The organism is Herbivorax alkaliphila (genome assembly GCF_030848475.1).
In the GTDB taxonomy this organism is placed as follows: domain Bacteria; phylum Bacillota; class Clostridia; order Acetivibrionales; family Acetivibrionaceae; genus Herbivorax.
In genome coordinates this window covers 1-57,671 of record NZ_JAVDDS010000006.1, presented here as the reverse complement: position 1 = coordinate 57,671, position 57,671 = coordinate 1, and the positions used below count along the sequence as shown (strand labels likewise).

Below are 57,671 nucleotides of genomic sequence, written 5' to 3'. Positions count from 1 at the left end.
AGGTATTTCATAATCAACTCCAAAGTCATCTAAAAGAGCTTTTGCGGTAATATATGTATTACCCATATGCGGAAACGTTATCTTCATTTTTATACCTCCATCTTATCATATCAGTAAATGCTTCTAACCTTGTATTCATACCAGCTTCTCCTGAATGTTCGTCAATATTGAGCACTATAAACGGAATTTCAGAATTCTTTCTAATTCTTCTCTCTACCATGTCACATACAAATGAATCTATACCACAACCAAAAGCCATCAAATATATTACTCCATCAATATCATCTCTTTCTATTAAATGCAGTGCTGTTCCAATGGCTTTCCTTCCGTAGTTCCAAAACATCTGCTTTTTAAGAGCCTTTACATTCTCATTAATAATTTCACTGTCAATCATATCAATAGTTATTATATTTATATCATCATTTTTAAGCTTTTCTATAAGGTTCATGCTGCTGTATTTATCATATATATTATATACATGCCCTATTAATGCAATGTTAAGTTTATATTCACTATTATTTTTTATTACATTAAATTTTTTTTCTAAAATATCAGTAGGTACTATCCCCTGTCTTACCCTTTTTTTGAATTGATTGTAGTTTTCTAAGGCTTTTTCATATGCATACTTTATACTCTTTACATCTTGTGTGAAAAATTTTCCTATTTCTATAATAGCTTTCAAAACATTCCCATTAGACTTCCTTAAATTTATTTCTACGTCTATTATTTCTGGAAGATTATTCATTGTGTTTCGAATCATGTCAGGTAATCCACCAAATTTGGGACATATATATTCATTTTTAGATATACTTGTCATTCTTGGTATAAACAAATAATCAACTTTGTCTTTAATATTTAAAACATGACCATAAAACAATTTTACAGGAAGACATGCTTCATCTACACTTAAGCTCACACCATCATCCACAATTTTTTTTGTTGTATAATCAGATACTATCACCTCTGCTCCAAGTTCTTCAAAAAAAACTTTCCACAAAGGGTAGTATTGGTAATAAAATAATGCCCTTGGTATTCCTATTTTTTTATTCATACTAAAACACCTCAAAAGCTATTATTTGCGTATATACTTTTTTTATACTCATAAAAAAAAGGTTTCCTTAAAGGAAACCGATAATATTATAAGGTCATATTTATTTTTTCATATATTCTGTAAGCCCCAGTCTATTATAAGTATTATTAATCATATCCTGCCAATATAAATTGTCTCCAGACATTTCTTCTGATTTTTGTAAAAGCTCTAATGCTTTTTCTTTATCACCTACTCTAAAATATCCTACTGCACCATTTAAATAATTCATAATATTGTCAGGTTCATCCTCTATTGCCTTTTCACTCAAACGTACCAAATCTGTCCAATTCTCAGCTAATGTATATGAGTCCATTGCCCGTACAATATAATAACTTTTAGATTCATCTTTGTACAGTTCTTCGTACATACTTGCAGCCTCATTATAATTTTCATCCCTGTAAAGCCTGTAAGCTTTCATTTCTGGATCTAAAATCTCAATCTCATAATTTTTCTTTAATTCTTCTATCCATTTATTATATTCATCAGAGTTGAGGAACTCATTTACAACAAGCATCTCTTCATACTCTTCTATCGTTCTAAAATACTCTACAGCACTTTTAACATAAACAATTTCATATCCATTTGAGATCTTTACTGGCTCTAACAGCTGGTCAACTTGTGCACTAAATACATGTTTGTTCAGCTCTGGATGAACTCTTGCAAAAATTGCATCAGTAACCAACCCTCCGTCCTCTGATGTCTCTTCATTTTCAGAGTGCTCTTTGGCCATCTCTTCAAAATCTTCACCTTCTAAAAGACGTTCATAAATATCCTCAGCTTTTGTCAATGCATCTTCTTTTGTTCTATCATTTAGAGAAATAAATATATGCCTGTAATCAATTTTTTTGTTTTGCATTTTATGGTCTTTGTATTTTTTTTCAATTTCTTCTTTATCTACAGATATACCATAATCAATAGCTGCATTATGAAATAATTTGTGCTTTAAAATATATTCATGTATTCCTTCTCGCATTTCTTCTTCATCTTTATAACCTTGTGCTGTCATAAACTGTGTTCTTTCCATAGGTTTTGAATATCTCTCATCTATAAATCTTGATATATACTCATCAACTTCCTCATCTGCAACTTCTATTCCTGATTTCTCAAATGCATAATCGTCAAGTATAATGTTTTCAATTATCTGATCAAGAAGCATATCGTTTCGCTCTTCATCACCTTTTTGTAGCATCTCAGGGTTTCTTTTATGTCTTTCAAAAAAAGCATTTCTTTCTGATATAAAAGTTTCCGAACTTACAAAATTCCCATCTATCTTAAGAACTTCATGTCCAAATGGCTTTGAGCCTTCTTCAATGTCCTCTTTTTCACCTGACAGGAAAAAATATGCTCCTGTAGATGCAAATACAACCACCACAAGAGTTAATGCTAAAAATATTGTTTTTCTTCTGCCCATTTAAAACTACCCCCAGCTCAATTGGTTTTTTATAATACCATAATTATAACCTTGATACTTCATTTTTTCAATGCTATATGAACTCGGGGGGTGTATATATTATCGGTAGACTTTTTTGATGCCAGAAAGCAATGCACTTTCTTAGGCATTAAGAAAGACTCCACCTTCTAGAGGTTGGAGTCTTAGAATAAGGTAAAAATATTTAATTTTTAAGCTTTCCCATCACAGCCCAATACGTTGATTATTTTATGTTTTACTAAATCTTTTATTGATGCTCTTGCTGGACCTAAATACTTTCTTGGATCAAACTGAGCTGGGTCTTCAGAAAAGCACTTTCTTATAGTACCTGTCATAGCCAGCCTTAAATCTGAGTCTATATTTATTTTACAAACTGACATTGAAGCTGCCTTTCTAAGCATATCTTCAGGAACACCTTGGGCACCAGGAATTTTCCCTCCATTTTTGTTAATCATCTCAACATATTCAGGAATTACTGATGATGCACCGTGTAAAACTATAGGGAAACCTGGTAGTCTTTTTTGTACTTCTTCTAAAATATCAAATCTTAACTTTGGTTCACCCTTAAATTTAAAGGCACCATGACTTGTACCTATAGCAATAGCTAATGAGTCAACTCCTGTTCTTTCAACAAATTCTTGAACTTCATCAGGATCTGTAAATGCTGCATCTTCTGCTGACACATTTACAGCATCTTCTATACCCGCAAGTCTTCCTAATTCACCTTCAACTGTTACTCCCTTATCATGAGCATAATCAACAACCTGCTTTGTCACTTTGATGTTATCTTCAAAAGAATGATGAGAACCATCAATCATAACAGATGTAAAACCTCCATCAATACAGGACTTACATAGTTCAAAACTGTCACCATGGTCAAGATGAACACATATTGGAAGACCAGTCTCCTCAATTGCAGCTTCTATAAGCTTCATCAAGTATGTATGATTTGCATACTTTCTTGCTCCTGCTGAAACTTGAAGAACTAAAGGCGCTTTAACTTCTTTGGCAGCCTCTGTAATTCCCTGTACTATCTCCATGTTGTTAACATTAAAGGCTCCTATAGCATATCCACCTTCATATGCCTTCTTAAACATTTCTTTGCTTGTAACCAAACCCATATTTCCCACTCCTTATATAGTAAAATTAATTGAACGCAGAATAAATGTTTACATTAATATAACAGCGTCCAATTGCTTTCAATAAGTGTTCTTTAAAATCATCTATGCACTTTTTTAACATACAGATATTAAACGCTTATTGTTAAGTTTTTATCATTTTTATTTTATCAGATTCAAAATGAAAATCAAGCTAGAATTAAAAATAAATTGATAAATTTTTATCAACCTCAATTGCAATTTATACATTATTATGTTATATTTTTATGTGGTTGTGTTTAAACTCAGTAATATAAACACTTGTAAAAATACAAATGTTACATATATTATTAAATTTTTAGGAGGTATTAGTATGAGCAAATTAACAGGTGCATGTATATTTGGCCAATCAGGTGGTCCTACATCGGTTATAAATTCTAGTGCAGCAGGTGTTATACAGGAAGCTTTAAAACAAGACTGTATAACTGAAGTATACGGTGCTGCTCATGGAATTAAAGGTATTTTAGAAGAAAATTTTTACGACATGAGTAAGGAAGATAAATATGAGCTGGATCTTTTAAAAATAACTCCATCTTCTGCACTTGGTTCTGTAAGATATAAGTTGAAAAGTGCCGAAGATGATGAAACTGATTACAAAAGGCTTTTAGAAGTTTTTAAAAAGTATAATATCAGATACTTTTTTTACAACGGTGGAAATGACTCAATGGATACCTGTAATAAAATAAGCAAATATATGCAAAAGGTTGGTTACGAATGTAACGTAATGGGTGTTCCAAAGACAATTGATAACGATTTATGGGGAACAGATCACTGTCCTGGTTATGGAAGTGCTGCAAAATATGTTGCAACATCAATAATGGAAGTATATCTTGATGCACGAGTTTATGATACTGGTATGGTAACAATTTTCGAAATTATGGGAAGAAATGCTGGATGGCTGACAGCTGCTTCTGCTTTAGCAGCTCATAAAGGACTTGGACCTGATTTAATTTATCTTCCCGAGATTCCATTTAGCATGGAAAAATTTCTTGAAGAAACAAATAAAGTTTATGAGAAAAATGGTAAAGTTATCGTAGCTGTTTCAGAAGGATGTAAAGATGAACAGGGAAGATACATTGCTGAAATGGGCGCTAACCTTTCAAAGGATTCTTTTGGACATGCACAATTAGGCGGAGCAGCTTCAATATTAGCTAATGCTGCTAAAGAAAAGATGAACACAAAGGTTCGTGGAATTGAATTTAGTCTTCTTCAAAGATGTGCCGCTCATTTAGGGTCTTTAACAGATGTAAATGAATCATATATGGCAGGTCAAGAAGCTGTTAAGAATGCTGTTGAAGGAAAAACTGACTATATGGTTGCCTTTGAAAGAGAAGAAGGCAGTGAATACAAATGTAACACCAAGCTTATTAAATTAGATGATGTTGCAAATACAGAAAAAACAGTTCCAAGAGAGTGGATAAACAAAGAAGGAAATGGTCTTACAGAAGACTTTGTAAAATATGCCCTTCCATTGATTCAGGGAGAGTCAACACCTCCACTAGAAGATGGATTGCCAAGGTTTTCAAAGTTAAAGAAGGTTTTGGCTAAGAAGTAATTAATCTGCATTAATTGCATTTAGGCTTAATATGTGATATAATTTAATCACAGTTAAAAATTAATAATTTAAATCATACAACTGGCGGAAGTGGAGTTTACCACATGGAGTATGATTTTAAAGTTGCCGACCGCCTGGGCATTTGATAGTGCTCAGGTGGTCTTTTATTTTGAAGTCTTTTAATAGACTTCAAGTAACTAAAGTACTATTACAGAACTCGGTGGAAACACCCCTGTGTTTTCCTTTAAGGGCTTTGGAAGGAGGTATATTATGTTTGAAGCATGGAGAAATTTCACATCCGGCATGTGGCAGGAAAGTATTGATGTACGTGATTTTATAGTAAAAAACTATACTCCTTATGATGATTCTGAGAATTTTTTAGTTAAGGCAAGTATAAAAACAAAAAAATTATGGAGCAAGTGTAAAAGGCTTCTTAGAGAGGAACATTCAAAAGACGGTGTTCTAAATATTGACACTGACACAATTTCTGGTATTGCCAGTCATCCACCAGGATATATTGATAAAAAATATGAGGTGATTAAAGGACTTCAGACAGACAGTCCGCTAAAAAGAGCTATTATCCCTTTTGGTGGTATCAGAATGGCAAAGCAGTCCTGCGAAAAATACAATTACAAGCTTTCTCCTAAAATTGATGAAGTTTTTAATAAGTATCGAAAAACACATAATGATGGTGTTTTTAGTGCCTATACAGATGACATGAAACTGGCAAGAAGATGTGGCGTTATTACAGGTCTTCCTGATGCTTATGGGCGGGGTCGAATTATTGGAGATTACAGAAGAGTTGCCCTTTACGGCACTGACAAACTTGTAAGCGAAAAGCAAGAGGATTTAACCAAACTTCTTGATATGGATATGTCTGAAGAAGTAATCCGGTTAAGAGAAGAGGTCTTTGAACAAATAAATGCTTTAAAAGAACTTGCTCAAATGGCTAAAGAATACGGATATAATATTTCAAAACCTGCCAAAAATGCTTTGGAGGCTGTTCAATGGACATATTTTGCCTTTCTTGGCTCAATAAAAGAAACTAACGGTGCTGCAAATTCACTTGGAAGAGTAAGTACTTTTTTTGACATATATATAGAAAGGGATCTACATGAAGGAACTCTCTCTGAAGTGGGCGCACAAGAGTTAATTGATCAATTTGTTATAAAATTAAGAATGATAAGACATCTTAGAACTCCCGACTATAATGAACTATTTGCAGGTGATCCAGTATGGATAACCGAATCTATAGGTGGAATGTGTGAGGACGGAAGACATATGGTTACCAAAACTTCATTTCGTTTTCTTCAAACTCTGTTTAACTTAGGCCCTGCTCCTGAGCCAAACATTACAATACTATGGTCCCACAGACTTCCACAAAGTTTTAAAAAGTTTTGTGCCAAGGTTTCTATGGTTACAAGTGCAATTCAGTATGAAAATGATGATCTTATGAGAACTAACTTTAACGATGATTACAGTATTTCCTGCTGTGTATCTGCCATGGGTACAGGAAAAGACATGCAGTATTTTGGGGCACGTTGTAATCTTCCTAAGCTTCTGCTTCTGGCCTTAAATGGTGGCAAGGATGAAGTAACAGGTGAACAGGTTGCTCCTGAAATGGAGCCTTATCCAGATGAGTATTTAGATTACAACAAAGTTTTAACCAGATTTAAACAACTCCAAAAATGGCTTGCTAAATTATACGTAAATACAATGAATGTTATCCACTACATGCATGACAAATATGCATATGAAAGACTTATGATGGCACTTCACGATACAGAAGTTGAAAGATTTATGGCTTTTGGTGTAGCAGGTCTTTCTGTTCTTGCAGACTCATTAAGTGCTATTAAATACACTTATGTTAAAGCGATACGGGATGAAAGAGGTCTTATAACTGACTTTGAAATTAAAGGCGACTATCCTCAATTTGGCAATGCCGATGATAGAGTTGACAACATTGCAATTGATATAGTACGAAACTTTTATACAGAATTAAGAAAGTGCTCAACTTATAGAAATTCAAAGCACACTCTTTCAATTCTCACTATAACATCAAATGTTGTTTATGGTAAGAAAACAGGATCTACTCCTGATGGAAGAAAAATAGGTGATGCTTTTGCACCAGGTGCAAATCCAATGCATGGAAGAGACAAATTAGGTGCCTTGGCCGCTTTAAATTCAGTTGCAAAAATTCCATATGAATACTGTAAAGATGGAATATCTCTCACAATGACCCTTGTGCCTCGTTCATTGGGAAGAGATACAGATTCAAGAATCAATAATCTTGTGGCATTGTTAGATGGCTACTTCGCCCAAAGAGGCCATCATATCAACATTAACGTACTTGAAAAGGTTGTACTTGAAAGGGCAATGAAGGATCCATACAATTATCCACAGCTTACTATAAGGGTTTCAGGCTATGCAGTTAACTTTATAAGGCTAACTCCAAAACAACAATCTGAAGTTATAGCTCGAACCTTTCACGGTGCAATGTAACTGGGTGAAGGTTGGGCATTAAAAAAGCTAGCTGCAAGGCTAATCAATTGCCTTTGCAGCTAGTTTTTTATGAATCAAACATTTAGAGTATATATACATGTGCCTAAAAGCTTAATCTGCTTTAACTGGCTTAAGTACTACATCTGTATTTTCTTTAGCCAAAGTGAAAAAACTGTTATTACCCATACCAAGTAGAGTTCCATCCTCTTTTAGAACTATTGTAAACTCCCCACCACCTGATACTTCTTTTGCACCTTTTAACTCTTCATTTTCTGCAGGAAGCAACCTATTTTCACTAGTTCCATCTCCTAATTGACCATGTCCATTATCTCCCCACATCCATACTGTTCCATCTTCTTTTATGGCTATTGAATGATTTCTTCCTGCTTCTATATTAACTACATTTTCGAGATTTTCTACTTGAACAGGAGTCCTTACTCTAGCTGTAGTTGTACCGTCTCCAAGTTGGCCTGAACTGTTTCTACCCCAGCCCCATACTGTTCCATCCTCTTTTAATGCCAATACATGATACATTCCAGAAGATATTGCAACAACGTCTTCTATATCAAGCACCTGTTCAGGAAGTAATCCAGTGGTAGCAGTTCGTCCATTACCCAGCTCACCATTAAAATTTACTCCCCAAGCCCATACCGTTCCGTCTTCTTTTAAAGCTATTGTATGGTCTTTACCTACAGATATATCGATTATATCTTCTAACCCGTCTGCTTCTACAGCCAAATCAAAATTATCTTCAAAAATGTTGTGATGACCTTTAGAGCCATTTCCTAACTGCCCCCAATAATTGTTTCCAGAAGAATATACCTTTTGATCCTCACCAATTCCAACTATATGTTTGTCTCCAATACCTATCGTTTCATAATCTTTAAAAATGTCAATTTCTAAAGGTGTAATTTGCGTATTTGATGTACTAATAGCTGCATAAAGCATTACAGTTCCATCCTTCCTGATTACCGCAGTACGACTTTGACCTGTAATAACATCAACAATTTCTGACTCACTTTCAACTTTATAAGGAGTATTTACTATGTCTGAATCAGTACTATCTATTAGCTGGAGACTTGAATTGTCTCCCCATCCCCATAAATCACCCTCTTCATCAAGTGCTATTACATGTCTTAGTCCTGTTTCTACTTTTGTGATTTTTGATGCATTAGGTATGCTTACAGGTTCACTTATAAAGTCTCCACTTCCATTGCCCATTTGACCGTATTTATTATATCCCCAGCTCCACAAAGTTCCATCATATTTTACTACAGCCATGTGTTCTTTTCCAGCTGACAAATCTCTAACAGGTGACACTCCCTCTACCTCAGAAGGAATGTTGCTGGCTTCAATACTTCCATTCCCCAGAACACCCGTTTGGTTATTTCCCCATGTCCATACTGTACCATTATTTTTTAATATCGCTATATATGATTTTGCTATATCAACTTTTCTAATGCCTTCCAATTGTTCATATTTTTCAGGAACATCATAAAAAGACTTTGAATCATCCCCCATCATTCCTGCCTCATTACTTCCCCACATCCACAGTGTTCCATCATCTTTTAAAGCTGCAGATACATTTTTTCCTGCAGAAATGGCTTTTACACCAGTAATATCATCTACTTTTACAGGAATAGAAGATAGATCTCTAGATCCATTTCCCAGTTGTCCAAAGGCACTTGAGCCCCAAGCCCAAACTGTCCTATCCTCTTTGAGAGCCAATACATGGTCATGACCCACTGCTATTTTCTTTACTTCATCTAGTCCCTCGACCTTTACGGGAGCATCTTTTTTTGCAGTTGTACCATCTCCAAGTTGTCCACTGCTGTTGTTACCCCATGTCCATACTGTACCATCATTTTTTAAAGCAACAGAAAAACTCCCCCCTGCAGCTATAGCTTTTATCTCTTCTAATTCATTAACCTTTACAGGAGCTCTCCTTGTTATAGTTGTTCCGTCACCTAACTGATTGTCAACATTTCTTCCCCAGCCCCATACGGAGCCATCTTTTCTTAATGCAAGAGAATGCTCATCACCAGTTGAAACATAAACTATATCTTCAAGCTGACTGACATTAAAAGGCCTAGTTATACTTGTTCCTTCATTTATCCCCAGTTTTCTATTAGTGTTGTCTCCCCAAATCCAAACAGTCCCATCATACCTTAATGCAACTGTATGTGATAGACCACACTCAACCTGTATATAATCATTTTTGTTTTCCTTTGGAAATTCATCTATATCATAGAGGACATATTGTTTTAACAAAGCATAATCAGTTGAATCAATCACTCCATCACCGTTTAAATCAGCTACCCATAAATTTTCTGCCTTCAAACCATCCCCTACGGGGAATCCCGGAATGATTTCTAATATGTATCTTTTTAATAGTGCAAGGTCTGTAGAATCAATTTTGTTATCTCCATTAATATCTCCAATTATACCTGTCGGAATAGTTAATGAAAAATCCTCTTCCTTAGGTGCCCCACTTGCATTTTCTCCTAATACAGCATTAGACATAGAAGATACAAGTAAAAACACACAAATAAACATCATTACAATTTTTTTAAACATTTTTTCTCCCCCTTAATAACGGTAAAATCATTCTATGACAATTTAATAAAAAGTATAGAAAGCACCATCTCATATTATAATATTAATACAATTACAGCATAACTTCAATATTTAATAAAAATTTAGATATTGAAGTATAGCGACAATTTAAATCTGTTTACCTCTATATTTCTATGTTTTTGTATCTTTCTTTGGATATCTTTAATAATATAAAAATACCAGGAACAAGTACCGCTACATCTATAATAAATAAAGTAGTATAAATTAACCATTCATCAGATTTAAAAAAGACAATCATAGTTATGAAGAAAAACCCCATTGCACCTAAAAAACACATTGATACAATTAGTCCGAACAAGCCATTTAAATTAGTTTTAACAGCCTCATGGGGATTTGTCCAATTTAGTTTTGGATGAACCAAATCAATAATCAAATTTATAATTATTATTATGGCACAATTGATTAATGCTAAAAGAAATAAAACTGGTAGTTTTAATATAGATACATTTAAAAAAGCCACCATTAGAACTCCTATTATCAAAATACCTATACATGATACTGCAAGTCCATGCATAAACTTTGCCATTATCTGATATGCAGGTGATACAGGTATAATTTTAGATATCCAAAAACTCTGGCCTTCCCTTGATAGGGCAGTTGAAGAGACAATATTCATGCTTGAAGTCAAAACCATCACAGCTAATCCCCCAATAGAAACATAAATACCAACGCTAGGTTCCTGTGTCATCTCAATTAACCTTCCCATTGAACCTTCACTTTGCGTAAGTATTGTCATTACAAACATTACAGGCATAATAATAATTCCTGCAAAACCGTTCATCATGAAAACAGGGGATCTAAACATTAATTTCCATTCTCTTTTAAACAGAGAGACTAATACGCTTGAATTTTTAAAATGCCTTCTTTTGCTATTCGTAAGTTTTTTCTTTTTTGATCCTTCTCCCTGCCCTGAATAAAATCCTTTATAAAAGAATTTGTTTCCCATCCACAGCATAAACATAAACATTAAAATAGACAGGCAAACAAAAAGCAAAAAATATCCCAGACCTGCTAAACTTTCTTTTGTAATACCATAGGTAGCCCATAGTGCAGGTGGGAAACGTCTTCCTATCATATCAATAAGCCAGACTGGAATCTGTGCAACGTCTTCAATCTCAGAACCATTTCCTCTTAATAGTTTTTGTATATAAAAATTTGCGCCAAGCCCAACTAATAAACTTACAAAACTCATAATTACAATTATAACATCTTTACCCTTTTTTATATTTATAAATCTCATTAAAACTATTACAATTATTGCGGACAAAACAAGGGGGATAATTGGCATAATTAAAATACTCAAAAAAGCCTTTAGCCAATAAAGTATATTCATATTCATTCCTATTCCGTAAATTGCAATGGCCGGTATAACCATGGGAAGTGCAATAACATATTCATTGAACATAATTGTTATGAATTTACTTCCAATAATCTGATATGGCTTTAAAGGCAAAGAAATTAGAAATTCTAAATCCTTTGAAAAATAAAATGCTGATATTATATGAAAAACTCCAAAAAACAATAAAAAGAAACTACTTCCCAAAAAAGCTATTGCAAGAATTGTTTCTGGTTGTCCCTGTTCTTTCAACTTAATATATGTACCCAACATAAACAGCGTAAACAGTAAAAACATGCTTCCAATCCCTAGAAATACTCCAATTAAAGTTAATATGGGTTCCCATAATTTCTTTTTTTCTTTTGTAAACCTGTATTTTAAAGTTGATAATCCAAAGGTTACATTAAGGTTTGTTTTAATCAATTTTAGAAACATTTTCATCTTTCGGTCAACTCCAAAAAAATATTTTCAAGACTATTCCCAACATCTCCCTTTCTTAACTGTTCCAGAGTTCCAATTGCTATAAGCTTCCCTTCTTTTATTATAGCTATTCTGTCACAGAGTTTTTCAGCAACTTCCAATACATGTGTAGAAAGAAAAACAGAATTACCTTTATCACAATGCTCTCTCATTAATTCTTTTAAAAGATGAGAAGATTTAGGGTCTAAACCAACCATTGGCTCATCTAAAACCCATAAGTCAGGATTGTGAATAAGTGCACCTGTTAAAACCATTTTTTGTTTCATTCCATGGGAATAACTTTTAATTATGTCTGTAGCCGCATCCTCTAAATTAAACATTTTTAAAAAATGCTCTATTCTTTCTCTTCTTGAATCTGAAGATATTCCATAGACATCTGACATAAAATTAAGATATTCTATTCCTGTAAGCTTGTCATAAATATCTGGATTGTCCGGCACATAACCAATTCTTTTTTTTGCCTCTATAGCATCTTTACTGTTATCAAATCCATTTATCAAAACACTTCCACTATCTGGATTCACAAGGCCTATAATCATTTTTATTGTAGTTGTTTTTCCAGCTCCATTTGGGCCTAAAAATCCAAATATCTCACCACGTTTGACATTAAAGCTTACAGAATCCACTGCTTTTATTAATCCTTTGTTATAACTTTTAGAAAGATTTTTTATATCTAGCATAATATTGTCCCCTTAAAATATTTAGTCTATATGTTAAGGGTGCATATCATTTTAATTATATACACCCATATATTAATATATATTATCACTTTTTTTAATTTAAATAAACAAAAAAAGTGGAGTAAAACCCCACTTTAAAAAATCTATACTTATTTTAAACCAAAACACAAATACTACAAAACTGTCTTAATGAGTCCAAAACCCTAGTCATCTAAGGGATAGTTTTCTCTTTTGCTATAATGTGTGTGCAAAAGCTCATGTGCCTTGTGGCTTCCAGGCTTACCTAAAAATTCATCATATAGCATTTTTATCTTAGGATTTTCATGAGATTTTCTAATAGGAAGATTTTTGTCTTCTTCATATATTGCCTTAGCTCTTTCAGCCCTTAAGTCAACCCAACTTCTTACATTAGAAGGCTGTATAGGCTGTCCTCCTCCGTTAACACATCCTCCTGGACATGCCATTATCTCAACAAAATGATATTCTGCCTCACCAGCTTTAATTTTGTCAAGCAACTTTCTTGCATTGCCTAGACCATGTACAACAGCAGCTTTTAGTTTAAGATCTGCTATTTCAATAGTAGCTTCTTTAATTCCATCTACACCTCTTACCTGGTTGTATTCAACATTTTCAACCGATTCACCTGTTAAAACTTCAGCTACAGTTCTAAGAGCCGCTTCCATAACGCCACCTGTAGCACCAAAAATAACACCAGCACCTGTAGCTTCTCCCATAGGATTATCAAAATGTCTTTCCGGAAGGTCTATAAAGTCAATTCCAGCCTCTTTTATCATTTTTGCAAGCTCTCTTGTAGTTAAAACTACATCAACATCAGTATATCCATTTGAAGAAAGTTCTGGTCTTTGAGCTTCAAATTTCTTTGCTGTACACGGCATAATTGATACTACAAAAACTTTAGAAGGATTAACCCCCATTTTTTCTGCATAATAAGTTTTCAAAACTGCTCCAAACATTTCATGAGGTGATTTACAGCTTGAAAGATTATCTAAAAACTCAGGGTAATTGTGTTCACAAAACTTAATCCATCCAGGGCTACAGGATGTTATTAGCGGCAATTTCCCTCCATTTTTAATTCTATCAATTAATTCTGTTCCCTCTTCCATTATAGTCAAGTCAGCTGCCGTATCAGTATCAAACACTTTGTCAAACCCTAGACGCCTTAAAGATGCAACCATATTGGTTGTAACCCTAGACCCTATAGGTAATCCGAACTCTTCTCCAAGTGCAACCCTTACTGCTGGTGCTGTCTGAACTACAACATGCATATCTGGATTAGCCAAGGCATCCCACACACTTTCTGTACCATCTTTTTCTCTAAGAGCTCCAACTGGACATACATTTATACACTGTCCACACATGGTACAAGGAACCTCATTAAGTGACTTATCAAATGCTGAAGATACTATTGTCTTAAATCCTCTTTCATTGGTATCTATCACAGAAACTTGTTGAACATTTTTACACATGCTTACACAACGTCTACACAGAATACATTTGTTTGGATCCCTAACAACTGATGGAGAAAAATCATCAAGATCATAATCACTACTTTCTCCCTCAAATCTAATATCCTTAATATTAAGGTCTTCAGCTAATTTTTGAAGTTCACAATTTCTGCTCCTTACACAGGTTAAACATTTTTTATCATGATTTGATAAAATAAGTTCTAGCGTAACTTTTCTAGCTTCCCTTACTGCAGGAGACTGTGTATAAATTTCTAATCCTTCTGAAACTGGATACACACATGCCGCCTGTAAACTTCTTGCACCCTTAACTTCCACTACACACATTCTACAAGCACCAATTTCATTCATGTCTTTTAAGTAGCAAAGAGTAGGTATCTCTACATTGGCATATCTTGCAGCTTCTAAAATAGTATAATTAGCTGGCACTTGCAACTTTCGGGTATCTATAGTAATGTTTACCTTTTCCATTTTAAACCTCTCCTTTCATTAGACATTCTTAAATATAGCTTTGAATGGACATTTATCCATACAAACACCACATTTTATACATTTATCCTGATCTATAACATAAGGTATTTTCTTATCTCCACTTATTGCATCAACAGGACATTGTTTTGCACAAATGCCACAATTTTTACAAGTATCATCATTAATAACATACTGCATCATTGATTTACATACTCCTGCTGGACACTTTTTATCTTCTACATGGGCCATGTACTCATCTTTAAAATATTGCAATGTGCTAAGAACAGGATTTGGAGCTGTCTGACCTAACCCGCAAAGAGCTGATGCTTTAATGTTTTTAGCCAATACCTCAAGTTTCTTTATATCGCCCTCTTCTCCTTTTCCACCAGTAATACGCTCTAAAATTTCATACATTCTCTTAGTGCCTATACGACATGGTGGACATTTTCCACAGGACTCATCTACAGTAAACTCTAAAAAGAATTTTGCGATATCAACCATACAGGTATCTTCATCCATTACAATAAGACCACCTGAACCCATCATGGAACCTAACTGAATTAAGGAATCATAATCAATAGGTGTATCAATATGGCTTGATGGAATACATCCGCCAGAAGGTCCACCTGTCTGAGCTGCTTTAAACTTTTTACCTCCAGGTATTCCACCACCAATTTCATATACAACATCTCTTAATGTAGTTCCCATTGGAATTTCAACCAAACCAGTATTGTTAATCTTTCCACCTATTGCAAACACTTTTGTTCCTTTACTTTTTTCTGTACCCAGACCTGAGAACCAGTCAGCTCCCTTTAGAATAATCTGTGGAATATTAGCGTAGGTTTCCACATTATTTAATATAGTAGGTTTTTGCCACAACCCCTTTACTGCTGGAAATGGAGGTCTTGGCCTTGGCTCACCTCTAAAACCTTCTATAGAAGTCATAAGAGCAGTCTCTTCACCACATACAAAAGCTCCTGCTCCAAGTCTAATTTCCAAGTCAAAATCAAAACCAGTTTCAAATATGTTTTTCCCTAAAAGTCCATATTTTTTTGAATCTTCAATTGCAATTTTAAGTCTATTAACAGCTATAGGGTATTCCGCTCTGACATAAATATATCCCTGATTAGCCCCGATAGCATATCCAGCAATAGCCATTGCCTCAATAAGACAGTGAGGATCGCCCTCTAATATACTTCTGTCCATAAAAGCTCCCGGATCACCTTCATCTGCATTACAACAAACATATTTTTGGTCATTTTCCTGATTTGCTGCAAAGCTCCATTTAAGTCCTGTAGGGAAACCTCCCCCACCTCTTCCTCTTAAACCGGAACTCTTTATAGTTTCAATAACATCATTTGGCTTCATTTCTGTCAAAACTTTACCTAATGCTTTATAACCATCAAAAGCAATGTATTCGTCAATGCTTTCTGGATTTATTACACCACAATTTCTAAGTGCAACTCTAAGCTGCTTTTTGAAAAAATCAGCACCCTCTACAGATTTTTCAACATCGTCATTTTTTTCTCCCTGAAGAAGTCTTTTTACAATTCTACCCTTTAATAAATGCTCTTCAACTATCTCCTCTATGTCTTCAACTTTAACCATTGTATACATTGCACCTTCAGGATAAACTACCATAATAGGTCCTTCTGCACAAAGTCCAAAACAACCTGTCAATACTACTTTAACTTCATCTTGAATTTTACATTTTTTAATTTGTGTTTCCAATTCTTTTATAATTTTATCAGAACTCGAAGCCATACATCCAGTACCGCCACAAACCAAAACATGCGATCTATATAATTGCATTTATAACCCTCCTTTTACAAATATAAAACACACTATTTTTTATCTGCTTCTCCAATTGTGTAATCAACGCAAACTCTACCATTTACAATATGCTCTGCAACAACACGTATTGCTTTTTCAGGAGTCATATCTACATAGGTAACCTTTTCTCCCTCTTTGTCTGTAACTTCAACAATAGGCTCAAGTCTGCACACTCCAATACATCCTGTCATTACTACAGATACATTGTCTATATTTCTCTTGGAAAGCTCATTAATAAACGCATTCATAACAGGTCTGGCACCAGCAGCAATACCACATGTAGCCATACCTACTACAATTCTCATTTCCTTATTTGTTGATCTTAAATTAACTTTTTCCAAGGACTTTTTTCTTATCTCTTCCAATTCAGCCATTGACTTCATCCAAAACACCTCCAAAAATAATCTTTATTCCCTCATCTATATACTCACCTATCCACTTTATCACTTCAAACTGGGTAATGGGCACGTCTCCAATTGCTTTTTTTACATCAATTGAACTAAATGTAAATTCCTCTTTTTTGTTGTCAATTACCAATTTGTATTCAACTTGAGGCTGTGCCATAATAAGAGTTGTCATAGTTTCAGCTACATTCCCCAAAGGAAGCCTGTCAATGTGAGATATCTTAAAACAAGCCTTAACTTCTGTGCCCACACCTTTTTTAGAATTTATGCTAAGTTTGCCAGAAGTACTTTTTGCAGAAGCTTCAAAAAGCGAAATCCCAAGCCCCACCTTTCTGGTAGTTCTTGTTGTTTTAAAAGGATTTTTAACCTCTTTTAAAAAGTCTTCATCCATTCCAACACCATTATCTTTAATCTCTATCTCCAACAAGTCCTTGTCAGAAAGGGCACATATTTTTATATCAATTTTGTCTGCTTTTGCAGAAAGTGAATTTTGTGTTATGTCCATTATGTGTAAAGATAAATCTCTCATTATTCCTTATACTTTTTAATAATTCCTTCAATATCTTCTGGTACAAGTCTTCCATAAACATCGTCATTGATTGTTATAACAGGTGCCAATCCACAAGCTCCTATGCATCTGCAAGCTTCCAAAGAAAACTTACCATCTTCTGTACACTCATCTGCATCAAGCCCTAGCTGCTCTTTAAGCTTGTCTAGAATCTGCCCTGCCCCTTTAACATAGCATGCAGTTCCCATACACACCTGTACTTTGTATTTTCCTTTTGGATTTAATGAAAACTGTGTATAAAATGTCACTACACCATAAATTTCTGAAAGCGAAACTCCAAGTCCTTCAGAAACCTTCTTTTGAACCTCAATAGGTAAATACCCGTATAATTCTTGAGCTTCATGCAACACAGGAATCAAAGCACCTTTTGTATCCTTATGCTTTGCTATAACCTCCTGTAGTTTTTCATCCCTTACATCTACCTTGCCACAACAGCAATTATTTGTGCTCATTTCTTCAATAACCCCCTAACAGACAATTGTTTTGTTATTTTTAAAAAATGTATGTTAACATTTTAACAATAACCGTGATTATTATAACAAATATATTCAAAACATTCAATATGTTTTAGCAAGAATGTTTAATATATTAAAAAATATAGATTTCTCTTTATTTTAGTTATTTGTAGGCTTTTTAGAGTATATGAATCGAAAGATTATTGTATACAGTATTCTTTATGCCATAAAATACAGTTAGTTAAACCTGTAGTACAAATAAGTTTTATTTGAATTTTAAAACAAATTTAAGAAACTAAAAACAAGAGTGATTAAACCACCTTAAGTTTTTAGTTTCTTTTTAACATTTAAGAATTACTTTCTCTTTTTAAGGAATGTCCTCAATTTTAACAATATTCAATATAGAATAACTCCCTGTTGGTTCTTGTATTTCTTGTTCTGTTGGAGTTAACCATGAAATGTAATTATTATTTGTAAGTCGAGCATAACTATTATACTCATCAGACATCTTTATGATATAATTTCTCTTTCTGTCATAAGCATAAGCTTTTCCCTCGGTAGTCCATATAATAAATCTATTGCTCATTTTCGGCCATCCACAGCCTCCTCCTAATCCAGCTTTTTTTATAAGTTTTTTCTGTCCATCTTCAATTAACCACATGTTTCTTTTTATTGTTCTAATACCTTTATCATCATCAAACTCTTGACCTACAACTGCAACTGCTTCACCATCAGTAAGATATTCATGTATATACAAACCTTTATCCGTTAGAGGATTTAAACTATCATCAACTAATTCAGCAATTATGCTAGCTTCCATTAGTTCCTTATCTTGTATCATACCAATATATCCATTTTTACTCCAAGAAGGCAATGCAAATTGCTCGGCTATCTCTTTATAATTTCCAGTTGTAAGATTATATTTCCTGCTTGTTATATTTCTATTCCCGTCTTCATTACAAACAGAAACAACATCTATTAAGAATTCATTTTCTTTTAGTGATGGCTTTGGCGTATGTACCATGATAGATTCTCCATCATCTCGTCGTGTTGTAAAATAGAGTTTAATGTCTTTAGTTTCTCTATTATATGCATATACCTCATAATCTCGACCTGATATTCCCTCTGCAATTCCTTCAACCCAAATTACCCATTCAGAGTTTATGTCAGCATTCCATATCTGCATTGGCCATTCCACTACTTTTATTTTTTCCTCTACACCAGTATATATATCAGTAATTTTCAATGTAGTATCCATTTCATAGATATCACTTTCTGGTTCATCAAACTCCCCTGATAGTAGCTCTCCAGACTCAGAAATCGAATAGTAAACTCGTGATTTTGAAAACTCTTTTTGCATAATTGGCACTTCATCCCACACTTCCTCTATGTATACTTCTTCAATATGAGGGTCACTAATTTGTTCTTTTTCTGGTTCTCCAATATCTGTATTAAAGTTTTCTTTTTGTGATTCTTTATCAATTTGTTCCCTCTCTCTATCTTTACTTAAAATACCTTCTCCCCCATCCTGTTCTTTAGCATCAGAAGGAGAAGGTGCCTCAGGTACCCTCTCCGAACATGCATTAAGTAATATTGTAAGACTTATTATACATAATAATATATAAAAAATCCTTTTTACCATATAATCCCCCTAGAAGAAACACATGATGCTAATATTTCTTTTGTTGTATATAAATTAGGTTCTTCTATTTGGTCAGACCAAGATACAGGAGAGTTATAAGCTGGTTCTGCCCATTGTATGTAGTCACCATCGTTTGCATATCCTCTAACAGCTACCCAATGTGCAATCCGAATGCCTCCAGGGTAGGCCGCAGGCCTGTCCTCGTCAGAAGGTTCAATGTACATGTTTGCTGCTATAGCATGTTCCCAATTATTAACACAAAGTCTTGTTAGAGTTGCCAAAGATTCTGCAGATGGATTTGCAGATACATTATGATAATCTTCTTCATCTATATTGTCATCCAAAACGTTTTTCATTGGATATCCTATTGAGTCTGAAATAAACCAAGGAGTACCTCCAAAATTATCTGTGTCTAACTCATCTGCAAGATCGTGTTGATCTTTTAACACCCTGTGAGATCTCAAAACTATTTCTGCAGTTGCTGGTCCACAATAATAACTATTTGCCTGAGGTATTTGCCATGCCCTCCACAAAGTAGTAAACGATAAATTACGTCCCATTACACTTTCTCTAGTATAACTTATGTTGTTTTGACGATTACTATACCTTTCAGGATATGTTTCTCGAAGTGCAGCCCCTACTACTTCTTCGCTTATTATTCCTTCTTCAGCTTTCCTAAAAAGTTCTTGTATTTTTTCTCGCTTTGGATTTGACACTTCTGGATATTTATCCATGACAAGAGTACCATCACTATCTCTTATTTCATTTCTTGCACTAACGGATAAATTACAAACAGAAATTGTTAAACAAGTAAATAATATTATTGCACAAAACTTTTTCATTACTATCGTCCTCCAATCTTATTGTAATAATATAGCTAATACTAAATTAATCAGCAATGCATTTACAATTGTTTGAATTTAATTCAACAACCAATACAAATTAAACATGCATGTTTAAAAAGCTTTAATAAAATTATATATATATATATTGTCAATGCTTTTTTGTTATTTAAACTTTATTTTTTCTCAATATCTATTTAAAAACATTTACTCCTCTTTTTTATAACTTTTAAAAAATCTATATATGTATAATGACATAAATGCTTTATATATTCAACCCTAACACTAATTTTTATAAAATATTGTTTATTTGACCAAGTTGTATTTATATTTTTCCTTAGCAACCTAATGTGCTTATGAGACACTCTACGCTCATTTCTTCAAGCTCAATAAAATTTACAGGTTCTTGTATTTGTTCTAAACTATGAGAATCAGAGGACTGAATAAATTGATATTTTTCATATTTTTTATCATTACTATATTGTTGCTTATTGCATTTTTTTGAAATTTCTAAGAATTTAATATTTAAATTATCTGGTACCATACCAAGATTTGAAACTATACTGTATGAATCCCTGTCAATATGGGCAGGTATCACAATACCATCTAGATTGGAAACTTGCTGGATTGCTTCTTCAATACCAAAATTTGCAGCTGTCAATAAAAGTCTTTCCACATGCTTTATAACATTATCTTCTTTATCTATGACAATTTGCTCTCCAAAAATATCCTTTCTATTTTTTATATCTGGAAGTGAATTATATACAATTTCCTGCATTTTTAGGGCATCATCTATGCATTTAAAAAGGCAAATCAGATGAACCTCTTCTCGGGTTTCTAACTCCATGCCTGGAACTGCTATAATACCTTTTTCCTTTGCACACTCCATTACTGCTAGGCAATTTTCAACTGAATTATGATCAGTAACAGCTATAATATTAAGTCCTTTTAAATAAGCCATATTTACAATATTATTTGGGGTCATTTCATTTTCGCTGCATGGTGAAAGTGCTGAGTGAATATGCAAATCATAATAGGCTTTCATAAAATTTTACCTGCTTCACATGCTATATTAAAAGCATTTTTTTCGCTACTTAAAATAGCAATTCCTTCTTTTGATGCTTTATTTACAGTTGCTTCTTCAACTGCGATATTTTCGGGTATAATAATACAAGAAATTTCAGCCAACAAGGCAACTGCTACTATATTCATATGTGTGTGAACTGTAATCCATGCATCTCCCTTCTTTGCCTTAGACATTACCCAGCTTAATAAATCACATATATACATACCTTCTACTTCTTTGTTAAGATTATTTGTATCTGTCAGCACTTTCATCCCCATATGTTTTGCAAATTCTTCAACTTTCATTTTCAAGCATCATTCCTTTCTCTTGTGCTAAAGGCACAAAGATTTATTTACTTAGAATCTTTATCCATAACAGGAGGCATTTTAGCCCCTAATTCCATCATTTGAAGTGTTAAGTCTCTAACCTTTTCTCTTAGTTTAAAAACGCAATCAGTTTCATTTGCACTACCTCTTACAATATCTTCAGATAGAGCTCTGCAACTAGGTGCTCCACATGCACCACAATCAAGACCAGGAAGCTCTTTGTTTATTTTTTCAAGTTCTTCAAGCATCTTCATGGCTACAGAAAAATCTTTGTCAAGTTTCATAACAGGTCTATATTCAAAGTCTCCTTTCCATACCAAATCGTAATCATACTTTTCTTCATAATTAGCACTAAAGCCTTTACTTTTAGCTTCATCAATAATTTTTTTAATCCTTGTCTTTGCAACATAAAGATTTTCGACTACTAAAGGACCGCCAAGACACCCTCCTTGACATGCAAGAGCTTCAACAAAATCAACATCTTCCAGTTTATCATCTTCTAACTGTTCTAAAATAGTAATTACATTATGAATTCCATCAACTGCAAGAAAATTATCAGTACCCAACGCAATACTTTCTCCACCTGAATTTGCCCATCTTACTCCGATAAAACCTGATTTTTCTAGGTTTTCAGACTCATCTAAATCATTAAGATTATTCAAAGCTTTTATATAAATATCTTCTATAGACAGGGCTCCATCAACATGTGATTTTTCTTTTTCATATGGTGCCTTAATACTTGTAACTTTTGCTGCACAAGGAGTTATAAAAAATACTCCTATATCTTTAAATGGAATATTCTCACTCTTTGATATTTCATCTTTTACTATCTTTGCAGCAAGCTCCATAGGTGATTCCAACTTTAAAATGTTATCAATTAAACTTGGAAATCTCACCTGTATAAGTCTTACAACAGCGGGACAGGCCGATGAAATCATTGGTTTTTTATGATTTGATTCTTCAATAAGTCTTTTTGTTTCTAGTGTTATTATCTCAGCAGCTTTTGCAACTTCATAAACATGATCAAAGCCACACCTTTTCAATGCCGTCAAAAGATGATTTCTTGACTTTACAGATTTAAACTGACCATAAAAAGACGGTGCAGGTATCGCAACTTTATATTTAAAATTGTTTATACTCTCAAATGAATCTGTAATTGCTTTCTTTGCATGATATGGACAAACCTTTATACACTCTCCACAATCGATACATCTTTCATTTATTATTCTTGCCTTACTCTTTCTTACCCTTATTGCCTCGGTTGGACATCTTTTAATACAGTTTGTACATCCCATACATTTACTTTCATCTAAAGTAACTGAGTGAAAATATTTACCCATTTCATCTCCCCCCTTACGGCTAAAAAATCTACGCTCAGGCAAGGAATATTGTAATTTCTACAGTTGTACCCTTCCCCACTTCTGTTATTATATCAAATTTATCAGAATATCTCTTAATATTAGGCAAGCCCATTCCTGCCCCAAAACCTTTCTCTCTTATTTCATCAGATGCTGTTGAATAACCTTCTTCCATTGCCATATCCACATCAGGTATTCCAGGCCCTTCATCTTTTATTTTTATCACTATTCTTTCACTGTCTATTTGAACAAAAGCACGTCCTCCACCTGCATGAATAACAACATTCATCTCTGCCTCATACATTGAAACAGCTGTTTTTTTAACTGCCTGTGGTGCAACTCCAAGTTGCCTCAACATTTTTTTTACACTGCTAGACGCTTCTCCAGCAGCTGCAAAATCATCGGCAGGTATAACAAATTCCTTACTCATTATACCTTTACTCAATCCCAAACACCTCTTCCTGTTATTCCTGCACTGTAGAGCTTGCCACATGCAATAAACATTGGATGTTTTGTTGTCAATATAGTCATACCCATTTCCCGTGCTAAATTAATTATATTTTCCTCTGGTTTCTTTCCCCTTACAAAAGCAATAACATTAATATCCATCATTTCTGCTGTTCTCACAACTTGAGGATTAACAAGACCTGTTAGTAAAATAACATTTTCCTTTACATAGGCCATAACATCACTCATTAAATCTGCCCCGCAAGCTGAATTAATTTCCGTATCCATATTTTCGCTTCCAGTTACAATCTCAGCTTCTAAGACATTTATTATTTCTCTTATTTTCATATATGAACCACCTTTTTTCTCTTTATACGATAATATAATTATAACACATTGTTAAAGATATAACAATGTGTTTAAGTGAAGGCACCTATAATAACACGCACCCTTAAGTTTAAAATGAGACTAAGTAAAACCTATCCGTAAGGCATCCACCTTAAGGACGGTGGCTTACGACCAACCTAATAATTATTTCTTTTCTCATAACTATCTATTTGTAAAAACAACTATCTCCAATAAACTCCCTTATTATTGAGTTTATTGGAATTTCCTTTGAATCTATTGATAAAAAGTTTCCTAAAAACTCAATAAGCCTTTTTGCTTCTGAATATTCCGGCTGAGATTGATCAACCTCCATCAGCAAAGGCTCTGCTAATATTTTTAAAACACCAAGCTCAAATATTAGTGATGAATTAAACATTACATCACTCTCTTCTTGGAAAGGAAAAATATTTTTTTCCTCTCCCCTTCTTACAGACGGCCATCTACTTATGGTGTTTACAGCACTGCAACCTCTGAATTGATGATCTCTCACTATTCTCCTTATAAACCTAGTATCTGTAGTAGGTATTCTGTTATGATCATCAATATTCATAGAAGTTAATGCACTTATATATATTTTAAACTTTTTGTCCTTTTTAATTGAAGCAGTCAGCTTATTATTCAAACCATGTATACCTTCAATTATAAGGAGCTGATCGTCATCAATTTTCAATTTTCTTGTATATTCTTCTCTACATCCATTTGGAAAATTAAATATCGGAATGTCAACTTCCTTACCCTGTGTAAGCTCAGACAAATGCTGATTAAAAAGTTTTATATCAATTGCTTCTAAAGCTTCAAAATCATAATCACCATCCTCATCTTTAGGAGTATTTTCTCTATTTACAAAATAATCATCTAAAGACACTGTAACAGGTCTTAACCCATTTACTCTAAGTTGTATAGAAAGCCTGTGAGCAAAGGTAGTTTTACCTGAAGATGATGGTCCTGCAATTAATACTACTTTTTTCTTGTGTTTATTAAAAGCTATCATGTCTGCAATCTGTGCAATTTTTTTCTCATGCAAAGCTTCTGAAATACGTATAATTTCATTTACACAGCCTTTTTTTATCATATCATTCAATGAACCAACATTAGCAGCTCCAAGTATCCGCACCCAGTTTTTATATTCTTTAAAAATACTAAAAAGTTTTTTCTGCTCTTTAAATTCAGGTATTTCATCAGGATTAGTCTTCTGAGGATATAACATTATCAATCCTGAATGATAGTACTTAAGTTGAAATTCTTTCAAATATCCCGTATCAGGAACCATATATCCATAAAAGTAGTCTTCAAAGCCATCACAGTCATATATAGTTACATATGGTTTATTTCTATGTTGTACTGCGTAATATCTATCCATTCTGCCAATATTTTTAAACATTTCACTGGCATCCTCTAAAGACATTATCTTTTTTATAAAGGGAATCCTTTGTTTTACAAGTTCTCTCATTCTTTCTTCTATCATTTCCACTTCTTTAGCATTAAGCTCAGTTTTCCCTTCAACTTCACAGTATATACCTTTACTTATAGAATGGCATATTACAACTTTTCTATCGGGGAAAAGATCATTTACAGCCTTTATTAATATAAAATTTAAGCTTCTCCTATATATCCTCATTCCATCATCATAAGTCAAATCAATAAATTCCACTCTGCAACTTTCATATAGATGATAGCTTAACTCCTTTATATCATTATTTACTTTTGCAGCAACAATTGTGGATTTGTAATTCTCTTCACAATCTTTGCTGAGTTCAAGAAGAGATATACCCTCAAAAACTTCTCTCTCGCTATTATCAGGAAACATAACTTTAATTACATTTAGATTGTTTTCTTCCATAATATTAACCCCTTATTTATATATAGTAGTACTAAAGAAATATTCATTCAATATAAAACTATTCTATACTTAAAATTAAAAACCCTCTTTTTTTGTCAAGAAACAAAGTAACCTTTTATTTATATGAACAAAATGTAATATATTGAGTTTTTTAGAGTATTTAGTAGTTTCTTTTTTTATACTGTGCTAACTATATTTTTGAGTTTTTTTGGTGCATGTTATTTATGTGAATGAAAATATGGAAGAAACATTGTGGAGCAAGTTGTAGAGCGTGTTAATACGACGAAAAAGGGGAGAGCATTGTTTGAGCGATAGCGAGATTTGCTAAGGCTCCGAGGAGTATTTACAGGCTCTAAACTGCGTAACTTTAGTTTCTGGAATATTGTTCTTCACATTAATATATACACCCAGTTTTTCTAAATATATTTACATATTTATTCTGTTATGTTACACTTTTAATAATTAAAATCTTAAATGGGGAAATTTTATATGACTATTTCTTTTCAAAGTATTATACTTTGTTCTATAATAATTATAGTTGCATTTTTACTAATAGGATTTTTTGTTTTAAAAAAATTGTATCGGAATAAAATAATTATGGTAACCTCAATAGTAATATCCGTATTGGCTTTCTCTTATTTTTTTAACAACAACTTCAATAAAAAAATTGATTCTATTTACACACCAATTGAATATGATGAGAAGTATAATTTTGAAATTAAAAAAAATGTATCCAACTTTATGGATTCATGGAGTGAACTGTATTCATCTATTAGTCAAAGTACAAATGCATATAAGCTATATTTTGATAAATTAGTGGTTTTTATAGATGTTGACAATAAAAATGTTTATAAATCAATCTCTTATACATTAGATGTTTTTACAGATGAATCTACTGTTCGTGTAATTAATATTCCATCTTTTAATTCAATAGATTTCTCCCAATACCCGCATAATCAAAATAATGTTGATTTTTATAGAATACCTACTCAAAAAGTTATGGAAACTTTAGACAATGTAAATATAGGCAAATATATTGATAAGTATGTTAATGAATATATAAATGAACATGACGAAAAAGAAATACTATTAACTATTGCAAACCTATTATACTCTGATTATTTGTTTTCTCAAAATCCTCAAAAATTATATTTAATTAAAGACAATATTGTCACAGAAACTGAAACACCTGTTAAAATTGATGGTTCAGTGCTTCGAATTACTTTGCAAAAAAAAGGAGAACCAGTAATTTCTAAACCCAAATTTGAATTCATTTATTTTCTAGAATAATTTTTAATATATAAATATTTGTTAATCTCTACACTCTTTCCTTAATATAATTTTTATTTTCGTTCCTTAAATTATTTGACAGGGTCTTAGCCAATAATATAAAATAAAACCTGTTTGAAAGATTAAAATATGTAGTATGAGGTAAAAATATGGACTTAAAAAATGTTATTTTTAAAGAAGTAAACAGGCGAAAGACTTTTGCCATTATATCGCACCCTGATGCTGGTAAAACAACTTTAACAGAAAAGCTTTTACTTTATGGAGGTGCTATAAGACTTGCTGGTTCTGTCAAGTCTAGAAAGTCAAGCAAATATGCGGTTTCAGACTGGATGGAAATCGAAAAACAAAGAGGTATATCTGTTACATCAAGTGTTATGCAATTTGAATATGAGGGACACTGTATAAACATACTTGATACTCCAGGTCACCAAGATTTCAGTGAAGACACATACAGAACTCTTATGGCTGCCGATAGTGCAGTAATGCTTATTGACGGTGCCAAAGGTGTGGAGGCACAGACAATAAAGCTTTTCCATGTCTGTAAAATGAGAGGCATTCCAATATTTACTTTTGTAAACAAAATGGACAGAGCAAGCAAAGATCCATTTGAACTTATGGAAGAAATAGAAAAAGTTCTGGGAATAGGCTCATATCCTATGAACTGGCCAATAGGTACTGATGGAGATTTTAAAGGAATATATAACAGGGAATTATCTCAAATAGAATTGTTTGAAGGTGGTAAACATGGGCAAAGCATCATTTCATCTACTAAAGGTAGCGTAGATGATAAAATATTTTTAGATCTTCTAGGAGAACACCACTATAATAAACTATGCGAAGATATTGAACTTCTTGACATGGCTGGGGATAAGTTTGACAAAAAAAAGTTTTTCACTGGTAATCTTACCCCTATATTTTTTGGAAGTGCCATGACCAATTTTGGAGTACAACCATTTTTAGAAGAGTTTTTAAAGCTTGCTCCAAAACCAGGTATTAAAGATTCCTCCGAAGGTGAAGTTGATTCAGAATCAAATAAATTTACAGGCTTTGTATTTAAAATACAGGCAAATATGAATCCTGCTCACCGTGATAGACTGGCATTTATAAGAATTTGTTCAGGCCAATTTAAAAAGGGAATGTCGGTATATCATGTTCGAGAAGAAAAAAAAGTAAAGCTCTCTCAACCTCAGCAGTTTATGGCACAAGATCGTGTTATAGTTGAAGAAGCGTATGCTGGAGACATTATAGGCCTTTTTGATCCTGGAATCTTTCGAATAGGCGATACTTTAAGCGAAGGAAATCCTAAATTAGAATTCGAAGGAATACCTGTTTTTCCTGCCGAACACTTTGCAAGAGTGACGCCTGCTGATACAATGAAGCGAAAGCAGTTTTTAAAAGGCATTAATCAGCTTGCAGAAGAAGGGGCTGTACAAGTATTCAAACAAATTGATATAGGTATTGAAGCACTGATTATAGGAACTGTAGGTGTATTGCAATTTGAAGTATTAGAATACAGGCTAAAAAATGAATATGGTGTAAACTTAAGAATTCAGCAACTCTCACATAATCATGCTCGCTGGATATCAGGAAATGAAATTGACCCAAGAGATCTCATTCTTACAAGTTCAACTATGATTGTTCAGGATGAAGACGAAAGATATGTTCTTTTATTTGAAAATGACTGGGCAATTGAATGGGCAAAAGAAAAAAATAGTTCCCTCCAGCTAAATGACATTGGAAAAAAGGATATGTAAAATTAGACTTTGACAGGCTGTTTTAATTTAAAAATAATACAGCCTGTTTTTTTGTGTTTTTAAACATGATTATTAATTATAAAAAATGGGAACAATCTTTAAAATACCAAGCTTTAGGATAACTACCTATATGTAATAGCAACAACAAAAATTTTAACTGTAATATAAAAGACAATAGAGGTGATAAAGAGTTGGATAGAAAAATAGAATTAAAAGAAATAAATATGCTAACCTTTGTAATTCAAACAATGATAGGAGTAAGACTTCTGACTCTTCCAAGAGATCTTGTGTCAATAGCTACTAATGACGCCTGGTTGTCTGTTGTTGTAGCAGGAATTCTCTCATTTTTTCTAGGTTATTCTTATTATTGGCTGGGTATAAGATATAAGGGGCTTAATATATCTCAAATAATGGAGCAGGTTTTAGGCAAAATAATAGGTAAGATCATTCAAATAGGTATTGCCCTATACACACTTTTGTCTGTTGGACTTTCTGCAAGAACTTTTGGAGACAGCATACAATTATTTCTACTAGATAAAACCCCTGTAACACTAGTAATACTATTAATGATATTTGCATGTGTATGCTGTGTTTGTAAGGGATTAAAAACCATCAGTATAATTATAGATATTTTATTGCCCTTTATTATCTTTTTTTTATTCTTACTGCTTATGCTTTCATCTACAAATATGGAAAGCAAAAATCTCCTTCCTGTCCTTCATAAAGGCGTTACTCCTGTCCTGGAAGGATATATAGAAATTGTCCACCCCTTTTTAGGTCTGGGAGTGATTGGATATGTAATGCCCTATTTTAAAGAACCCTTTAAGACAAAAAAATGGATTTTTACTGGAGTTTCTATAGTGACATTGTTTTACTTAGCCATAGTGATGATGTGTATTATGGTGTTTAGTATTCATAAAATTAATGAACTTGTTCATCCTACAATTATTTTATCAAAAACCATACAGTTAGAAAACCCATTATTTGAAAGAGCTGAGAGCATTTTTATTACGGCATGGATTCCCATAACATTTTCTACTATGACACTCTATTATTATGCTTCTGTTTTAAATCTAAAAGCTCTTTTTGATACAAAAAAACATAATTTAATGATATATATTCAAATACCGCTTTTGATTTTCATTGCCTTGTATCCTAAAAATGTAATCAAGGCATATCAGTATTTAAAAATTAACAACTATTTAGCACTTGCATTGGTTATCATAGCTCTCCTGTTGCCCTTTATATCAATTTTAAAATCTAAAAAAGGAGGCAAAAACGTTTGAAAACAAAAATTTTCACCTTAAAAGCATTGTTTTGTATAATTGCACTTTTTACTATACTTTTTACTATACTTTTTACCACAGGGTGCTGGGATTACACTGAAATAGAAAGTAGAGGCTATGTATTGGGAATTGCAATTGATAAAGCAGATCCCGCCCCTGGAAAGGACGATTATCTTTCAAAAAGAGATATTGACCTAATAAAATTAATGGAGGGAAGACAAAAGTATGCCTATACCATTCAAATTCCTATTATTCCAAGAGGACTTATAAAGCCATATGGTGCAGGTGCAGGTGGAGGAGAAGCAACCCAAAAGAGAACATGGGATCTTACTGTATTTGGACATTCTTTCTTTGAAGCCAACAGACAGTTTTCTACCAAGTTAGATTATCCTCCTTTTTATGAACACCTTAAAGTCATTATAATAAGTGAAGAAGTTGCAAGGGAAGGTATTACTGAATCATTAGATGTAATGTTAAGAGATCATGAAATGAGAAGACGAACAAGATTATTTGTTACACCTGAAAGTGCAAAAAAAGCACTTGAAGTTGTACCAAATATAGAAGATTATTCATCTTTATATTTGGAAAAACTTCCCCTAAATGTTTTTAAGGTTAATAGAATGCCTCATTTGACAGACTTAGGAGAACTCTCCCAAAACATTCACAGCAACGTAGATTTTGGACTTCCTTGGATTATTGCCACTGATACTGAAATTAAAATTGTAGGGACTGCTATTTTTAAGCAGGAAAAAATGGTTGGACTTTTAGGAGAATTAGATACATTCTATGGTAAATGGGTTAGAGATGCTATAGAAGGCGGAGTTCTTCTAATTGAATCTCCAATGGCACAAAACGAATTGGTGGCTCTTCAGATAAATACAGGTAAAACAAAGGTGAGACCTGAAATCAAGAATGACAAAATAACGATGAATATAAAAGGTAAGACCACAATGACTGTTGTTGAAGTTACAAACATAATTCAGAACTATGCTTTTGAAAATGAATCTTTGGAAGTATTTGAGAAAAAGGCTAAAGAGAAACTAGAAAATGGAATAATAGAAACTGTAGAATATGTTCAAGAAGAATATGGAGCAGATGTATTTCATTTCAATGTAGCTTTGCAAAGATATGCTCCATCAGCATGGGATAAAATAGAAGATCAATGGTATGATATTTTTCCTGAAGTTAAATTAAGTGTGGATTTTGATGTAAAAATTCTTGACACTGGACTTGTCAAGTAGGGGAGGATATTATGAATTCAAACAATAATTTTAGTAAAAAAAGATTACTTAAAAGAGCTAAGGTATCCAAAGAAGATAATTGTTCACAAAAATACCAATCTATCTCAAAAAATATAGAAGATAATTTAAATAGATTAAAGAAAACTTTTAAACACTGTGAAGATATTATATACAGACCTATTGCTACTGAAGAAAATACTGAAGGTTTTTTACTTGTATATATAAATTCAATGATTGATAAAAACATGTTAAATGAAAATATTTTAAAGCCTTTGCTAAAGGATATCTCTTTTATTGATGATATAAAATCATCCGAGTATCACCAAATAGCAAAAAGAGTTCTACCTGTTTCAGATATTAAAGAAAGTCAAAATTACAATTGCCTCCTGCTTCCTCTACTGTCAGGAGACATACTTTTATTTACTCAATGTTCTAAAACTGCACTTATTATTCCTTCTAAGACATCAGAGGGCAGAAACATAATGCCTTCTAGTGCCGAAAGAACTGTAGGGGGACCTCAGGATGCATTGGTAGAAAGCATTGATAAAAACATAAGTTTAATTAGGGAGAGAATACAAGATTCTAAACTGGCAGTTGAATTTTATAACTTGGGAAGCAATACAAATACCGATACAGCAATTCTTTATTTAAATGGAGTTGCACGAACTGATATAGTAAAAGAAATTAAGGAAAGAATTTCTAGCATAAAAACCAGCTCTGTTTTGACAAGTTCTCAAATAGATCAGATGATACAAAGTCATAAATGGAGTGTATTTCCTCAGACTTTGCCAACTGATAGACCAGACAAGCTTGCAGCTAGTATATTAGAAGGAAGAGTTGTTATAATTGTCAATGGAACCCCTTTTGCCCTAATAGCTCCTGTTACTTTTGCTATGTTTTTTAACAGTAGTGAGGACTATTTTGATAGAACTATTGTTACTTCACTTATAAGAATTGTAAGATATGTTTGTTATATCTCTTCAGTATTTTTACCAGCTTTATATCTTGCACTGACATCCTACCATCCCGGCATGCTTCCAACCCCTCTTGCACTTTATATTACAGGTGCAAGGGTAGGACTGCCTTTCCCCTCACTAATTGAACTTATCTTTATGCAATTTACTACAGAAGTGCTTATTGAAGCCTCTGTAAGACTTCCTAAGGCTATAGGACAAACTGTAGGCATAGTTGGAGGCCTTGTAATAGGGCAGGCTGTTGTACAGGCAGGTTTGGTAAATCCTTTGATTGTTATTGTTGTCTCTCTTACTGCACTAGCTACTTTCATAATTCCTGTCTATAATTTTGCATTAAGCACAAGAGTTTTAAGAGCAGTCATGATAATAGCTGCCGCAACTCTAGGTTTGTATGGAATTGTAATGGCAGGAATTTTTCTACTTATCCATCTGTCATCAATTGAAAGCTTTGGCATAAGGTATCTAGAAGACTTTTCCCCATACAGCATTAGTAAACTAAAAGACACTTTAATAAAGGCTCCACATAAATATATAAATAAAGCTCCCGAATACTTAAAGGAGAAAACAAAAAAGGAGTAAGTTACAATAATTAATAAAATCCAAGTAGGTTATTTAAAATAATATTAGTTTTTCTTTTTATACCCATAACAAAAACCTTTTGATTAAATGTTATCAAACACTAATCAAAAGGTTTTTACCTGTGTAATGTCTGCCCTTATGGACAAGCCACCTTTATTATCTTGGTGAGCCATGAAGGAATCGAACCTTCGACAGCTTGATTAAAAGTCAAGTGCTCTACCGACTGAGCTAATGGCCCTTATGGCTGGGATGCAAGGATTCGAACCTTGGAATGCCAGAGTCAAAGTCTGGTGCCTTACCCCTTGGCTACATCCCAACGATTAATGGGGTGAATAATGGGATTCGAACCCACGGCCTCCAGAGCCACAATCTGGCGCTCTAACCAACTGAGCTATATCCACCAAAAACGTTCCTCAAAAATAGGCACAACGATATTTTAAGACAGATACAACTAAAAGTCAAGCATATTTTTTATTTTTTTAAATATTTTTTTATTTGCTTGTAAAAAACCTGTAATATAAGGCTTTCAGTTATATGGTAAGTATTGGATTCAAACCTTATCGATAAGGTAATTTAATGAAAATACAAAATTAAATAATGAACTCGTTTAGCTAAATCTAAACATCGGGGCTTCAGGTAGAGACTCAACTCCACCTGAAGATTTATAAGAGCAACTCCGCCTTATAGAAGGTGGAGTCTTAGAATAAGATACTATTATTTGTACTTAACTTTTCTGTACTTTAATAAATCAAACCACTTATTTGCAAAATCAGTCTTTTCTAATTCTCTGTAATCCTGTCTGAATTTTAAGATGTCACTGTCTGATAAAATATTTATTCCTGCACCAAGAGAATTTATAAGAGGAATTTCATCATAACTATATTGCTCAATATCTAACATGTCATAAAATTTTGCATTCCTTACCTTGATAATTTTACCCAAATGAAGATCTAAAATATTAAAATCTTCTGGAAAAGAATATGTTTCTCCCTTTACAGGAAGACTGTCACCTAAATTATATACTCCTGTACTAGTTGACACAGGCTTTATTATACCTTCTTTAATTACAAAATAGTACTGGTCAAAGGACTTAACACTAACCTCTGTGCCATCTTTTATAAATATGCTTATGTTGTGCTTTTCCTTAGTTTTAACTCCTGAAATTATTCCGCCGCCCCAAACATCATATCCATCAACAATGACAAACCTTCCTGTATTTTGATTTGATGAAAAACTGTCAAAAGCAACTTTTTCTTTTAGTTTTAGAGTAATCTCAGCTACATCATTTGTATTAACCTCTTCTACATTTTCCATAGTTTTAAGGGTAGTTGCATCAATTACCTTATTTATTGAATATATTTCACCCTCAACCTCTTGGGTGACAAGCTTTACCTTGTACTTTTTATTCTTTACAAGTGGCTTTTTGCCCATCCAGAAAACATTAACTTCAAGCAGATTAGAAACCAACGGCGCCTCTTCCTTATGTGAAATAACCTCTCCCCTTTTATTAAAAAACTCATCTTCTACAGTAATACCTATAGACTCACCAGCTGTAACCTCTTTTAAAGGCTCTTTAACGCTCCATCCTTCTATAGACTTTACTTTAGTGGATTTATGTCCTGGAGATATAAGTATTTCATCCCCTACTTTAAGTTTTCCAGATTCAATTCTTCCTGCAATTATCCTTCTATTATCAAACTTATATACATCCTGTATAGGAAATCTTAGTGGCTTATCTTTAATAACATTTCCTTTTTCAAAAAGGTCTAGCGCTTCAAGAACTGGCTCTCCAGCATTCCATGGCATTTTTTCAGACGTTTTTGTAATATTTTCTCCATTAAATGCAGATACAGGTATATACTTTAATGGGAATACATTTAAATTGTTCAAGAATTCATCCATTTCCTCTTGTATCTGATTAAACTTATTTTCTGAATAGTCAATAAGATCCATCTTATTGACTATTACATATACATTTTTTATTCCAAGAAGCGAAAGAATATATCCATGTCTTTTTGACTGTTCCTGTATACCTTCATTTGCATCTATAATAAGCAGTGCAGCCTCTGCACTTGCAGCCCCTGAAATCATATTTTTTAAAAATTCCTTGTGCCCTGGAGCATCAATTATAATATAATCTCTTTTTTGGGTATGAAATTGAAGCTGTGTTGTATCTATAGTTATACCTTGTTTTTGCTCTTCTTCAAATGCATCTAAAAGATATGCATATTCAAAGGGCTTTCCCGTTTCTTTTGAAATTCTCTTTACTTTTTCTACAGCACCTTCTGGAAGAGATTTTGTATCATATAAAAGTCTTCCTATCACTGTAGATTTTCCATGGTCAACATGACCTACAACAACTATCTTTAATACCTCTTTATTAGTATCCATTTTATCCCCTCCATTTTTACATATATCCGTCTTTTCTTAGTTTCTGCATAGCATAGGAGTCCTCCTGATCTTGAGCTCTTCCTGCTCTTTCACTTACTTTTGTATTTTTCAACTCCTGGACAATTTCTTCTACTGTTGAGGCGTTTGATTCTATCTGTCCTGTACATGGAGCACAGCCAAGGCTTCTATATCTTTTACCATTTCTCGAAAGATATAAGCCAACTAGAGGAATTTTCTCCCTTGCAATATAAGACCAAATATCAATCTCATCCCAGTGAAGAATTGGATGTATTCTTATATGATTTCCTTTGGGAAAATCTGTTTTAAACTGATCCCATAATTCAGGTGGCTGGTTTGTATAATTCCATTCAGAATCCTTGTTTCTTTCACTAAAAACCCTTTCTTTAGAACGAGAACCTTCTTCGTCCCTTCTTATTCCTAAAATTAAACCTTCAAATTTGTATTTTGACACTACCTCTGAAAGTGGATCTGTTTTAAGTGCTTTACAGCAAACAAGTCTCCCTTTATCTGGTCCCATTCCTTCACTTAATGCCTTTTTATTTTGGTGTACTATAAGATCTAAATTGTACTCTTTAGCTATTTTATCTCTGTACTCAATCATTTCAGGTATTTTGTAAGAAGTATCTACATGTATAAAAGGAAAAGGACAATGCCCAAAAAATGCCTTTTTTACAAGCCAGAACATTACAGTTGAATCTTTCCCAACAGACCAGAGCATACCCAGTTTTCCAAACTTTTTATATGCTTCTCTTAAAATAAAAATACTTTGTGCTTCTAAACGATCTAAATGATCCATAATATGACCTCCTTCTTAATATATCCACCCTCTAATATGCATTAGCTTTACTTTTATCAATTTTTATACTTTTTTCTTCTCCTTTTGGATTTTTAATAACCCAGTGTGTTAGGTTGCCCTCTTCTTCTGTATAAAGAGTACTGCCACTTCCTCCAATATCAGCACCCAAGAAATATTTTATTGCCTTAAATCGGCACTCTTTCACACATGAAGTACATCCCCAGCAGTCTTTAGGGTACTTAATCATGGTTTTGCCCTGGCTATCAGAATAGAGAAGATTTCCTGGACAAACTTTCCTACACAATCCACATGCAGTACACTTTTCTCTTTCAATTATAATGCTCATAAATATCATCCCTTTTTACTAAATCTCTCAATTTAACTTTTATCTCTCCATCTTCATAACAGGAGTTGATAAATCTTAGAAAATTGTCATTATCTTTTTCTGGGTAATCTTTATTTTCCTGAAAAGATCTCCATCTTGTTTCTTTTCTCTCTTCTAAATGCCTTATAAGTATTTTGCATACAAACAACCTGTCTATCACTTCAAAAATAAGCATAAGTTCATGCATATCTTTTGCTTTTAAACTTTTTGAAAGTTCTAAAAGTTCATCTATTCTTAACTTTGCAATTTGGAGTTTTTTTAGGTTATAAGAATATCCGTCATAAATACCTCCAGCGTACTGATCCATTGCCTTTTGCATAGCCTCTTCAATCTCTTCTATACTGTAAATACCTGACTCTTTACCTAAATAGCTTACTACATCTTTTAGCTTATTTTCTGCCACATTACTATCTACTACTTCTTGTTTCACTTCTTTTATATATTCTAGTGCTGAAAATGCAGCTATTTCACCTTCTGCAAAACATCCTGTTACATATTTTTGAGGACTTCCCCCTGCTACATCTCCTGCCGCATATAGACCTTCAATGGTTGTAGCTCTCTTTGTATCCACCCAATATCCACTTCCAGTATGCCCTCCTGTTATATAGGGTTCTGTTCCTTCAATTTCAACATCTTTAGAAGAAGGCAAATTGTTTGTTTCAATCCATTTAAGGGTCTGTGCAGGAGCCATGTTAAGATATGCCTTTAAAAGTTCTTCCTCTTCCTCCTTTGAAATTCCTAAGGTCTTTAAAAAACACGGTCCCTTTCCTCTTCTACTCTCCTCAACTGTTGAAAAAAGTCTCATTGAAGTTTTATTTGACCCATATTTTTTTTCATACTCTTCACCATCACTGTTTACCTGAGGAGCTTTTACTCCTTGAGCAATTGTACCTGTTGGTGCTATGGTATCCTTACACCTTAGGGCAATAAACCTCATTTCAAAGGTTGTCATTTCTGCACCTGCTCTAATTCCCATTCCATACCCTGCTCCCGTGTTAAAGGGACAGTACCACATTTTATGCCTTGAAAACCCTGGATTATTAGGTTTGTAAAGACCTGCTGCTCCACCTGTAGTACATATAACTGCCTTTGCAAAAATTACATAAAATATTCTATCTGTATTTGAAAATCCATATGCTCCTATAATCCTGTTATCCTTTTTTATATAATCTATTATGTTTACACGGTTTAAAACTTTGATATCAGGATTTTTTTCCACAGCCTCTGCTAAAATAGGTTTTATATTCTCTCCATTTATTTTTATATTTCTTGTACCTCTAGAAACATACTCTCCCTTTTCATCTTTTTGTATTACAAGCCCTAAGCTTTCTATTTTTCGTGTCACACTATTAAATCTTTTAGAAATTGAGTAAACAAGATCTTCTCTTATTAGGCCTTCTGAATCATTTTTCACATACTCAAGATAGCTTTTGGGAGTCTGCCCCTTTACTATATAAGCATTTAATGCATTTACTCCTGCTGCTAGGCACCCGCTTCTTTTTATATTTGCTTTTTCTGCAATTATTACTTTAGAATTAGAATTTTCTCCAATTGTAATTGCTGCAAAGCATCCAGAAGTTCCACCTCCAATAACTAAAATATCTGTTTTTAGTGTTTTAGTCTGTAATTCCAAGCACCTCACCACCTTTCTCATAAGTTGTTTAACCCCTGATTAAAATCTTCTTTTATATCCTCTATATCCTCAATACCTACACTGATTCTCAATAAATCCTCATAGACACCCATCATTTCCTGCTCTTCATTGGTATTTGTCACATATATTGTTGATGCTGGATGTATTACAAGAGTTCTCACATCACCTATATTTGCAAGGTTAGATACAAATTTTAAAGAATTTATCAGTTTAAATGCATTTTCCCTAGTTCCAACTCTTATTGTAAGTATTGCTCCAAATTTCCCATCAAACTGTTCATTTGCCTTTTTAAAATACCTGCTGTTTTTTAAACCTGGATAATTAACATCAATCACTTTTGGTTTTTTTTCAAGGTACACTGCAAGCTTTTGGGCATTTTTACAAAGTCTTTCCATTCTTATCCCTAGAGTTTCAAGACCTATGCTGTTAAGGTAAGCATTAAAAGGAGATAGACATGCTCCAAAATCTTTAAATAACCCTTTTTTAAGCTTTGCAAGATATGTGAAAACTCCAAACTTTTTATATTCCTTTAAAGTGTTATACTTTTCAAAGTCCCACTTAAAGCTTCCACCGTCAACAATTATGCCACCAATAGTGTTCCCACTTCCATTGATATATTTTGATGTAGAATGGACAACAATGTCTGCCCCAAGTTTTAAAGGTCTAACAAGATAGGGTGTGGTCACTGTATTATCAACTATAAGAGGTATCCCCTTGCTATTAGCAAGTTTTGACAATTCTCTTATATCAGGCACATCAAGTTTTGGATTTCCTATAGTCTCAATAAAAATTAATCTTGTCTTTTCATTAATAGCTTTTTCAAAGCTTTCTACCTGACTGTCTTCAACATATCTTGTTAATATCCCATAGTCATTTAGGCTTTTAAAAAGTGAATGAGTACCACCAAATACACCACTGCCTGACACTATTTCCTCTCCACTTTTTAAGATATTTAAAAGTGCTAAAGTAATAGCTGCCATACCTGATGAACAGGCAACTGCTCCAACCCCTCCCTCTAAAAAAGCAATTCTTTTTTCAAAGGAATCTACTGTAGGATTGCTTATCCTAGAATAAATAAATCCTGGCTCACTTCCTTTAAAAATATTTTCCAGCTTCTCTGGGCTCTTTTGTTCAAATGAAGTAGATTGGTATATTGGAGTTACCGTTGCTCCAGTTTTTTCATCACATTTAAAATTGCCATGTAAAAGTGCCGTATTAAACTTCATTATAAGTCACCTTTCTTTACTAGTATTGTAAAGGTTCCATCATTGTTGTTCTCAACTCCTATAACTTTATGACCTTCCTCTTTTAAGCTTCTTGGCACATTTCCAACCGGCTCTCCTTCATTCATTTTTATCTTTAGTATTTGACCGTTTTCAATCCCTTCTATAGCTGCCTTTGTCTTTACAAAAGTCATAGGACACACTACATCAGTTATATCTATATAAATATTCCATTTAACATCACTCATTTTAAAACCTCCTTTAGCTCCTTCTCTAAAACTTCCCATCCCACTCTGTTTAATGTGTGACCAAATCTTTCGCTTCTATTTCCATACTTTTTATAAAATTCAAGGGTTACTTCAGCTACTTTGTGTAAATCTTCTGTAGAAAAAATTATAGGTAAAATCTGTTTTCCTATTTGAACAGTATTTCCAAATAAACCTCCAAAGTATAGAATAAATCCTACTTCACCTTCCCAAGCATCAGTTGGACATCCTTTGACACATTTTCCACAGTACACACAATCATTTTCATTAAATTCTAATCTCTTTTCTTCTTTGTTAACTTTAATTGCTTTTGTAGGACATACGGCTTCACATAGACCACAATATATACACTTTTCACTAACCCAACTAGGCTTTAATCCGCCTTTAATACCAAGATCATTTTCCTGTGCTTTAAGGCAGTTGTTTTTACATCCTGTAATACCAAATTTAAACTTGTGGGGAAGCTCTCTTGCATAGTACATACTGTCAAGCTCTTTTGCCATACCAGCTGCATCTATAAGACCACTTGGACAAATGTTACATCCCTGACATGCAGTTACTGTTCTTACTCTAGGTCCACAAGCACCTGGTTGCAATCCTGCAAGTGAAAGTTCTTTCTTTACCTTATCTACATCTTCAAGTTTAATAAAAGGTATTTCAAGACTCTGTCTTGCTGTCATATGAATATATCCTTCACCGTATTTTAGAGCTATTTCGTATACCTTTTTTAGTCCTTTAGCATCAAGATTACCTCCTGCAACTCTTAGTCTTAATGAAAACCTGTCTTTTTGAACCTGCTTCATAAAGCCACCTTTTTTAAGCTCTTTATAATCAGCCTGGGTCATTATTCTCCCTCCTTAATTTCTTCTTCAATTACCTTTCCACCTGAAATTCGAAAGCTTTTTAAAACTGGCTTTTCCCTGTCCATTAAGGACAAAATCATATAACTCATGCTTTTATCATATGCAAGCCTTTTATCCTCTTCAGATGGTCTTGAAGGAGTTTGAGGGTGACTGTGGAAATTCCCAATTAGTACAAAATTGTTTTTTCTCATATCTCTTATTGCATCAAACTGCTCTTTTGGATCCATTGAAAAATGCTCTAGACTTTCATCTATGTTGGTTAGTAGATATACTTTTTGTATGATTTTTTTATTCTCCTTAATAGTTCCTGCTACAAGTCCACAGGCTTCATTTGGAAGCTCTAATAATGAGTATTCTAAAATCTTTTTAAAATCTTTTTTATTTAAGACAATCATTTTATCACCCCTTAACTTCTAATACTTTATAAAAATCTTCACTATCTTTTTTATATTAACTTCAAACTCTTTTTTAGATCTCAACCAATTGACTCTCTTCTATTTTTTTAATATTAGCATTGGTTGCATGCTATTTAATTGAATTAAAATATGGAAAAAACATTGTTGAGCAAGTTTAATTTAATTCACACTGGGGCTGATCATAATCAATAAGTTCTGTTATAGTAGGCTTTTCACCACATACCTGGCAGTTTTTGTTGTAAGAAAGCTTCACCTTTCTAAAATCCATTTTAAGTGCATCATAAGTCAGTAGATGACCATTTAATAAATCACCTGTACCTAGAATATATTTAACTGCTTCTGTTGCCTGTATTGTACCTATTATTCCTCCCATAACCCCAAGGACTCCAGCCTGTTTACATGTTGGAACTGCATCAGGTGGGGGAGGACTTTTAAAAATACATCTGTAACAAGACCCTTTACCTGGAACATATGTTAGCGTCTGACCTTGAAATCTTATTATTCCTGCATGTGAAAAGGGCTTTTTTAAAAGTACACTTGCATCGTTTATTAAAAACTTTGCAGGAAAGTTATCTGTTCCATCTATTATAAAGTCATAATCCCTGTCTTTTATAATGTCAGTTATGTTAGATGAACTTACCCATTCCTTATAGATAACTGTATTAATATCTGGATTCATCTCATTAATAGTCTCTTTTGCTGATTGTACCTTGTGCTTTCCTATATCTTTTGTTAAATGTATTATCTGCCTCTGAAGATTTGACAATTCAACCACATCAAAATCTACTAAACCTATAGTTCCCACCCCTGCCGCTGCAAGAAACATAGCTGCTGGTGCTCCTAAACCTCCTGTACCAACTATAAGTATTTTTGATTGGAGAAGCCTCTTTTGCCCCTTAACTCCAACTTCTTTTAAAATTATATGTCTCGAATATCTTTCAAGCTGCTCGTTTGTAAAATTCATATACTTCCTCCTCCCATAAAGTATAAAAATTCAACCACATCTCCATCTTTTAAAAATGCTGTTTCAAACTGTTCTTTTGGTATAATGTCATCATTAATCTGAACTGTTACATACTCTGGCATTTCAACTTTTTGTATATCCAAAAGTTCCTTAACATTTACATTTTCCTTTAGTTGAACCTCTTTTCCATTAGCTTTAATTTTCATAATAATCACACCTCTCAAATTTTATAAATTATAATTTTAAACTAGCATTTATTAAGCCCCCATTTTTCACTTATACCTGTCTCTATTCTTTTAAACACCAAGGCTTCAATTGAAAGTCCCATGGCTATTATCACAAACATAACAGCTACAATTTGAACAATATCTTGTTGGTCTCTTCCTTCAAGTAGCACTTTACCAAGACCTCTTGTGGCAAGGAGCATCTCTCCTGACATTAGTGCCCTCCACGCAAACAACCATCCTTGTTTCATTCCTGATATAATTGATGGGAGACTAGCTGGAATAATTACATTTAAGTAGGACTTTACCCCTTTAGCTCCTAAACTTTTTGCAGATCTTATATAAATAGGATTTATATTGTTAATGCCTGATATAGTTCCTAATGATATTGCAAAAATAGAGCCAATAGCAATTATAAAAATAATCGCCCTTTGATTTTCTCCAAACCACAATACTCCGAAGGGAAGCCAACATACATTAGGCAGTGTTTGAAGCCCTAAGAGTAATCCACTTAAATTTTCATTTAGAAATTTAAAATGAGTTACTGTAAAACCAATTAGAACTCCTAAAACAATTGATATAGCGTATCCTATAAAAACAGTGCCAAGGCTTTCAATTATATAAGTCCACAGCCCGAAAGAAGTAAATAAAACAGTTAATCTATTTATTACATTTAAAGGAGATGGAAAGTAATTTACATTCCAAAAATTAAAAAGTTGTGTTCCCAATCTATAAACCAATTCCCATAGTGTTATCAACACCAGATAAAACAGTATCTTTTTCAATACTCCAACCACTGTCAAATTCATTTTTCGCAACTTTTTCCACCTCATCTTTAAGCTCATTTTTTATTTCACCTGTATAGTAATTAATGTCTGAATTTTCTGCAAATCTGGGTCTTGAAAGCTGTATAGTGTATTCCTTTTTTATCTTTCCTGGGGATGCAGTCATTACAACCACTCTATCTCCTAACATCACAGCTTCTTCTACCGTATGAGTTACAAAAATAACTGTTTTTTTAGTTTTCCACCATATTTGCTGTAATTCAAGCTGTAGGATGTTTCTTGTCTGGCTGTCTAAAGCTGAAAAAGGCTCATCCATTAATAGTATTTCTGAATCTAGCGACAGCGCTCTTGCTATTGCAACTCTCTGTCTCATACCACCTGACAATTCATGCATATATGAATTTTGAAATTTTGTAAGGTGAACTAACCTAAGATACTCTAAAGCTTTTTCCCTTCTCTCGCCCTTAGGAACTCCAGCCATTTTCATTCCAAATTCCACATTATCAATAACCTTAAGCCAGGGAAAAAGTGCTCCGTCTTGAAAAACTACCGCTTTATCAGGACCTGGATTTGTAACTTGACTGCCATTTATACTCACCTGACCTGATGTTGCTCCTTCAAGGCCTGCAATAATATTTAAAAGAGTAGATTTGCCACAACCAGAAGGACCTACAATGCAAATAAACTCACCCTTTTTAATACTAAGATTTATTTTATTAAGAGAAGAATTTGTTTTATTTTTCGAATTATAAATTTTGCTTATATCCTTTACTACTAAATCCATGTCCTCACCTCATTTATTATTCATATCGGTTTACTAGGTTTTAATTTATTTTTTAGCCCTGTTATAGTGTTAAAGCACTATAACAGGGTTTATTTTTTATTTCCTAGTAAGTCAATATGTTTTATTGGTTATTATTATTTTAATACGCAAAGTAATAAATGTCAATAGTTATTTTAAATATTATATATATTTATGAATTTTAATGGTTTAATATATTTAGTTAATTATTTTCGCAAGATTGTAAAATACTAAAAAAACCTTTTGATTAAATGTTAGTACACAATAATCAAAAGGTTTTTTCTTGTGACCTCTGACTTTATTGAGAAGCCACCTTTATTATTCTGGTGAGCCATGAAGGAATCGAACCTTCGACAGCTTGATTAAAAGTCAAGTGCTCTACCGACTGAGCTAATGGCCCTTATGGCTGGGATGCAAGGATTCGAACCTTGGAATGCCAGAGTCAAAGTCTGGTGCCTTACCCCTTGGCTACATCCCAACAATTAATGTCGTGAATACTGGAATCCGAACTTACGGCTTCAAGAGTCACACTTTAAACAACTAAACTATACCTATCAAAACAATATTTTAAAACATATACATCTAAATGTCAAGCATATTTTTTTATTTTTTTCAATGTTTTTTTATCTTTTATAAAACACTGTGATATAAGCATTTAAACCCTCATGGCAAGTATTGGTTTCAAAGTTTATCGATATATTTTTTAACAATATTCTTCAATTAAATCAAATCTTGTGTTTTTAAAATATAAAGTTTTTATCTTTTTTAGATAATATGTTTTACGATTCCAAATAATCATTAATTATTTTTTTGAATTCATTATTTAACGTTAATATTAGGCCCTTTTTTTTTGAAACTATTGCTACAACGGTTCTGGCTTTTGCATATTCAAAACTAGTTTTTTTGTCACAAACAATATGTTCAAAAACCAGCTTTGGAACTATAGGTTTTAGTAATGTTGTTTTTACAACTATGTCTACATTCTGTTCTATCGGTCTTAAATATTTACATTCCGCTTCTATTACTGGAAAAAGAATAGAAGCCCAATCATTATTATCATCATTATTATTACCATTATCATTATTATTACCATTATCATTATTATTACCATTATCATTATTATTTATACCTATCATGCTAGCTATTTGAAATCGTGAAATTTCAAACCAAATAAAATATTTAGAAGAGTGGACTATTTTCATAGAATTACAATCTGAAAAACTTGTTTTTATATCAATATTAAACCACTTAGGCACATCACTCACTCCTTTAATCTTTAAAAATAAATTTGTTGACTTATTCTTAGTCAATAATTTATTACTTTAATATTACCTATAGCTATATACAAAATCAACAACATTAAGTTGTGTGAATTGTATTTTTTCATAAAACAAATTTGTGCATATAGTAGCTATTACATCTTTTTCAATGAATTCTGTATGAAAAAAGAATTTATTGCACAGATGTACATCATTTGAATTAGAAAAATTAATTTTTGAATCACAATTTTCTCTACCATTTAATTTAAAATAACTTTCTTTTCGCGTCCATATTTTATGGTATTCTGTGACATAATCTATAGAAAAAAATATATACGACATGTCATCCTCTGTAAAGAAGCCTTTAGGTATAATTTTTCTTGAATAATTAACTCTTTGAACATCACATCCTATTTTATTATTAGAGATTGCACCCATTATGTAGTTGTCTGAGTGACTTACGCTTATATTAAAATTATTATTATTTATACTTGGCTTGCCATTATCACTCTGTTTTTTATCTATAAAAACTTCATTCATATTTATATTAAGTGTTTTAGCAACAATATACTTTAATAATTGTTCTGCAACTATTATTGATTGAGCTTTCTTTTTGTTAATTGCTAAATTATATCTTTCTTTTGCTTTATCACTGGAATTTGGTAGCAAATATTCATCAAAAAGATTTTTGCACCTATGAATATCCTCTAGTGTTGTAAAAACAACCCAAACCATGTTTGCCTCCTATAGAATAATTTATCTATCACATTTATTGTTTTTCAAGTAATCAATTATTTGTCTAACTCCGACTACTTCTGCTCTATATTCCCTATCATAATAGTATTTTTCTATTTTTGATTTTAATAACTGAATATTTGTTTTGTATATATCATTTGTGAGAATTTTGTATAAACTATCTTTAAAAATATCAAAACTCAATTCACTTCGTTTAATGACTTTTCCACAATTAAATTTGTTTATAAGATTTTCTAAATTATATTGTTGTTCACTGAACATAGGAATTCCTATAAATGGCGTTCCACCTAAAATAGTAGAATATACAGTACCTTGTCCTCCGTGTATAATACAAACATCAGCTAGGCTAGCCATTTTGATTGGAGGATATTTCTTTTCAAAAGTAAAATTTGAGGGATAATCATTAGGGTTTATATTTTTTAAAATAGATGTTGTGGCAACAAAAACATTATATGGTAACTCTTTTAAAAACTCAAGTATTTCAAAAAATACACTACTGTTTCCCGAAGATCCCATTGAAATAAAAATAGTTTTATTTCTTTGAGCTTTATAATTTTTTATTGAATTTGGAAACGGTATTTCTTCAAAATTAAATATAGGCCCACAAAATTTATAATTATCTTTGTTTTTTTTGAATTTTGGAAAAAGTTCTTTAGCATCAGACATTAAATTGAAATCTCCCTCAAATAGTTGCATATCATACTTAAATGGTTTTAGTCTATGTTTTTTAAGACACTTATTCCATATTCCTGAGGTGCTATTATTAGATAAAGCTAATTTTGAGTAATAAAACGAACTGATTTTTGACGATGCATCTTTTAACATTTTAATTGGATATCTATCAGGCATAGAAGCCATTCCTTCAATATAGTACATTGGTGATACTACAGCAGATAAAATCCACACTAATGGTATTGACACTATCTTTGCTGAAATACTTAGAGTCGTCCTATACCCTGTAATGATAACCTCTGGTTTATATTGTCTTATAATCTCACATTCTTCTTCAACTATTTTTTCCAGTTCATGTAACCCAGTGTAATCATTCCTATATTTATCTATGTCCATCAACTTTGATATTCTTTCATCATTAAACCACCATCTGTCACTTTCAGGAACAGCTATTTCAAAGGGTTCGTCAATATATAAATAATCATACTGTCCCCTACCTAACATAATAACATTAAACCCTTTTTTATGAAATTCCTTAGCAAAGCTAGCCATTCTATGTGTTTCAGCCCAATTATATACTGCAGGTGCAAGCATTACTGTTCTTTTATTCTTATTAATTTTAATCACCCCTTTTTATTGAAATAACACTGCTATTCTAATTATATATAACACTAATTTTCATCTTCTGGTAATGTGATTATTTCCCAGTTTTTTCTCGACAATCCAGCCATAGTAGAATTACATTCTGCAACCTTTTCTCCTGTTTTTTTATTTATGATTTCTTGTTGAAATAAGTATCGAGCATATATAGAAGGTTGACTCATATATGTTTTTACTTGTATTTCATCTTTAAAGCCTACTGATTTTAGAAATTTACATTTTATACTCAAGTTACAATACACAACATCACTATTATTTTTCATATCAGACACTTCATATGTATTCTTTTCAAAATAATCAAAACGTCCCTCTTCAAACCATGTAAAATAATTCGAATGATGTGCAATTCCATATGGATCAGTTTCTGCCAACCTTATTCTAATATCAATTGTACTGTGTTTCATTTTTTGAATTTTCAATATGACCCTCCTAACTTACCCAAGTTACATATTATACTAAATTTTCTTCATGTAATACCTTTACAACCTCTTCATACATTACCATAAGGAACATAGCACTAATTCCACTTTGAACTATTTCTTTTTCATTCAAACAATAACTAAGTTCTCCTAATTTCTTAACTTCTTTATTATTATATTTTTTCAAAAATTTTTCATAGTTTTTTCTCCAGTCACCAGTATATTTCGCAAGATAAGAAGACTTATGCCATTGGTGAAATGCTGTTATTTTAGGATTATGAAGGATTCTGCCTCCCTGCTTGTCATAACGATATGCAAGTTCTGTATCTTCTAGCCCCCACCCACTAAACTCTTCATCAAAGCAACCAAATTTATTAATAGTATCACGTTTCATACACATGGTATGAGACCAAGCTAACAGCCATTTAGTTTTTAAATCTTGCATATTACATTTATAATAATTGAGAACTTTTTCACGTATATCAACGCTATAATGTTGATGTTTTATTTCTTCTAATTTTGCAGTATTACAAGATGCTTTAAGGTTATTTCTAAAGCCAATTTGTAGAATATGCGATATATCTGAATTTTCTTCAAAAAAACCTATTACCTGTTGTACAAAATCTTTTGGAACTATCATGTCACAGTCTAAAAACACTATATATCTGCCTTTACTTAGAGAAAAACCTTTATTTCTGACTCTAGAAGGTGACCCTGAAGTCGAATCTCTATGCATGTATTCATAAGAAATGTTAAGCTCTTTTTTATATTTTTCAAGCTCTTTATCCCTTACAATATCTGAACCATCATCTACTATAATTATTTCCAAATCCTCTTTTTTTGTTTGATTAAGAAAAGAATTCAGACAGTTTATAAGTAAATCATACCTCTGATAATATGGAATAATAATGGAACACTCAATCATATCCTCACCCCTAAATTTTCTATATTTCTACTAGTATATAGCTATAAATTTTCAACTATTAGCTAAATAAGTCGCGAATCACTAAATATCTTAATCATATATCTATGATAATAAAATCTTTTTTATTTAATCTCCTTATTTACCAACTATAATGGTTGTATATGCTCCGCCAAAAGAAACAGCACTTACAGCTGCATTTTTTATTTCCTTTTTTCTAGCCTTTTCTTGATTTATTTTTCCTGCGATTTTATCCAAGGGAGACTGAATCTTATTTGGTGTGGAAGGAATTTTTCCCGTTTCCATAGCATAAATATTACTTAGTAATTCATAACCACCACTTGAACCTGATGTAAACCCTAGCAAAGACTGTACTGAAGAAATTGCAGTTTCTTTAGTAAAGAGATTATTTATTAAATTTGCTTCTGCTATATCTATTCCTTTTACACCAGATGCAGAGGAAGCATAATGGTCTACTTTATCAAGTCTACTTTCTTCCAAAGCTAATGAAACACTTTTCTGCCATTCTATTCCTTGTTTTGAAACATAACATAGTGGTGAATTGTCTGATGTACTTGCATAACCTAAAATCTTAGCATATATTTTTGCATTCCTTTTTTTTGCATGTTCCTCAGTTTCAATTATAAATGCCGTAGAACCAGGAGATAAAATCATACCCTTTGATTTTTTGCTAAAAGGCATTACACCATTGTCTGAAAGCAACCCGATTTTATCGTAACCTCTTATCAATACCTCATTACATTCATCTGCACCAATTATAACCAAAGCCTCTGCCTGTCTGCTGCGTAGCAACTCACATCCATAAACAAGAGCATTTAATGTTGATGTACCTCCAGAAGAAATCGTTGAGGTAGGACCTTTAATCATATGTGCAATACAGAAATTACCTGGTGCTGCGTTCATAACACTATTAGGGAACAAAAACGGATTCACTGCTTCAATCCCTTTTAATACCAACGAACGATTAATAGCTTCAATAGTTTCTAAAGGTCCAGTTCCTGTTGCATATATAACACCAATAGATCCATTGTTCTGGTTGGTAACTTTTAACTTTGAATCATCCAATGCTTGCTTTCCCGAAGCCATTGCCAACTTAGTTACAGAATCTGCTCGCCTTAAAATATTATTTGGAATAAACCTCTTCCAATCTACTTTTGGCATTTCACCTGCCCATTTACACCTTAAATTAGCGTTGTCAAATCCAGCTATTTCTTTAATACAACATTCACTCTTTTCAAACGTAGACCAAAGTTCAGAAATATTTGTTCCTCCAACACCTGTACAACCTATGCCCGTAATCACAATAGGTTTTTTTTCAATATCTTTTTCTTTAAAATCATGTCGTACTTTAGAAAAAATCACCGAGCAATTATTGCCTCCAAATGCAAAAGAATTTGATAAAACAGTATTACATTCCTTTTCTTTTGCATGATTAGGAACAAAATCTACATCCACTTGTTTTGCTTTACTAAAATTAGCAGTGGGAGGAATTTTTTGGTTTTCTATTGCCAGTACCGAAGCTACAGCTTCTATAGCTCCAGCTGCCCCCAAACAATGCCCTATTCCTCCTTTTGTACTACTAATTGGTATCTCAGTATATTTTTCTTTAAAAACTGATTTAAACGCTTTTGTTTCTGCATTATCGTTAGATGTTGTGCCAGTTCCATGACCATTTACATATGATATTTCTTCCTTTTGGGAACAACTGTTTTTTATTGAGCCTAACATTGAACGAACAGCCCCACCTCCACCTAAATCAGGGGCTGTCTGATGGTATGCATCAGCACTTAAAGCATATCCCATTACCTCTGCAATTATCTTTGCATTTCTTTTTAATGCATGTTCAAAACTTTCTAAAAGAAAAAATGCAGCTCCCTCACCTAAATTAATACCTTTGCTTTCGCTATATGGCTTACATGGATCAGAATCTAATGCTTTCAATGATTTAAATCCCGCAAAAGAAAAACGCGAAAGCGGGTCTACTCCACCAGCTAACATTACATCAAACTTTCCGCTCTTTATCATATCTGCACCATACCCTATAGCGTTACCTCCAGCAGCACATGCTGTAGATATTATACACTTAACACCATTGAATTCAAATTCTTTCGCAATAATATCTGCAATAGCATGTAAAGGATATTGCCTTAGTAATTCTTTATCAGCCTTTTCAATTCCCTGCTCTAGCCATTGCACATGGAATTTATCTCCACTTAGCATACCACCTAATGAAGTTCCAACTGCAACTCCTTGTCTATATCTTTCTACCTGGAATTCTTTTATACTAGATTGTTCGATACACTCTTCTGCTGCCATTAGAGCTAACTGTGATGCTTTATCATACGGCAAGTTGTTTTCTTTAAAAAACTTATGAATCTCTTCTTCATTCAGGCTAACTACACCAGCACTTCCACAAGCATCGCCATTTATATATTGAAATTTTTGTTTTACAATACCAGAATTGCCTTTAAAAAGATTTTCGCAAAACTCCCTCTTGTTTTTGCCAATTGAACTTACTACACCAATTCCTGTAATCACGACTCTCTTATGCATTACTAATTATCCCCCTTCACAATTCCAACATTTAGAATCATTTAGATTATTTACTCCATTTTAAGTGTCGAACTAATTGGCTTCACATAGGGAGCGGTTAAGGTTTTGATTTCATATAAGTGGTCTTTTATCTTTAAAGTTAATTTTATTCCCGACTGTGCATATATACTTTTGACTAGAATAACGCCTATAGTCTTGCCTATTTGAGAATTATAAATACAATGTAACACCTCTCCAATGATTTCATCTTCTACAAAAACCTTTGTTTCTCTTTTAATATTTTTTATTTCACTACACTCAAAACCAATAACTAATCTTTCTTTTGGCTTTTCAAACATTTCTCTAAGCTTCTCATATCCTGTAAAGTTTTCTTTATCATATTGGATAAGCCACTGCTGGGCTAATTCAAAAATATTTCCCTTATTCTTTGTCTCATAACGCAAATTCGGCTGTCTGATTTCTAGCATACATAATTCAAGTGCATTAATTCCACAAAGCTTGCATTTAACATTCTCACGGGATTTTAATAGTTCATTTATCAAGTCTCCTGCCTTCCCTAAATCAGTTAATATGGCATACCCATATTCCCCAGATAACCCCATGCGAGCGACACAAACATCCGAGCTATCCCATTTTTCTTCTGTAAATCCTCTAAGTGGTATTGTTTCTATTTCAATTCCCATAATCTCCTTGAGAATTTTAAATGACTTTGGACCCTCAACAGATATTATTTCCTTACTTCCCGTCAAATTAGAAATTTCTACACAATCATCAGCATTAACTTTCAACCACTCATAAACCTTATCTGCACAATCCCACGGTGCTAAAACCAGATAATAATCGTCAAAACGAAGAATAAATACCCACCCAACAATGTTAGCATAATTGTCCAGAAAATAGCACTCGCTTATTCTGTTTATATTTAGATATTCAATATCTTTTGTGGCTAGTTGGTCTAAAAATTTCGTTGCTCCCTCACCTTTAATTTTATAAATTCCATATGTACAACAATCTATTACACCAACTTCATTTCTTATAAAATTATATTCCTCTTCTACATTTGTAAATTTAGATACTGCTTCTCGATTTCCTATCGTTGTTATTTCAGTGCCTTCTGGGTAATACTTTAACAATGTACTCTTTACCATAATTAAAACCTCCTAAAATTAATCAAAATTTTTTATTTAGCTGTGTGTATAAAAATTTTTTATACGCATTTTTACAACTTTTATAATAATTGTTTTCTTGTATAAATATAGTATTTGACAAAGCTATGTCTAGACTTATTTTATATTTCTTTCCTCTTTCTATTAAAATTTAAAATAAATAATGCTATAAATATAATGGTAAGTATCATGGCATATAGAAAAGAAATATAAAAGCTCACCTCTCTACCTGCTATTACATACTGTACTCCATATAATCTCCTGTATTCACTAACGATTTCTAATGGAGCTCCGTCAAATACTTTATTAATTGCATTCTCCATTAGAACCTTTCTAAATAAAGATGCTACATGACCAAAAGGTAATAATTTGATTACAGTTTGAACCGCTTCGGGCAAAGTTCCTACGGGAACATAAACCCCTGTAAGAAAACCTATTAATGTACCAACAATAACACTAGCAGATGAAAAAGCACCATTTGTTGAAAAACAAGAAACCATAAATGTCATTATTGTCGCTGCCATTAAAACTGAAAAAAGAATAAGTCCCAATACTTTTGTATATTGCAATGCAGTAAAAACATGTCCTGTATATAAATATATAAATGCACTAAAAGCCCCCAATGCAACTAAGTTCATTAATATACCTACAATACATGAACTTACTATAATAGAAAAAGGATATATGGCAAAATTTATTGGTGCACTTTTAAAATCTTTTATAATTTTTTTTTCCTTATCCTGTACCATAACATTAAGTGCACTAAGTGTAGATGTGACTGAGATAATTGATAGTAGACCCGCTAATATCCAGCTATTTATCATCCAAGAAATATCCCTTTCTTTAATTCCATCTCCTACTACCGCTAGCACACTATCAACTTGAATTCTTGCTAAAAACATAACATAAAGAGCAATAACAATAATGACTGATAACAATGAAAAAAATACAGATGTCTTATCTCTAAAATATACAAGTAAATTTCTGTTAATCATGCTGTAATTCATCTTTAGTTCCTCCTTCATTAAGGATTATTTCCATAAAAGCATCATCCATTGTACCTTTAATTACTTCAAAGCTTGTAATGGTATCTTTTAAATTATTTAAAATAGATAATGTTTCTTTAGCTTCATTTACTTGTGCAATGACAACATCATTTTTTCTTTTATATTTTAGTTTGCAATTTTTCAAGTAATTATCGACTTCAATATTATTTGAGTAAACTTTCAGATAGTCTTTAGCATATTTATTTTTTAAATATGTAGGCGTTCCTTTCTCTATAATATTTCCTTTACATATAACTGAAACATAATCAGCATTAGCAGCTTCCTCCATATAGTGAGTCGTTAAGAATACTGTTGTCCCAAATTCTTTTTGCATTTTAGAAATTATGTTCCAAATTGAAAATCTAGTTTTAGGATCTAATCCCGTTGTAGGTTCATCTAAAAATAAAATTCTAGGACTATTAATAAGTGCTCGCAAAATATCGACTCTTCTTTTTTGTCCACCAGAAAGCTTGCCATAAGGTCTGTCCAATATTTCTGTTGCTTCTGTAATTTTTGATAAGTATTCTATTTTAAATCTTAAATCTTTTTTATGTATTGAATAAAAATCTCCTCTAAAAATTAAATTTTCTCGAACTGTAAGTAAATTGTCTAAAACACTATTTTGGTAAACAACTCCGATTTTTTTTCGTATATTTTTTTCATTTTTCCCCATTGTATATCCATCGATAATAATTTCACCTTTGTCACACTTTATTAGAGTACATAATATATCAATTGTCGTAGATTTTCCTGCACCATTAGGCCCAAGAAAGGCAAACAAATCTCCTTCATTAACAGACAAATCAATTCCATTTACTGCGGTAATGTTACCATAAGTTTTGCTAAGTCCACGAACTTTTATAATTTCAGTCATTTTGCACTCCCATTATTCTTTATTCTTTCTAATTCTTATTGATTCTGAGAAACTGAAATGTTACCTTCAACCACACATTCTTTATTAACATAGGCCGCTACCTTTATTGATGACATAAGACCAACTGAAATATTTTTAATAACATGTAATTCTAAAGTATCTCCTGGAACCACAAGCTTTTTGAATTTTATATTTTTTATGTCTACAAGGTAACCAACCTTCGATGCTAGTTCAGACAAATCTATAACATTTTCTAGTTCACTATCTGAGTTAATATCTTGCGGCAAATACTCCGAACAATACATTACCGCCGTTAACTGGGCTAATGATTCTACTATCAAAACACCTGGAACTATCGGTCTTGTAGGAAAGTGTCCTGTAAAATAGGGTTCATTAATTGTAATATTTTTTATTCCAACTGCTTTTTTGCCTGGTTCTAACTCAATAACCTTATCCAAAAGCAAAAATGGTGCTTTATGCGGAAGTATTTTTTGTAATAAATTTGCATCAATTATCATTTTCTTCTTCCTCATTTTCATTAATATTTGAAATTAAATAATCTACTATTGTATTTACTGAGAAAAATATCCCAGTTTCCTCCTCTTTAAGCGCAACTTCAAATTCATCAAAAATCCCAACAGTTAACTCCAATGCGTCTATAGAATCTAACTCTAAACCTCTTCCAAATAGTGGCTGGTCATTCGTAATAAACTCTGGATCAATATCTAAGCATAATTGTCTAACAATCATTGTTTTTACTCTATTGGAATATTCTCTACGTTCCTCTGCTGATTTGAGAACCTCATTTTTCTTTATACACATATTTAATCCTCCTATTATTAAAATATTTTTTTAGAAACTCACTTCGTTTTGATTTTCATATTAAAATCTATATACTTTTTATATGGTCAAACAGTCATGCCACCATCTACAGTAAGAACTTTAGATGTTATATAAGAGGCTTTATCTGATGCTAAGAAAGATACAGCATTTGCAACCTCTTCTGACTCTCCAAATCGTTCCATGGGAATATTATCTATATATTTCTCTAATAGTACAGTCTTATTAGCTGTTGTCATATTCGTTTTAACAAAGCCAGGTGCTACAACATTAACTCTTATATTATATTTTGCATATTCCTTAGCAACTGCTTTGCTAAAAGATATAATAGCACCTTTAGATGCTGAATAATTAGTTTGACCTTCTTGACCGACAAGTCCACTCGTCGAAGCTATATTAACTATGCTTCCTTTCTTTTGTGAACACATTAACCTTAAGGCTGCCTGCGTACAATGAAAACATCCACCCATATTAACATTCATAACCTGATTAAAAGATTTGCCGCTCATCATCATTAAATAACCATCTTTTATAATTCCAGCATTGTTAACCAGAATATCTAATCTTTTAAAATTTTTTTTTATTCTTTTAAACATTTCCATTACTTCATTTTCGTCTGATACGTCCGCCTTAATAATAGTAGATTTCCCACCATTATTCTTTATTAATTCTTCAGTTATTTCTGCTTCTTTTAGGCTTTTATTATAGTTGACAATTACGTGTGCACCATTTTGTGCTAAATCAATGGCTATAGCTCTCCCAATTCCTTGTGATGCCCCTGTAACTAAAGACACAACATCACTACTGAATAAATTATTAATAGTAATCCCTCACCTTCTTATAGTTCTATTCTTTCATTTATTCATAATAAAACTACTAATTTAAAACATATTATGTTGTCCTTATTTTTATGCAGTTTGCCCTTCTTTTTTACCTTCTCTACGCTCAGACATCATAACTACAAACTTTTTAAAATGTTTAGCATCATCTAGTGCATATACCTTTGTTGTATTAGATATACTTCTCATCATTCCTGTCAAGGTTTTTCCAGATCCAACCTCTACAAAAACGCTATCTTTATTATGTAAAATACGATTCATTGAATGTTTCCATAATACTGGATATGTGCATTGATTAACTAGCTCTCTGCGCATAGCTTCTTTATCAGTTTCATAATCACCAGTAGAATTCAAAACTATATTACACTTTGGTGTTTTTATCTGTAGTTTGTCTACCAATTCAGCAAATGGTTTAATCATATCTTTCATTAATGGCGTGTGAAAAGCTTGACTAACAGAAAGCTGCGTTACCCTCAAAGCCCCTAATTTCTTTAACTCTTCACATGCTTTAACCACATATAATTCATCCCCACCTATAACTATTTGGGAATTTGTATTGTATAAGGCTATTGATACTTGTCCATATTCATCCGATATTTTTTCGCACACCTCTCTAATTTTACAATCATCCACACCTAAAACAGCATACATAGTGCCTTTACGCTTAATTTCTGACATCATCTTGCTTCTTAGTAATACTATTTCAAGTGCATTTTCAAAACTAATAATCCGACTTGCAACCATTGCCGCATACTGCCCTAAACTATGACCAGCTACTATATTAGGATATATTTCACGATTTTCTAGAAGTCTTAAATATGCTATACTCATTGTCAAAACAGCTACTTGTGTATTTTGTGTTAATTGCAATTCATGGTCAGTAGCTGTTTTGCAAAGTATTTCAATATCTTTTCCATATATATCTGATGCTACTTCAAACACTTCTTTAACTTCTTTAAGGTTATTTGATAATGTTCTAATCATCCCATGATATTGTGAACCTTGTCCTGGAAAAAGATAATTTACTAACATAATCTCACCCCCTAATCATACTAAATTTTAATACTATATTTTAACTTAATATCTCTTTTATTTCAACAACTCCCCCAAGCAAATAATAACAATTTTTCTAACGTATTGCCTTAACAAACAAATACATTAAAAATCTAATGCTTGCATTTTTTCATTCTAGTTGTAATGCAGTAACAATATACATTAAAATTAATAGTAAAGTTTTCTTTACTAAAGATTATATTCTACCTCTAGAAATTTGTAAATAAACGTTTGTAATGTCTTTTTAGAAAAAACAAATGACAAAATGAAATTTGTAATGTGCAATTGTAATATTTTTAATTATTTTAAGGAGTCAATTCTAGATTATCATAAACAAAGGCTGGACACAGTAACCGCGAGATTTCTAGAAGGACAGGCATTACAACTCATACCATAAAAAAATACCTTGACGAAAACTTTGATCCTGTTCATGCTTCCTACGAAAAAAAAGAAGCAATGGTATACTTGTTCCTTATATTGAAAAATAGATGCCTTCCTTGAAAAAGGAATAATGGGTTCAGTAATAGAAAAAGAAATACAAAAGGATGGCTATGAAGGCTCTTCTTCTAACATAAGACATTATATAACTGACTGAAAAAAAATAAAAAAACATGATTATAAAACTGGTGGTAAAACTGAAATAATTGAGAGAAAGAACGTCTTGAAATTTTTATATCATTCAATAGAT

At 32.6% G+C, this 57,671-nt stretch carries 52 protein-coding genes, 5 tRNA genes and 1 riboswitch (1 of these 58 running past the window's edge); of the genes, 7 read left to right on the top strand and 50 right to left on the bottom strand.

Going from position 1 to position 57,671, the window contains the following annotated elements:
* The 4 genes from RBH29_RS03420 to fba form a co-directional block, all read right to left on the bottom strand.
* Positions 1-87, bottom strand: the 5' portion of a protein-coding gene (locus tag RBH29_RS03420) for a CoA protein activase (RefSeq protein ID WP_306695149.1). It extends 1,029 nt beyond the left edge of the window; 87 of the gene's 1,116 nt are visible here — the first part of the coding sequence; the start codon lies at positions 85-87; the stop codon falls past the left edge of the window.
* Complete coding sequence (locus tag RBH29_RS03415) at positions 59-1,051, bottom strand: acyl-CoA dehydratase activase-related protein (RefSeq protein WP_306695148.1); 993 nt, start codon at positions 1,049-1,051, stop codon at positions 59-61. The genes RBH29_RS03420 and RBH29_RS03415 overlap by 29 nt, the downstream gene beginning before the upstream one ends.
* Before the next feature lie 100 nt (positions 1,052-1,151).
* Positions 1,152-2,501, bottom strand: coding sequence for a peptidylprolyl isomerase (locus RBH29_RS03410; protein WP_306695147.1), 1,350 nt, complete (start codon positions 2,499-2,501; stop codon positions 1,152-1,154).
* 209 nt (positions 2,502-2,710) lie between these two features.
* Positions 2,711-3,640, bottom strand: a complete 930-nt coding sequence (gene fba, locus RBH29_RS03405) for a class II fructose-1,6-bisphosphate aldolase (protein WP_306695146.1) — start codon at positions 3,638-3,640, stop codon at positions 2,711-2,713.
* A 349-nt stretch (positions 3,641-3,989) separates the two neighbouring features.
* On the opposite strand from fba, the gene RBH29_RS03400 reads away from it, so the two are divergent.
* Together RBH29_RS03400 and pflB are read left to right on the top strand one after the other, a co-directional pair.
* The gene (locus RBH29_RS03400) at positions 3,990-5,231 is read left to right on the top strand and encodes a 6-phosphofructokinase (RefSeq protein ID WP_306695145.1); all 1,242 of its coding nucleotides are present in this window, start codon (positions 3,990-3,992) and stop codon (positions 5,229-5,231) included.
* A gap of 67 nt (positions 5,232-5,298) precedes the next feature.
* Positions 5,299-5,378, top strand: a riboswitch (ZMP/ZTP riboswitch).
* A gap of 123 nt (positions 5,379-5,501) precedes the next feature.
* Entirely contained in the window at positions 5,502-7,733 is a 2,232-nt protein-coding gene (gene pflB, locus RBH29_RS03395) for a formate C-acetyltransferase (RefSeq protein ID WP_306695144.1), read from the top strand.
* Between the two features lie 111 nt (positions 7,734-7,844).
* On the opposite strand, the gene RBH29_RS03390 is transcribed toward pflB, so the two are convergent.
* From RBH29_RS03390 to RBH29_RS03315, 16 genes are all read right to left on the bottom strand, one after another.
* Positions 7,845-10,310, bottom strand: coding sequence for an RCC1 domain-containing protein (locus RBH29_RS03390; RefSeq protein ID WP_306695143.1), 2,466 nt, complete (start codon positions 10,308-10,310; stop codon positions 7,845-7,847).
* 163 nt (positions 10,311-10,473) lie between these two features.
* Positions 10,474-12,147: a putative ABC transporter permease subunit gene (locus RBH29_RS03385; protein ID WP_306695142.1), complete on the bottom strand. Its 1,674-nt coding sequence runs from the start codon at positions 12,145-12,147 to the stop codon at positions 10,474-10,476.
* Positions 12,144-12,866, bottom strand: coding sequence for an ABC transporter ATP-binding protein (locus tag RBH29_RS03380; protein ID WP_306695141.1), 723 nt, complete (start codon positions 12,864-12,866; stop codon positions 12,144-12,146). Before RBH29_RS03380 ends, RBH29_RS03385 begins: the two co-directional genes overlap by 4 nt.
* A gap of 203 nt (positions 12,867-13,069) precedes the next feature.
* A complete protein-coding gene (locus RBH29_RS03375; RefSeq protein WP_306695140.1) occupies positions 13,070-14,821 on the bottom strand; it encodes an NADH-dependent [FeFe] hydrogenase, group A6 in 1,752 nt (583 codons plus the stop codon).
* An 18-nt stretch (positions 14,822-14,839) separates the two neighbouring features.
* Positions 14,840-16,633: an NADH-quinone oxidoreductase subunit NuoF gene (gene nuoF, locus RBH29_RS03370; protein WP_306695139.1), complete on the bottom strand. Its 1,794-nt coding sequence runs from the start codon at positions 16,631-16,633 to the stop codon at positions 14,840-14,842.
* A 32-nt stretch (positions 16,634-16,665) separates the two neighbouring features.
* Positions 16,666-17,037, bottom strand: coding sequence for a (2Fe-2S) ferredoxin domain-containing protein (locus RBH29_RS03365; RefSeq protein WP_306695138.1), 372 nt, complete (start codon positions 17,035-17,037; stop codon positions 16,666-16,668).
* The gene (locus RBH29_RS03360; protein ID WP_306695137.1) at positions 17,021-17,587 is read right to left on the bottom strand and encodes an ATP-binding protein; all 567 of its coding nucleotides are present in this window, start codon (positions 17,585-17,587) and stop codon (positions 17,021-17,023) included. Before RBH29_RS03360 ends, RBH29_RS03365 begins: the two co-directional genes overlap by 17 nt.
* On the bottom strand, positions 17,587-18,078 hold the full coding sequence (locus RBH29_RS03355; protein ID WP_306695136.1) for an NADH-quinone oxidoreductase subunit NuoE family protein: 492 nt from the start codon (positions 18,076-18,078) through the stop codon (positions 17,587-17,589). The genes RBH29_RS03360 and RBH29_RS03355 overlap by 1 nt, the downstream gene beginning before the upstream one ends.
* 370 nt (positions 18,079-18,448) lie before the next feature.
* Complete coding sequence (locus RBH29_RS03350; RefSeq protein WP_306695135.1) at positions 18,449-19,723, bottom strand: hypothetical protein; 1,275 nt, start codon at positions 19,721-19,723, stop codon at positions 18,449-18,451.
* The gene (locus RBH29_RS03345; protein WP_306695134.1) at positions 19,717-20,565 is read right to left on the bottom strand and encodes a C39 family peptidase; all 849 of its coding nucleotides are present in this window, start codon (positions 20,563-20,565) and stop codon (positions 19,717-19,719) included. Before RBH29_RS03345 ends, RBH29_RS03350 begins: the two co-directional genes overlap by 7 nt.
* 337 nt (positions 20,566-20,902) lie before the next feature.
* Positions 20,903-21,610, bottom strand: a complete 708-nt coding sequence (locus RBH29_RS03340) for a PHP domain-containing protein (RefSeq protein ID WP_306695133.1) — start codon at positions 21,608-21,610, stop codon at positions 20,903-20,905.
* Positions 21,607-21,936 (bottom strand): DRTGG domain-containing protein, encoded by a 330-nt coding sequence (locus RBH29_RS03335; protein WP_306695132.1) that lies wholly within the window; start codon positions 21,934-21,936, stop codon positions 21,607-21,609. Before RBH29_RS03335 ends, RBH29_RS03340 begins: the two co-directional genes overlap by 4 nt.
* Positions 21,937-21,983: 47 nt before the next feature.
* A complete protein-coding gene (locus tag RBH29_RS03330) occupies positions 21,984-23,297 on the bottom strand; it encodes a [Fe-Fe] hydrogenase large subunit C-terminal domain-containing protein (RefSeq protein WP_306695131.1) in 1,314 nt (437 codons plus the stop codon).
* Between the two features lie 34 nt (positions 23,298-23,331).
* Entirely contained in the window at positions 23,332-23,760 is a 429-nt protein-coding gene (locus RBH29_RS03325; protein WP_306695129.1) for an ATP-binding protein, read from the bottom strand.
* Positions 23,757-24,110 carry a DRTGG domain-containing protein gene (locus RBH29_RS03320; protein WP_306695128.1) on the bottom strand — a complete coding sequence of 118 codons (354 nt, stop codon included), beginning with the start codon at positions 24,108-24,110 and terminating at the stop codon, positions 23,757-23,759. The genes RBH29_RS03325 and RBH29_RS03320 overlap by 4 nt, the downstream gene beginning before the upstream one ends.
* Positions 24,111-24,315: 205 nt before the next feature.
* Positions 24,316-25,989: a nucleoside kinase gene (locus RBH29_RS03315; RefSeq protein WP_306695127.1), complete on the bottom strand. Its 1,674-nt coding sequence runs from the start codon at positions 25,987-25,989 to the stop codon at positions 24,316-24,318.
* Between the two features lie 489 nt (positions 25,990-26,478).
* Between RBH29_RS03315 and RBH29_RS03310 the strand changes: the two genes are divergently transcribed.
* From RBH29_RS03310 to RBH29_RS03290, 5 genes are all read left to right on the top strand, one after another.
* Positions 26,479-27,279, top strand: a complete 801-nt coding sequence (locus RBH29_RS03310; RefSeq protein ID WP_306695125.1) for a hypothetical protein — start codon at positions 26,479-26,481, stop codon at positions 27,277-27,279.
* A 149-nt stretch (positions 27,280-27,428) separates the two neighbouring features.
* Positions 27,429-29,033 carry a peptide chain release factor 3 gene (locus tag RBH29_RS03305; RefSeq protein WP_306695124.1) on the top strand — a complete coding sequence of 535 codons (1,605 nt, stop codon included), beginning with the start codon at positions 27,429-27,431 and terminating at the stop codon, positions 29,031-29,033.
* Between the two features lie 191 nt (positions 29,034-29,224).
* The gene (locus tag RBH29_RS03300; protein WP_306695123.1) at positions 29,225-30,319 is read left to right on the top strand and encodes a GerAB/ArcD/ProY family transporter; all 1,095 of its coding nucleotides are present in this window, start codon (positions 29,225-29,227) and stop codon (positions 30,317-30,319) included.
* The gene (locus RBH29_RS03295; protein ID WP_306695122.1) at positions 30,316-31,560 is read left to right on the top strand and encodes a Ger(x)C family spore germination protein; all 1,245 of its coding nucleotides are present in this window, start codon (positions 30,316-30,318) and stop codon (positions 31,558-31,560) included. The genes RBH29_RS03300 and RBH29_RS03295 overlap by 4 nt, the downstream gene beginning before the upstream one ends.
* Before the next feature lie 11 nt (positions 31,561-31,571).
* The gene (locus RBH29_RS03290; RefSeq protein ID WP_306695121.1) at positions 31,572-33,113 is read left to right on the top strand and encodes a spore germination protein; all 1,542 of its coding nucleotides are present in this window, start codon (positions 31,572-31,574) and stop codon (positions 33,111-33,113) included.
* A gap of 162 nt (positions 33,114-33,275) precedes the next feature.
* Here RBH29_RS03290 and RBH29_RS03285 read toward each other — a convergent pair.
* The 30 genes from RBH29_RS03285 to RBH29_RS03140 form a co-directional block, all read right to left on the bottom strand.
* A tRNA-Lys gene (locus tag RBH29_RS03285) sits at positions 33,276-33,351 on the bottom strand.
* Positions 33,352-33,354: 3 nt separating this feature from the next.
* Positions 33,355-33,429, bottom strand: a tRNA-Gln gene (locus RBH29_RS03280).
* Positions 33,430-33,437: 8 nt separating this feature from the next.
* Positions 33,438-33,514 (bottom strand) — tRNA-His (locus RBH29_RS03275).
* A 313-nt stretch (positions 33,515-33,827) separates the two neighbouring features.
* Complete coding sequence (locus RBH29_RS03270; RefSeq protein WP_306695120.1) at positions 33,828-35,504, bottom strand: GTP-binding protein; 1,677 nt, start codon at positions 35,502-35,504, stop codon at positions 33,828-33,830.
* 16 nt (positions 35,505-35,520) lie between these two features.
* Positions 35,521-36,321: a sulfate adenylyltransferase subunit CysD gene (gene cysD / locus RBH29_RS03265; protein ID WP_306695119.1), complete on the bottom strand. Its 801-nt coding sequence runs from the start codon at positions 36,319-36,321 to the stop codon at positions 35,521-35,523.
* Between the two features lie 31 nt (positions 36,322-36,352).
* Positions 36,353-36,667, bottom strand: coding sequence for a 4Fe-4S dicluster domain-containing protein (locus RBH29_RS03260; protein ID WP_306695117.1), 315 nt, complete (start codon positions 36,665-36,667; stop codon positions 36,353-36,355).
* A complete protein-coding gene (locus tag RBH29_RS03255; RefSeq protein ID WP_306695115.1) occupies positions 36,651-38,360 on the bottom strand; it encodes an adenylyl-sulfate reductase subunit alpha in 1,710 nt (569 codons plus the stop codon). The genes RBH29_RS03260 and RBH29_RS03255 overlap by 17 nt, the downstream gene beginning before the upstream one ends.
* On the bottom strand, positions 38,357-39,586 hold the full coding sequence (locus RBH29_RS03250; protein WP_306695114.1) for an O-acetylhomoserine aminocarboxypropyltransferase/cysteine synthase family protein: 1,230 nt from the start codon (positions 39,584-39,586) through the stop codon (positions 38,357-38,359). Before RBH29_RS03250 ends, RBH29_RS03255 begins: the two co-directional genes overlap by 4 nt.
* Complete coding sequence (locus RBH29_RS03245) at positions 39,586-39,831, bottom strand: sulfurtransferase TusA family protein (protein ID WP_306695112.1); 246 nt, start codon at positions 39,829-39,831, stop codon at positions 39,586-39,588. Before RBH29_RS03245 ends, RBH29_RS03250 begins: the two co-directional genes overlap by 1 nt.
* Positions 39,828-40,694 carry a 4Fe-4S binding protein gene (locus tag RBH29_RS03240; RefSeq protein WP_306695111.1) on the bottom strand — a complete coding sequence of 289 codons (867 nt, stop codon included), beginning with the start codon at positions 40,692-40,694 and terminating at the stop codon, positions 39,828-39,830. Before RBH29_RS03240 ends, RBH29_RS03245 begins: the two co-directional genes overlap by 4 nt.
* Positions 40,694-41,107 (bottom strand): M67 family metallopeptidase, encoded by a 414-nt coding sequence (locus RBH29_RS03235; protein ID WP_306695110.1) that lies wholly within the window; start codon positions 41,105-41,107, stop codon positions 40,694-40,696. Before RBH29_RS03235 ends, RBH29_RS03240 begins: the two co-directional genes overlap by 1 nt.
* A gap of 175 nt (positions 41,108-41,282) precedes the next feature.
* Positions 41,283-42,092, bottom strand: a complete 810-nt coding sequence (locus RBH29_RS03230) for a HesA/MoeB/ThiF family protein (protein ID WP_306695109.1) — start codon at positions 42,090-42,092, stop codon at positions 41,283-41,285.
* Complete coding sequence (thiS, locus tag RBH29_RS03225) at positions 42,089-42,298, bottom strand: sulfur carrier protein ThiS (RefSeq protein ID WP_306695107.1); 210 nt, start codon at positions 42,296-42,298, stop codon at positions 42,089-42,091. Before thiS ends, RBH29_RS03230 begins: the two co-directional genes overlap by 4 nt.
* Positions 42,299-42,339: 41 nt before the next feature.
* Positions 42,340-43,056, bottom strand: coding sequence for an ABC transporter permease (locus RBH29_RS03220; RefSeq protein WP_306695106.1), 717 nt, complete (start codon positions 43,054-43,056; stop codon positions 42,340-42,342).
* Positions 43,046-43,885, bottom strand: a complete 840-nt coding sequence (locus RBH29_RS03215) for an ABC transporter ATP-binding protein (protein ID WP_306695104.1) — start codon at positions 43,883-43,885, stop codon at positions 43,046-43,048. The genes RBH29_RS03220 and RBH29_RS03215 overlap by 11 nt, the downstream gene beginning before the upstream one ends.
* A gap of 342 nt (positions 43,886-44,227) precedes the next feature.
* A tRNA-Lys gene (locus tag RBH29_RS03210) sits at positions 44,228-44,303 on the bottom strand.
* A gap of 3 nt (positions 44,304-44,306) precedes the next feature.
* Positions 44,307-44,381 (bottom strand) — tRNA-Gln (locus RBH29_RS03205).
* Between the two features lie 301 nt (positions 44,382-44,682).
* Positions 44,683-45,159 carry an acyl-CoA thioesterase gene (locus RBH29_RS03200; protein WP_306695097.1) on the bottom strand — a complete coding sequence of 159 codons (477 nt, stop codon included), beginning with the start codon at positions 45,157-45,159 and terminating at the stop codon, positions 44,683-44,685.
* Positions 45,160-45,231: 72 nt separating this feature from the next.
* Complete coding sequence (locus RBH29_RS03195) at positions 45,232-45,897, bottom strand: 4'-phosphopantetheinyl transferase family protein (protein WP_306695093.1); 666 nt, start codon at positions 45,895-45,897, stop codon at positions 45,232-45,234.
* Between the two features lie 21 nt (positions 45,898-45,918).
* Positions 45,919-47,217 carry a glycosyltransferase gene (locus tag RBH29_RS03190; protein ID WP_306695089.1) on the bottom strand — a complete coding sequence of 433 codons (1,299 nt, stop codon included), beginning with the start codon at positions 47,215-47,217 and terminating at the stop codon, positions 45,919-45,921.
* 44 nt (positions 47,218-47,261) lie between these two features.
* Positions 47,262-47,669, bottom strand: coding sequence for an acyl-CoA thioesterase (locus RBH29_RS03185; protein WP_306695085.1), 408 nt, complete (start codon positions 47,667-47,669; stop codon positions 47,262-47,264).
* Positions 47,670-47,700: 31 nt separating this feature from the next.
* Complete coding sequence (locus RBH29_RS03180) at positions 47,701-48,594, bottom strand: glycosyltransferase family 2 protein (RefSeq protein WP_306695083.1); 894 nt, start codon at positions 48,592-48,594, stop codon at positions 47,701-47,703.
* A gap of 135 nt (positions 48,595-48,729) precedes the next feature.
* Entirely contained in the window at positions 48,730-51,165 is a 2,436-nt protein-coding gene (locus tag RBH29_RS03175; RefSeq protein ID WP_306695081.1) for a beta-ketoacyl-[acyl-carrier-protein] synthase family protein, read from the bottom strand.
* Positions 51,166-51,215: 50 nt separating this feature from the next.
* Entirely contained in the window at positions 51,216-52,313 is a 1,098-nt protein-coding gene (locus RBH29_RS03170) for a hypothetical protein (RefSeq protein WP_306695079.1), read from the bottom strand.
* Positions 52,314-52,453: 140 nt separating this feature from the next.
* Entirely contained in the window at positions 52,454-53,338 is an 885-nt protein-coding gene (locus tag RBH29_RS03165) for an ABC transporter permease (RefSeq protein WP_306695078.1), read from the bottom strand.
* Positions 53,319-54,251 (bottom strand): ABC transporter ATP-binding protein, encoded by a 933-nt coding sequence (locus tag RBH29_RS03160; protein WP_306695077.1) that lies wholly within the window; start codon positions 54,249-54,251, stop codon positions 53,319-53,321. The genes RBH29_RS03165 and RBH29_RS03160 overlap by 20 nt, the downstream gene beginning before the upstream one ends.
* Before the next feature lie 35 nt (positions 54,252-54,286).
* Positions 54,287-54,769, bottom strand: coding sequence for a 3-hydroxyacyl-ACP dehydratase FabZ (fabZ, locus tag RBH29_RS03155; protein WP_306695075.1), 483 nt, complete (start codon positions 54,767-54,769; stop codon positions 54,287-54,289).
* A complete protein-coding gene (locus RBH29_RS03150) occupies positions 54,759-55,073 on the bottom strand; it encodes a phosphopantetheine-binding protein (protein ID WP_306695074.1) in 315 nt (104 codons plus the stop codon). Before RBH29_RS03150 ends, fabZ begins: the two co-directional genes overlap by 11 nt.
* Positions 55,074-55,159: 86 nt before the next feature.
* Positions 55,160-55,885, bottom strand: coding sequence for a 3-oxoacyl-ACP reductase FabG (fabG, locus tag RBH29_RS03145; RefSeq protein WP_306695073.1), 726 nt, complete (start codon positions 55,883-55,885; stop codon positions 55,160-55,162).
* Between the two features lie 114 nt (positions 55,886-55,999).
* A complete protein-coding gene (locus RBH29_RS03140; RefSeq protein WP_306695072.1) occupies positions 56,000-56,962 on the bottom strand; it encodes an ACP S-malonyltransferase in 963 nt (320 codons plus the stop codon).
* Positions 56,963-57,671 lie beyond the last annotated feature (709 nt).

Bases quoted from the DNA above. Each gene is read 5' to 3' on its own strand.
- RBH29_RS03415 (WP_306695148.1), bottom strand. From the start codon at position 1,051: ATGAATAAAAAAATAGGAATACCAAGGGCATTATTTTATTACCAATAC.
- RBH29_RS03410 (WP_306695147.1), bottom strand. From the start codon at position 2,501: ATGGGCAGAAGAAAAACAATATTTTTAGCATTAACTCTTGTGGTGGTT.
- fba (WP_306695146.1), bottom strand. From the start codon at position 3,640: ATGGGTTTGGTTACAAGCAAAGAAATGTTTAAGAAGGCATATGAAGGT.
- RBH29_RS03400 (WP_306695145.1), top strand. From the start codon at position 3,990: ATGAGCAAATTAACAGGTGCATGTATATTTGGCCAATCAGGTGGTCCT.
- pflB (WP_306695144.1), top strand. From the start codon at position 5,502: ATGTTTGAAGCATGGAGAAATTTCACATCCGGCATGTGGCAGGAAAGT.
- RBH29_RS03390 (WP_306695143.1), bottom strand. From the start codon at position 10,310: ATGTTTAAAAAAATTGTAATGATGTTTATTTGTGTGTTTTTACTTGTA.
- RBH29_RS03385 (WP_306695142.1), bottom strand. From the start codon at position 12,147: ATGAAAATGTTTCTAAAATTGATTAAAACAAACCTTAATGTAACCTTT.
- RBH29_RS03380 (WP_306695141.1), bottom strand. From the start codon at position 12,866: ATGCTAGATATAAAAAATCTTTCTAAAAGTTATAACAAAGGATTAATA.
- RBH29_RS03375 (WP_306695140.1), bottom strand. From the start codon at position 14,821: ATGGAAAAGGTAAACATTACTATAGATACCCGAAAGTTGCAAGTGCCA.
- nuoF (WP_306695139.1), bottom strand. From the start codon at position 16,633: ATGCAATTATATAGATCGCATGTTTTGGTTTGTGGCGGTACTGGATGT.
- RBH29_RS03365 (WP_306695138.1), bottom strand. From the start codon at position 17,037: ATGAAGTCAATGGCTGAATTGGAAGAGATAAGAAAAAAGTCCTTGGAA.
- RBH29_RS03360 (WP_306695137.1), bottom strand. From the start codon at position 17,587: ATGAGAGATTTATCTTTACACATAATGGACATAACACAAAATTCACTT.
- RBH29_RS03355 (WP_306695136.1), bottom strand. From the start codon at position 18,078: ATGAGCACAAATAATTGCTGTTGTGGCAAGGTAGATGTAAGGGATGAA.
- RBH29_RS03350 (WP_306695135.1), bottom strand. From the start codon at position 19,723: ATGGTAAAAAGGATTTTTTATATATTATTATGTATAATAAGTCTTACA.
- RBH29_RS03345 (WP_306695134.1), bottom strand. From the start codon at position 20,565: ATGAAAAAGTTTTGTGCAATAATATTATTTACTTGTTTAACAATTTCT.
- RBH29_RS03340 (WP_306695133.1), bottom strand. From the start codon at position 21,610: ATGAAAGCCTATTATGATTTGCATATTCACTCAGCACTTTCACCATGC.
- RBH29_RS03335 (WP_306695132.1), bottom strand. From the start codon at position 21,936: ATGAAAGTTGAAGAATTTGCAAAACATATGGGGATGAAAGTGCTGACA.
- RBH29_RS03330 (WP_306695131.1), bottom strand. From the start codon at position 23,297: ATGGGTAAATATTTTCACTCAGTTACTTTAGATGAAAGTAAATGTATG.
- RBH29_RS03320 (WP_306695128.1), bottom strand. From the start codon at position 24,110: ATGAAAATAAGAGAAATAATAAATGTCTTAGAAGCTGAGATTGTAACT.
- RBH29_RS03315 (WP_306695127.1), bottom strand. From the start codon at position 25,989: ATGGAAGAAAACAATCTAAATGTAATTAAAGTTATGTTTCCTGATAAT.
- RBH29_RS03310 (WP_306695125.1), top strand. From the start codon at position 26,479: ATGACTATTTCTTTTCAAAGTATTATACTTTGTTCTATAATAATTATA.
- RBH29_RS03305 (WP_306695124.1), top strand. From the start codon at position 27,429: ATGGACTTAAAAAATGTTATTTTTAAAGAAGTAAACAGGCGAAAGACT.
- RBH29_RS03290 (WP_306695121.1), top strand. From the start codon at position 31,572: ATGAATTCAAACAATAATTTTAGTAAAAAAAGATTACTTAAAAGAGCT.
- RBH29_RS03270 (WP_306695120.1), bottom strand. From the start codon at position 35,504: ATGGATACTAATAAAGAGGTATTAAAGATAGTTGTTGTAGGTCATGTT.
- cysD (WP_306695119.1), bottom strand. From the start codon at position 36,321: ATGGATCATTTAGATCGTTTAGAAGCACAAAGTATTTTTATTTTAAGA.
- RBH29_RS03260 (WP_306695117.1), bottom strand. From the start codon at position 36,667: ATGAGCATTATAATTGAAAGAGAAAAGTGTACTGCATGTGGATTGTGT.
- RBH29_RS03255 (WP_306695115.1), bottom strand. From the start codon at position 38,360: ATGAGAAAGGTGGTGAGGTGCTTGGAATTACAGACTAAAACACTAAAA.
- RBH29_RS03250 (WP_306695114.1), bottom strand. From the start codon at position 39,586: ATGAAGTTTAATACGGCACTTTTACATGGCAATTTTAAATGTGATGAA.
- RBH29_RS03245 (WP_306695112.1), bottom strand. From the start codon at position 39,831: ATGAGTGATGTTAAATGGAATATTTATATAGATATAACTGATGTAGTG.
- RBH29_RS03240 (WP_306695111.1), bottom strand. From the start codon at position 40,694: ATGACCCAGGCTGATTATAAAGAGCTTAAAAAAGGTGGCTTTATGAAG.
- RBH29_RS03235 (WP_306695110.1), bottom strand. From the start codon at position 41,107: ATGATTGTCTTAAATAAAAAAGATTTTAAAAAGATTTTAGAATACTCA.
- RBH29_RS03230 (WP_306695109.1), bottom strand. From the start codon at position 42,092: ATGAATTTTACAAACGAGCAGCTTGAAAGATATTCGAGACATATAATT.
- thiS (WP_306695107.1), bottom strand. From the start codon at position 42,298: ATGAAAATTAAAGCTAATGGAAAAGAGGTTCAACTAAAGGAAAATGTA.
- RBH29_RS03215 (WP_306695104.1), bottom strand. From the start codon at position 43,885: ATGGATTTAGTAGTAAAGGATATAAGCAAAATTTATAATTCGAAAAAT.
- RBH29_RS03195 (WP_306695093.1), bottom strand. From the start codon at position 45,897: ATGGTTTGGGTTGTTTTTACAACACTAGAGGATATTCATAGGTGCAAA.
- RBH29_RS03180 (WP_306695083.1), bottom strand. From the start codon at position 48,594: ATGATTGAGTGTTCCATTATTATTCCATATTATCAGAGGTATGATTTA.
- RBH29_RS03175 (WP_306695081.1), bottom strand. From the start codon at position 51,165: ATGCATAAGAGAGTCGTGATTACAGGAATTGGTGTAGTAAGTTCAATT.
- RBH29_RS03170 (WP_306695079.1), bottom strand. From the start codon at position 52,313: ATGGTAAAGAGTACATTGTTAAAGTATTACCCAGAAGGCACTGAAATA.
- RBH29_RS03165 (WP_306695078.1), bottom strand. From the start codon at position 53,338: ATGAATTACAGCATGATTAACAGAAATTTACTTGTATATTTTAGAGAT.
- RBH29_RS03160 (WP_306695077.1), bottom strand. From the start codon at position 54,251: ATGACTGAAATTATAAAAGTTCGTGGACTTAGCAAAACTTATGGTAAC.
- fabZ (WP_306695075.1), bottom strand. From the start codon at position 54,769: ATGATAATTGATGCAAATTTATTACAAAAAATACTTCCGCATAAAGCA.
- RBH29_RS03150 (WP_306695074.1), bottom strand. From the start codon at position 55,073: ATGTGTATAAAGAAAAATGAGGTTCTCAAATCAGCAGAGGAACGTAGA.
- RBH29_RS03140 (WP_306695072.1), bottom strand. From the start codon at position 56,962: ATGTTAGTAAATTATCTTTTTCCAGGACAAGGTTCACAATATCATGGG.